Origin of the sequence: Finegoldia magna ATCC 29328 (assembly GCF_000010185.1) — a bacterium.
Taxonomy (GTDB): Bacteria; Bacillota; Clostridia; order Tissierellales; family Peptoniphilaceae; genus Finegoldia; species Finegoldia magna_H.
This window is the reverse complement of the sequence record NC_010376.1, coordinates 1,038,086-1,095,756: the sequence shown is the minus strand read 5'-3', so window position 1 is coordinate 1,095,756 and position 57,671 is coordinate 1,038,086. Positions and strand designations below refer to the sequence as shown.

At 31.2% G+C, this 57,671-nt stretch carries 53 protein-coding genes and 2 pseudogenes (2 of these 55 running past the window's edge); 50 read left to right on the top strand and 5 right to left on the bottom strand.

The window, feature by feature from the left end; genetic code table 11:
* From FMG_RS05345 to FMG_RS05330, 4 genes are all read right to left on the bottom strand, one after another.
* Window positions 1-148: the 5' portion of a hypothetical protein gene (locus FMG_RS05345; RefSeq protein WP_002837793.1), read on the bottom strand. The gene continues 197 nt to the left of window position 1, outside the view; only the first 148 of its 345 coding nucleotides appear in the window; it begins with the start codon at window positions 146-148; its stop codon lies beyond the left edge, outside the window.
* On the bottom strand, window positions 141-1,415 hold the full coding sequence (locus FMG_RS05340; protein ID WP_012290770.1) for a DUF1576 domain-containing protein: 1,275 nt from the start codon (window positions 1,413-1,415) through the stop codon (window positions 141-143). The genes FMG_RS05345 and FMG_RS05340 overlap by 8 nt, the downstream gene beginning before the upstream one ends.
* Before the next feature lie 91 nt (window positions 1,416-1,506).
* On the bottom strand, window positions 1,507-2,625 hold the full coding sequence (locus FMG_RS05335) for a toxic anion resistance protein (RefSeq protein ID WP_012290769.1): 1,119 nt from the start codon (window positions 2,623-2,625) through the stop codon (window positions 1,507-1,509).
* Entirely contained in the window at window positions 2,625-3,704 is a 1,080-nt protein-coding gene (locus tag FMG_RS05330) for a 5-bromo-4-chloroindolyl phosphate hydrolysis family protein (protein WP_012290768.1), read from the bottom strand. Before FMG_RS05330 ends, FMG_RS05335 begins: the two co-directional genes overlap by 1 nt.
* A gap of 164 nt (window positions 3,705-3,868) precedes the next feature.
* On the opposite strand from FMG_RS05330, the gene FMG_RS05325 reads away from it, so the two are divergent.
* The 26 genes and pseudogenes from FMG_RS05325 to FMG_RS05200 all read left to right on the top strand — a co-directional run bounded on the left by FMG_RS05325 (window position 3,869) and on the right by FMG_RS05200 (window position 31,977).
* On the top strand, window positions 3,869-4,273 hold the full coding sequence (locus tag FMG_RS05325; protein WP_002837648.1) for an NUDIX hydrolase: 405 nt from the start codon (window positions 3,869-3,871) through the stop codon (window positions 4,271-4,273).
* Between the two features lie 4 nt (window positions 4,274-4,277).
* Window positions 4,278-5,195 carry a DNA-binding protein WhiA gene (gene whiA / locus FMG_RS05320; RefSeq protein WP_002837783.1) on the top strand — a complete coding sequence of 306 codons (918 nt, stop codon included), beginning with the start codon at window positions 4,278-4,280 and terminating at the stop codon, window positions 5,193-5,195.
* 63 nt (window positions 5,196-5,258) lie between these two features.
* The gene (locus tag FMG_RS05315; RefSeq protein WP_012290767.1) at window positions 5,259-8,744 is read left to right on the top strand and encodes a DNA polymerase III subunit alpha; all 3,486 of its coding nucleotides are present in this window, start codon (window positions 5,259-5,261) and stop codon (window positions 8,742-8,744) included.
* Between the two features lie 9 nt (window positions 8,745-8,753).
* Entirely contained in the window at window positions 8,754-9,713 is a 960-nt protein-coding gene (gene pfkA / locus FMG_RS05310; RefSeq protein ID WP_002837667.1) for a 6-phosphofructokinase, read from the top strand.
* Window positions 9,714-9,725: 12 nt separating this feature from the next.
* Complete coding sequence (gene pyk / locus FMG_RS05305; protein WP_012290766.1) at window positions 9,726-11,483, top strand: pyruvate kinase; 1,758 nt, start codon at window positions 9,726-9,728, stop codon at window positions 11,481-11,483.
* A 34-nt stretch (window positions 11,484-11,517) separates the two neighbouring features.
* Window positions 11,518-12,408, top strand: a complete 891-nt coding sequence (locus FMG_RS05300) for an HAD family hydrolase (protein WP_012290765.1) — start codon at window positions 11,518-11,520, stop codon at window positions 12,406-12,408.
* Entirely contained in the window at window positions 12,395-12,640 is a 246-nt protein-coding gene (locus FMG_RS05295; RefSeq protein ID WP_002837761.1) for an RNA-binding S4 domain-containing protein, read from the top strand. Before FMG_RS05300 ends, FMG_RS05295 begins: the two co-directional genes overlap by 14 nt.
* A 1-nt stretch (window position 12,641) precedes the next feature.
* Window positions 12,642-13,016 carry an FtsB family cell division protein gene (locus tag FMG_RS05290; RefSeq protein ID WP_012290764.1) on the top strand — a complete coding sequence of 125 codons (375 nt, stop codon included), beginning with the start codon at window positions 12,642-12,644 and terminating at the stop codon, window positions 13,014-13,016.
* Between the two features lie 68 nt (window positions 13,017-13,084).
* Complete coding sequence (locus FMG_RS05285) at window positions 13,085-13,507, top strand: S1 RNA-binding domain-containing protein (protein ID WP_002837779.1); 423 nt, start codon at window positions 13,085-13,087, stop codon at window positions 13,505-13,507.
* A 37-nt stretch (window positions 13,508-13,544) separates the two neighbouring features.
* On the top strand, window positions 13,545-14,900 hold the full coding sequence (gene tilS / locus FMG_RS05280) for a tRNA lysidine(34) synthetase TilS (protein ID WP_012290763.1): 1,356 nt from the start codon (window positions 13,545-13,547) through the stop codon (window positions 14,898-14,900).
* Complete coding sequence (gene hpt, locus FMG_RS05275) at window positions 14,890-15,450, top strand: hypoxanthine phosphoribosyltransferase (protein ID WP_002840307.1); 561 nt, start codon at window positions 14,890-14,892, stop codon at window positions 15,448-15,450. Before tilS ends, hpt begins: the two co-directional genes overlap by 11 nt.
* Entirely contained in the window at window positions 15,450-17,345 is a 1,896-nt protein-coding gene (gene ftsH, locus FMG_RS05270; RefSeq protein ID WP_012290762.1) for an ATP-dependent zinc metalloprotease FtsH, read from the top strand. Before hpt ends, ftsH begins: the two co-directional genes overlap by 1 nt.
* 16 nt (window positions 17,346-17,361) lie before the next feature.
* Window positions 17,362-17,826, top strand: coding sequence for a DUF5673 domain-containing protein (locus tag FMG_RS05265; protein ID WP_002837696.1), 465 nt, complete (start codon window positions 17,362-17,364; stop codon window positions 17,824-17,826).
* 114 nt (window positions 17,827-17,940) lie between these two features.
* Window positions 17,941-19,995, top strand: coding sequence for a glutamine synthetase III (locus FMG_RS05260; protein WP_012290761.1), 2,055 nt, complete (start codon window positions 17,941-17,943; stop codon window positions 19,993-19,995).
* Window positions 19,996-20,009: 14 nt separating this feature from the next.
* On the top strand, window positions 20,010-21,608 hold the full coding sequence (locus tag FMG_RS05255) for a CTP synthase (protein ID WP_002840244.1): 1,599 nt from the start codon (window positions 20,010-20,012) through the stop codon (window positions 21,606-21,608).
* A 5-nt stretch (window positions 21,609-21,613) separates the two neighbouring features.
* A complete protein-coding gene (locus FMG_RS05250; protein ID WP_012290760.1) occupies window positions 21,614-22,402 on the top strand; it encodes a type III pantothenate kinase in 789 nt (262 codons plus the stop codon).
* Window positions 22,395-23,327: a tRNA dihydrouridine synthase DusB gene (gene dusB, locus FMG_RS05245; protein WP_041250603.1), complete on the top strand. Its 933-nt coding sequence runs from the start codon at window positions 22,395-22,397 to the stop codon at window positions 23,325-23,327. The genes FMG_RS05250 and dusB overlap by 8 nt, the downstream gene beginning before the upstream one ends.
* Before the next feature lie 84 nt (window positions 23,328-23,411).
* Complete coding sequence (greA, locus tag FMG_RS05240) at window positions 23,412-23,891, top strand: transcription elongation factor GreA (protein WP_002837705.1); 480 nt, start codon at window positions 23,412-23,414, stop codon at window positions 23,889-23,891.
* Between the two features lie 2 nt (window positions 23,892-23,893).
* Window positions 23,894-25,804, top strand: a complete 1,911-nt coding sequence (gene lysS, locus FMG_RS05235) for a lysine--tRNA ligase (protein WP_012290758.1) — start codon at window positions 23,894-23,896, stop codon at window positions 25,802-25,804.
* A 63-nt stretch (window positions 25,805-25,867) separates the two neighbouring features.
* A complete protein-coding gene (locus tag FMG_RS05230) occupies window positions 25,868-26,149 on the top strand; it encodes a CD1845 family protein (RefSeq protein WP_035112685.1) in 282 nt (93 codons plus the stop codon).
* 83 nt (window positions 26,150-26,232) lie between these two features.
* Window positions 26,233-27,006 carry a replication initiator protein A gene (locus FMG_RS05225; RefSeq protein ID WP_001008418.1) on the top strand — a complete coding sequence of 258 codons (774 nt, stop codon included), beginning with the start codon at window positions 26,233-26,235 and terminating at the stop codon, window positions 27,004-27,006.
* A complete protein-coding gene (locus FMG_RS05220; protein ID WP_012290757.1) occupies window positions 27,003-27,830 on the top strand; it encodes an ATP-binding protein in 828 nt (275 codons plus the stop codon). Before FMG_RS05225 ends, FMG_RS05220 begins: the two co-directional genes overlap by 4 nt.
* The gene (locus FMG_RS05215) at window positions 27,823-28,308 is read left to right on the top strand and encodes a PcfB family protein (protein WP_000606597.1); all 486 of its coding nucleotides are present in this window, start codon (window positions 27,823-27,825) and stop codon (window positions 28,306-28,308) included. The genes FMG_RS05220 and FMG_RS05215 overlap by 8 nt, the downstream gene beginning before the upstream one ends.
* Entirely contained in the window at window positions 28,305-29,039 is a 735-nt protein-coding gene (locus FMG_RS05210) for a phage antirepressor Ant (protein ID WP_000625112.1), read from the top strand. Before FMG_RS05215 ends, FMG_RS05210 begins: the two co-directional genes overlap by 4 nt.
* Window positions 29,032-30,027: pseudogene (locus tag FMG_RS05205) on the top strand (type IV secretory system conjugative DNA transfer family protein); the annotation flags it as partial. The gene FMG_RS05210 and the pseudogene FMG_RS05205, both read left to right, overlap by 8 nt.
* A gap of 96 nt (window positions 30,028-30,123) precedes the next feature.
* On the top strand, window positions 30,124-31,977 hold the full coding sequence (locus FMG_RS05200) for a recombinase family protein (RefSeq protein WP_012290755.1): 1,854 nt from the start codon (window positions 30,124-30,126) through the stop codon (window positions 31,975-31,977).
* Between the two features lie 48 nt (window positions 31,978-32,025).
* Here the strand turns inward: FMG_RS05200 and FMG_RS05195 are convergent, their stop codons facing one another.
* Window positions 32,026-32,997 carry a helix-turn-helix transcriptional regulator gene (locus tag FMG_RS05195; RefSeq protein ID WP_012290754.1) on the bottom strand — a complete coding sequence of 324 codons (972 nt, stop codon included), beginning with the start codon at window positions 32,995-32,997 and terminating at the stop codon, window positions 32,026-32,028.
* 215 nt (window positions 32,998-33,212) lie between these two features.
* Here FMG_RS05195 and FMG_RS05190 point away from each other — a divergent pair, with 215 nt between their 5' ends.
* The 24 genes and pseudogenes from FMG_RS05190 to FMG_RS05075 form a co-directional block, all read left to right on the top strand.
* The gene (locus FMG_RS05190; RefSeq protein WP_012290753.1) at window positions 33,213-34,979 is read left to right on the top strand and encodes an ABC transporter ATP-binding protein; all 1,767 of its coding nucleotides are present in this window, start codon (window positions 33,213-33,215) and stop codon (window positions 34,977-34,979) included.
* Window positions 34,972-36,720, top strand: coding sequence for an ABC transporter ATP-binding protein (locus FMG_RS05185; RefSeq protein WP_012290752.1), 1,749 nt, complete (start codon window positions 34,972-34,974; stop codon window positions 36,718-36,720). Before FMG_RS05190 ends, FMG_RS05185 begins: the two co-directional genes overlap by 8 nt.
* A complete protein-coding gene (locus FMG_RS05180; protein WP_012290751.1) occupies window positions 36,707-36,931 on the top strand; it encodes a FeoA family protein in 225 nt (74 codons plus the stop codon). The genes FMG_RS05185 and FMG_RS05180 overlap by 14 nt, the downstream gene beginning before the upstream one ends.
* Before the next feature lie 3 nt (window positions 36,932-36,934).
* Window positions 36,935-38,956 (top strand): ferrous iron transport protein B, encoded by a 2,022-nt coding sequence (feoB, locus tag FMG_RS05175; protein ID WP_012290750.1) that lies wholly within the window; start codon window positions 36,935-36,937, stop codon window positions 38,954-38,956.
* Between the two features lie 12 nt (window positions 38,957-38,968).
* Window positions 38,969-39,202 carry a hypothetical protein gene (locus tag FMG_RS05170; protein WP_002416388.1) on the top strand — a complete coding sequence of 78 codons (234 nt, stop codon included), beginning with the start codon at window positions 38,969-38,971 and terminating at the stop codon, window positions 39,200-39,202.
* A gap of 286 nt (window positions 39,203-39,488) precedes the next feature.
* Window positions 39,489-39,905, top strand: coding sequence for a sigma-70 family RNA polymerase sigma factor (locus FMG_RS05165; protein WP_002416386.1), 417 nt, complete (start codon window positions 39,489-39,491; stop codon window positions 39,903-39,905).
* Window positions 39,906-39,991: 86 nt separating this feature from the next.
* Window positions 39,992-40,366 (top strand): hypothetical protein, encoded by a 375-nt coding sequence (locus FMG_RS05160; RefSeq protein WP_012290749.1) that lies wholly within the window; start codon window positions 39,992-39,994, stop codon window positions 40,364-40,366.
* 314 nt (window positions 40,367-40,680) lie between these two features.
* On the top strand, window positions 40,681-42,321 hold the full coding sequence (gene mobQ / locus FMG_RS05155) for a MobQ family relaxase (RefSeq protein WP_012290748.1): 1,641 nt from the start codon (window positions 40,681-40,683) through the stop codon (window positions 42,319-42,321).
* 81 nt (window positions 42,322-42,402) lie between these two features.
* Window positions 42,403-43,116, top strand: coding sequence for a hypothetical protein (locus FMG_RS05150; protein ID WP_012290747.1), 714 nt, complete (start codon window positions 42,403-42,405; stop codon window positions 43,114-43,116).
* A gap of 182 nt (window positions 43,117-43,298) precedes the next feature.
* Window positions 43,299-43,622 (top strand): hypothetical protein, encoded by a 324-nt coding sequence (locus FMG_RS05145; protein ID WP_012290746.1) that lies wholly within the window; start codon window positions 43,299-43,301, stop codon window positions 43,620-43,622.
* 73 nt (window positions 43,623-43,695) lie between these two features.
* Window positions 43,696-44,685 (top strand): ORF6N domain-containing protein, encoded by a 990-nt coding sequence (locus FMG_RS05140; protein WP_002838522.1) that lies wholly within the window; start codon window positions 43,696-43,698, stop codon window positions 44,683-44,685.
* A gap of 101 nt (window positions 44,686-44,786) precedes the next feature.
* Window positions 44,787-44,972, top strand: a complete 186-nt coding sequence (locus FMG_RS05135) for a transposon-encoded TnpW family protein (protein ID WP_002838479.1) — start codon at window positions 44,787-44,789, stop codon at window positions 44,970-44,972.
* Window positions 44,973-44,983: 11 nt separating this feature from the next.
* A pseudogene (locus FMG_RS05130) lies at window positions 44,984-45,793 on the top strand (VirD4-like conjugal transfer protein, CD1115 family); the annotation flags it as partial.
* 61 nt (window positions 45,794-45,854) lie between these two features.
* On the top strand, window positions 45,855-46,391 hold the full coding sequence (locus FMG_RS05125; RefSeq protein WP_001258251.1) for a ClbS/DfsB family four-helix bundle protein: 537 nt from the start codon (window positions 45,855-45,857) through the stop codon (window positions 46,389-46,391).
* A gap of 17 nt (window positions 46,392-46,408) precedes the next feature.
* The gene (locus FMG_RS05120) at window positions 46,409-47,878 is read left to right on the top strand and encodes a PIN-like domain-containing protein (protein ID WP_001105422.1); all 1,470 of its coding nucleotides are present in this window, start codon (window positions 46,409-46,411) and stop codon (window positions 47,876-47,878) included.
* A 195-nt stretch (window positions 47,879-48,073) separates the two neighbouring features.
* Complete coding sequence (locus FMG_RS05115) at window positions 48,074-48,385, top strand: hypothetical protein (protein ID WP_002839977.1); 312 nt, start codon at window positions 48,074-48,076, stop codon at window positions 48,383-48,385.
* A gap of 1 nt (window position 48,386) precedes the next feature.
* A complete protein-coding gene (locus FMG_RS05110) occupies window positions 48,387-48,602 on the top strand; it encodes a Maff2 family mobile element protein (protein WP_000394203.1) in 216 nt (71 codons plus the stop codon).
* Window positions 48,603-48,612: 10 nt separating this feature from the next.
* Window positions 48,613-49,476 (top strand): VirB6/TrbL-like conjugal transfer protein, CD1112 family, encoded by an 864-nt coding sequence (locus FMG_RS05105; RefSeq protein WP_000466919.1) that lies wholly within the window; start codon window positions 48,613-48,615, stop codon window positions 49,474-49,476.
* A gap of 9 nt (window positions 49,477-49,485) precedes the next feature.
* Entirely contained in the window at window positions 49,486-49,776 is a 291-nt protein-coding gene (locus FMG_RS05100; protein WP_002838520.1) for a hypothetical protein, read from the top strand.
* Window position 49,777: 1 nt separating this feature from the next.
* Window positions 49,778-50,188 (top strand): PrgI family protein, encoded by a 411-nt coding sequence (locus FMG_RS05095; protein WP_008902108.1) that lies wholly within the window; start codon window positions 49,778-49,780, stop codon window positions 50,186-50,188.
* Entirely contained in the window at window positions 50,079-52,502 is a 2,424-nt protein-coding gene (locus tag FMG_RS05090; protein ID WP_012290745.1) for a VirB4-like conjugal transfer ATPase, CD1110 family, read from the top strand. The genes FMG_RS05095 and FMG_RS05090 overlap by 110 nt, the downstream gene beginning before the upstream one ends.
* Before the next feature lie 7 nt (window positions 52,503-52,509).
* Window positions 52,510-55,089 carry a CD1108 family mobile element protein gene (locus FMG_RS05085; RefSeq protein WP_012290744.1) on the top strand — a complete coding sequence of 860 codons (2,580 nt, stop codon included), beginning with the start codon at window positions 52,510-52,512 and terminating at the stop codon, window positions 55,087-55,089.
* 14 nt (window positions 55,090-55,103) lie between these two features.
* Entirely contained in the window at window positions 55,104-55,343 is a 240-nt protein-coding gene (locus FMG_RS05080) for a hypothetical protein (protein ID WP_001080402.1), read from the top strand.
* Window positions 55,330-57,671: the 5' portion of a leucine-rich repeat protein gene (locus FMG_RS05075; protein ID WP_004817210.1), read on the top strand. Its footprint extends 10 nt past the window's final position; 2,342 of the gene's 2,352 nt are visible here — the first part of the coding sequence; it begins with the start codon at window positions 55,330-55,332; its stop codon lies off the right edge, out of view. Before FMG_RS05080 ends, FMG_RS05075 begins: the two co-directional genes overlap by 14 nt.

Below are 57,671 nucleotides of genomic sequence, written 5' to 3'. Positions count from 1 at the left end.
TTTTTGTTGGAATTCCTTCAGCAATTATAATTAACTTATCGTCTTTGAACTCTGAATCTATTCTTATACTTTTTGTGTCATACATGAAAAAATAACTTAAAATTTCTGACACGATTAATTTTGCTTTTTTTTCTTCGTTACTAATCATCGTTTTTCAACCTCACTCTCATTAAGAAATTATCCATTTCACTAAAAACAGGAACTAATATTCCTGCTACAAATCCGCCTGAAAATCCATTGTTGTACAAATTAACACCACCATGAACAACTCCTATGTTTAAAACCATAGCCATGTGCAAAAATCCGGCTAAAACTCCTCTAAAAAATCCAAACTCACCAGCAATCGGGGCAAGAGTAGTTCCAAATAAGGCTGCTAAAAGACTTGAAGTAGATAGTGGATTAAAAGTATTTAAAATTGAAGCTAGAAAAACTCCAACTAAAATTGGTATAGTGTTTTTAGGGTGCTTACCAAATGCAGAAAATCCTGTAACAGTAAAAATTCCGCCTATTATTGGTCCGCTTATGTTACCGCCTACAATAATGATGTATGTCGTGGCTATTAGCCCCATGATGCCCATATTAATCATAGTTTGATATAAACCATCAAGTGATATAAAATCAGTCGCTAATCTACCAGAATTGTACATTATGTTTTCATATCCATGAAAAGACATATTATTCTTTATAAATCCTAACAAAAATATAGCTATGAAAAGCAAATACAAAAATATAATAATTCTGATATCATTTGTCGGATATACCACATTAACTGATTTTATAGTAACATTGAACATTCTTAAAATTCCTACATAAAGCATGCCGACAATTCCTGCTGTAAATCCCATGTTGTACAAATTATAACCTTGGTGAAATCTTAAAAAAGCTCCTGAAAGTGGTACCATAATTATACCTATGCTTATTCCTACAAGATAACTTACTATGATTGAATGAACAGGGGATAGACTAGAATTAAACGCTATTTCACTAATCAAAGGGCCCAATGCGCTTCCAAACAAAGCTGGAAGTATTACAGATGCTTTTGATGTGTTTTCGATTTTCGAATAAATCAAGACTCCAATAGTTATTGGGATTGTATTGAAAATATTTTTACCGAAAAAAGCAAATCCGGTCATTGTAAAAATAGCTGCGACTCCTGGTCCAGAAATAACAACCTTAAAATTTTGTGATAAAAGAGTTGACAATAAACAAATCAAACCTGCATTAAAAAACGCAGCTCCAATATTTGCCAAATACATATAGTCTGTAATTAAAGTGCATGGACTTTTAATTATAGTTATCAAACCATTAAAAATTTCTGTGGGAGAATTAAATAAGAATGCTACGACCATCAGCAAACCTGCCAATATGTAGAGAAGCTTATAAATTCCCATCGAGTGAAAAACTTTTTCTTTCATAAGACCTCCATTTATAATTTAGTATATTTTATTATAAAGAAGTACAATTTTCAACAAAAAAGGAGCGATATTATCATATCACTCCAAAATATTAATTCGGTTTATTTAAAAGTCTGTTTTTTAATTCTTGTTCCATTGCCATTAATTCTTGTTTTGCTTTAAGTCTATTTTCGTGACCTTCGATTTGAATATTTCTAACTTCATCCAATGCGCTGATAAGTTGTTCGTTCGTGTGTCTAATTGTTTCAACATCAACGATTCCTCTTTCAGTTGCTTTTGCAGTTTCTATGGCACTCATCTTCAAAGTATCTGCGTTTTTACGCAATAAATCATTAGTCAAATCAGTAACCTTCTTTTGAGCTTCTGCTGCTTGTGAGTTATGGTAAACACCCAACGACAAAACCATTTGGTTTTTCCATATAGGAATTGTATTTACTATTGTAGATTGAATTTTTTCAACCATGACAGCATTTGAAGATTGAACCATTCGTATTTGTGGTGCCATTTGTAAACTAACCATTCTTGTAAGTTCCAAATCGTGCAATTTTTTTTCAAATCTAGTAGCCAAATCTCTCAAATCATTTGCTTTTTGTGCAGTTATTGAATTAGGAGAACTTTCAGCTTCTTTAAGCATGTTAGGAAGTTCTTCATTACGTACTTGATCCAATTTCTTTTGACCGGCAAGAATGTACATGCTCAATTCTTTGAAATATTGTTCGTTAAGTTTGTACATTTGGTCAAGTAAGGAAATATCTTTCATCAATGTTATTTGATGGTTTTCCAAAATTTTTGAAATCTCATCTACATTTTTCTCAGCTTTTTCATAGTTTGCTCTTAATGCAGTTATCTTATTGGCACCTTTTTTGAAAAATCCAAATACACCTTTATCTTCTGTTTCATCAAATGATTTTAATTCTGTAACTACGGAAGATAATAGATTACCAACTTCTCCCAAATCTTTTGTCTTTACAGAATTTAGTGTTTTTTCAGAGAAACTAGCAATTTTCTTTTGTGCTCCTACTCCATATTGTAAAACTATATTGGAATTAGACAAATCAATTTGTTTTACAAATTCATCAACAGTTTTTTGTTCTTCAGGAGTAAGATTTACTTTTTGTTCAAACTCAGGGTAAAAAACTTCATCTTCCTTAACCTCATCTAGTGTAGGTTCTTCTACATCTAAAGTCAATTTTATAGGTTTATCTTCCATTATTCAGCACCTCTCTTAAACATTGTATTTTTCTCTATCAATCCATCTTGTGACAACAAAGTATTCATTACTTCTATTTCTGAATTAATATTTAAAATATCGTCACTATACAAATCTGTTAAAAGCTTTGAAAAAGCTTTATTGATATTCTCGATGGCATTTTTAATGTCTTTCTTTGATTTTTCGACACTAATAATATCATTTTTTTCATTTTCGAATTGAATGTAATTTTTCACCAAATTTATAGCTGTTGGGGTGTAATAATCAACGAATTTATTCAGACCATTTATATCAGAATTATCGTTTTGAATTTGGTTATTTATAGATACTAGCAAATCTTTTAATTTAATGACATCTTGTTTAAAATCCAAATCCTTGATAGATGTAATTAAATTTTCAGTTATCGTAATATAATTAGTAATATCTCTGTTGGGTTCAATCTCTTTTTGGTTTTCTTCTGACTTACTCTCATCTAAGTAATGAGCTTTGTAAGCATCGTAGCTTGTTCTATCCAACAAAAACAAATGACCATTTTCCACAACACGAGCTTGAGGGAAGTATCTTTTGTTTATGAAATAAATTAGCTCTTTACTACATTTTTCAACAGGAAGATTAACTGCTGATGCAAAATCTTCAACGCTTAAAATTTTATTGTCTCCAATTTCTGTTTTGTATCGTAAAAATCGTTGTAATTTTGATGCGTGTATATGTGACAGAAAACCCACAACACCAAATCCCAAAGCTATCATAATTCCAGCAACCATATCAACAAAGTCATGATTAAGTGATACCATTGAGCCAAACAAAGTCATAGCACCTATAGCATAACTAATATTTCTTAGTGCAAAATAACTTTTTGGATTAATCTTTTTTTGGGTTACCAACTTAGGGTCTTTGTTTGCCAGATATTGTTGTTTCGGTTTAGGTTTCAGATTAAATGTATTCATAACTACATTTAGACCACTTTTTGATAAATCCAACGCCATATCGATTGATTTTTCTATTATTTCACCAACTTTTGAAAAATCATTGTCGCTTATAGCGCTATCTATATATTCTTCTAATTTATTTTTTTTCATTTCACACCTTCCTAATTACTATTGTACCATATATAGTAGTCGAATTTAAATGAAATTTTCTTACAAAAATTTTAAATTATTTTTAAATTTTGCTTTGACTTTTAAATATTTACAATTCAGTTTATAATAGTATTAGATTTTCAAAATAAAATACAGGAGGATATATGGAAGAAATAAGTGCAGGTGGGGTAGTTATCAACAATGGTAATGTTGCTGTACTTAAAAAGTTCCGTGGTGAATGGGTTCTTCCTAAAGGTAGGGTAGAGAAAGGAGAAAGCTTAGAACAAACTGCAATTAGAGAAGTTTTTGAAGAATCAGGACTAAGAGCCGAGATTGTTAAGTATATTGGATATGTAAAATATAAATACAGACACATGGATGGCACTAAAGTTCTTAAAACAGTTCACTATTTTTATATGGTAACGAAAGATAATAATATTATCCCACAAAGAGAAGAAGGCTTTGCAGAAGGAGATTTCATGAATCCTGACAAAGCTTTGAGATATGTGCGTCACAGTGCAGAAAAAAATATGATAAAAACAGCTAAATCATTTATAGAAAAAAGGTAAAGATATGAGCTTTTCATCTGATATTAAAACTGAAATAATAAGTAATCTTGATGATTACGACGTTTTGGCAATGCTATCAGCTTTTACTAAGACAATAGGTACTTTGAATTACAATTCATTTGGTGTGAAGATTACATTAAAAACAGAAAGTAATCCAGTTGCAAGATTGATATTTTCTAATTTGAAAAAATTTTACAATTATGAATGTGATATGAAGGTTATTCACAATAACAATCTTCGAAAGAAAAATATATACGAAATACTAATTGACGAGAAAATATCGAAACAATTTTGTGAAGATACTCATACTTCAACAAGTCCATTTGACTTTGATTTGGGAATTGATGAAAAAATTATAGATTCCAATGTCAAGAAAATTAGCTTTTTACAAGGAGCTTTTTTAGGTACTGGATTTTGTTACGATCCATCAAAGATGTATCATTTGGAGATTATTTTCAAACAAGAAAATGTTGGTATGCAAGTTAAAGATATGCTTTATGGTTTTGGAATAAAATCTTCTATTTTTGAAAGAAACGAAAATTATGTTTTGTATATAAAAGAAGCAGAAGCTATTTCTGATTTTTTGAGCTTGACCAAGGCTTACAATAGCGTTTTAAAACTTGAGAATGTCAGAGCCTTAAAAGATATAAAAAACAATGTCAACAGAAGATTTAATTTTGAAACAGCAAATTTGAATAAAACAGTGGATGCTGCTTTGAAACAGAAGCTAATAATTGAAAAAATTGAAAAAACTATTGGTCTTGAATCGCTAGATCCTTTATTGTTGGAGCTAGCTTATGCCAGAATTGAAAACCCAGATGTTTCATTGAAAGAATTGGGAGAAATGATGACTCCTAAGATTTCAAAATCTGGAGTTAGTTATAGACTTAATAAACTTAAAAAAATTGCTGATGATTTATAATTGTCAGCAATTTTTCTTTTAAAATAATCAAAATTATTATAAAATAAGCTAAAGGAGTTTGAAATGATAGATACTTTTACGCATTTACATGTTCATACAGAATACAGTTTGCTAGATGGGTTTTCTCCGATCGAAAAGCTTTTAGATAAAGCCAAAGATTTGCAAATGAAAGCCATCGCTATTACTGATCACGGTAGTATGTTTGGAACGGTAAAATTTTATAAGGAATGCAAAAAAAGAAATATAAAACCTATTATTGGTTGTGAAATCTACACTACTAATAAGGATCATAAAATCAAAAATCCAGAAAATAAATTCTACAATCATTTAGTTCTTTTAGCTAAGAATCAACAGGGTTATTCTAATTTAATGAAAATTGTCTCACTTGGATATGTTGAAGGATTTTATTATAAACCTAGAGTGGACAAGAATACTTTAAGAAAATATTCCGAAGGTATCATTGCCTTGTCAGCATGTTTAAAAGGAGAAGTTCAAGAATCTTTGATTAGATATGGATATGATAAGGCCAAAGATGTAGCAAAAGAATTGAAAGATATTTATGGAGAAGATTTTTACTTAGAATTGCAAAATCATTCTTCACGAGAAGATATGGTTGTTATGGAAAATATTCCCAAAATTGCTAAAGAATTAGATATTGGACTTGTCTGCACAAATGATGTTCATTATATTGAAAAAGAAGATTATAAAATACACAATATTTTGATTTGTCTTCAAACGGGAAAAACTATCGAAGAAGACAATAAAATGAGCTACATTCCGGGAGAATTTTTCCTTAGAAGCGAAGAACAAATGAAAGATTTGTTCAAGGAATATCCTGAAGCAATTGAAAACACGAAAAAAATTGCAGAAATGTGCAACGTAGAGCTTGAATTCGGTCATCTCCACCTACCATATTTTGCAATTCCAGATGGATTTACCAATAGTAGCTATCTCAAAAAACTCGTTTTTGATGGACTTGAAAAAAGATTTGCAAATGATGAAAGATTACAAGAAGCGAAAGAAAGATGCGAATATGAGCTATCTGTAATCGAAAAGATGGGATATGTCGATTACTTTTTAATCGTATGGGATTTTATTAGATTTGCAAAATCACAGGATATTCCAGTTGGACCTGGGCGTGGATCTGCTGCGGGAAGTATTATAAGTTATTGCTTGGAAATAACAGACATTAATCCATTAGATTACGATTTAATTTTCGAAAGATTTTTGAATCCTGAACGTGTTTCTATGCCAGATATCGATATAGATTTTTGTTACGAAAGAAGAGAAGAGGTAATAGATTACGTTGTAAATAAGTATGGCGAAGATAAGGTTGCCCAAATAGTAACTTTTGGAACAATGGCAGCTAGAAATGCGATAAGAGATGTTGGAAGAGTTCTTGCAATGGATTTTAAAACAGTGGATGACACTGCGAAGAAAGTTCCTAATCTCTTGAATATTAATATCGACAAATCTCTTGAAATTTCTCCGGAATTTAGAAAAGCTTACGAAGAAAATCGTGATGTAAAAAAATTAGTAGATGTTGCACGAAGAGTTGAAGGTATGCCGCGTCACACATCAACTCACGCAGCAGGTGTTGTTATTTCCAAACTTCCAATAATGGAATACGTTCCGTTGGCAATTAACAAAGATGCAGTTATCACACAATTCAACATGACAGAACTCGAAGAACTTGGTCTATTGAAGATGGACTTTTTGGGTCTTAGAACTTTAACTGTAATTAGTGATTGCATTAAATATATCAAGAAAAATAAAAACATTGATGTGAATTTTGAAGATATGAACGAAAATGATCCAAAAGTTTTGTCGATGTTTACAGTTGCGCAAACTTTGGGAATATTCCAATTTGAATCTCAAGGAATGAGAAACTTCTTAAAAGAATTGAAGCCAACTAAATTTGACGATTTAATAGCGGCGAATGCTTTGTTTAGACCTGGTCCAATGAACGAAATTCCAACTTATATTCACAACAAACATAATGAAGAAGATGTTGAATATTTATCTCCATTACTTGAAGATATATTGAAGCCAACTTATGGTACGATTGTATACCAAGAACAAGTTATGCAAATAGTTCAAAAAATTGCAGGTTTCAGCTTGGGTGAAGCTGACAATTTGAGACGTGCGATGAGTAAGAAAAAAATGAAAGTAATGGAAGATGGAAGAAAAGAATTCATCTTTGGAAAAGAAGATGAAAATGGAAATATTTTAATTGAAGGAGCAATTAGAAGAGGCGTTGAAGAAGATGTTGCAAATAAAATCTACGATTTAATGATAGATTTTGCAAAATATGCCTTTAATAAATCTCACTCTGCAGCTTATTCGTTAGTAGCTATGAGAACGGCTTGGTTAAAATATTATTATCCAGTAGAATTCTTGGCGGCGTTGATATCTTCAGTTATGGGTAATACTTCTCAAATATCTTTGTATATCGAAGAAGCAAGAAGACTTGAAATCGAAATATCTCCACCAGATATCAATTACAGCCTGGATAAATTTGATGTAAAAGACAATTCGATAATTTATGGATTAAAGGCAATCAAAAATGTTGGAACGAATTTAATCGACCAAACAATTATTTCAAGAAATGAAAATGGTAAATTCAAAAGTTTCAGAGATTTTGTTGAAAGAATTTACGCAAAGGACAAATCAGCTATTAACAAAAGATCGATTGAATCTCTTATAAAAGCTGGAGCATTTTCATCTCTAGGAGAAACTAGAGCGACATTAATGCTTCAATACCAATCTATCATTGATTCAGTTCAGTCGGGATTAAAAAATAATGTTCCTGGTCAATCTAATTTGTTTGATATGTTTGAATCAAATGAAGAAAATGATCGAGATGATTTTACAAGAAGAGAAGAGTTCGATAAATCCGAACTTTTGAGAATGGAAAAGGAAGTATTGGGTATATATTTATCAGACCATCCTTTAAGAGCGTATTCAAGTATTATAGGTCAATATTCTAATTTTTCTACAGGAGATTTGGAAGATGATGCTTACAATGAAAAAAACTTTGATGGAAAAAGAGTTAAGGTCGTAGGAATCATTGAATCTATCAATAAAAAATTTACAAAAAATCAGAAAATAATGGAATTTGTGAAATTTGAAGATTTGTACGGAACTATGGAGTTAATAGTATTTCCACAAAAATACGAACAATATTCTGAAATTTTAAATGAAGATGAGATTTTGATTGTAGGTGGAAGGCTTAATATCATTGAAGGTGAAGATCCAAAAATTATAGTGGACAGCATTCAAAGCATCAAATCTATTTCAAATGTTGAAAAACAAGAAGAATCAGAGACAAAATTATTTTTAAGAATTACTAAAAATATGCCAAGCTATATTTTGGATAAAGTCAAGCCAATACTACTTAATAGCAAAGGGGATACTCAATCAAATATATATTTTGAAGATAAAAAACAAAACTATTTGCTAGGAAATGAATTTAGAATTTCATGCGAAGATAATACTATTGATGAGTTAGTTTCATTATTAGGAAGAGAAAATGTAGTTTTGAAATAGAGGTTAATTATGAAAACAATAGCAATTCTAACAAGTGGTGGCGATGCACCAGGAATGAATGCATGCATTCGTTCTATAGCTAGAACTTGTATTTACAATGGTATAAGAGTTATGGGAATAAGGTCTGGATATGATGGGCTTATGAACGGAAATATTTACGAAATGAATGTTTCTTCTGTTGCAGATATTATTCACCGTGGCGGAACTATCTTGGGATCTGCGAGATGCCCGGAATTCAAAACCGAAGAAGGTCAAAAAAAGGGTGCACAAATTTTAAAAGATTTTGGAATAGATGGACTTGTGGTTTTAGGTGGAGATGGTTCATTTAAAGGTGCAAGTGCACTTAGCAAAATAGGAATATCGACTATTGGGATTCCTTGTACAATAGATAATGATATGGGTTATACCGATTATACGATTGGATTTTTCACTGCTGTTGAGACAGTAAGTGATGCGATATCAAAATTAAGAGACACTTCTTCAAGCCATGGACGAGCGAACATAATTGAAGTTATGGGAAGAAATTGCGGAGATATCGCATTGTATTCAGGAGTTGCATCGGGAGCGGAATCTATTCTCGTTCCTGAAGTAGAATTAAATATAGATGAGGTTACAGAAAAAATCGAACGAGGAAGAAAAAGAGGAAAACTTCATCATTTAATTATGCTTGCTGAAGGAGTCGGTGGAGCATATGATATTAAAAATATGATTGAAGAAAAAACTGGAGTAGAAACAAAAGTTACAATTTTGGGTCACGTTCAACGTGGTGGAACTCCATGTACATTTGATAGGTTAATGGCAACACAAATGGGAAATTTGGCAGTAAAATTAATAATGGAAGAAAAAACAGACTTGGCTATCGCCATGAAAGATAATAAGATAATCACAGTCCCAATTGATGAGGCAGTTACAACAAAAAGAAAATTTAGAGATGATTTGTATGAAATATCCAAAGAAATCTCAATATAATTAGGAGTAAATATGTTAAAGAAAACTAAAATAGTCTGTACTATAGGTCCAGCATCAGATTCTGTAGAGACTTTAAAAACATTGATGCAAATAGGAATGAATGTGTGCAGATTGAACTTCTCACATGGAAGTCACGAAGAGCATTTACAAAGAATAAAAAACATAAAACAAGCACGTGAAGAATTGGATTTACCAGTAGCAATAATGTTAGATACAAAAGGCCCTGAAATTAGATTGGGAGATTTTGGAGTAGAACAAGTTCAACTTTCAATTGGAGATCAATTTACATTAACTACAAGAGATGTGATTGGAGATCAAAATATATGTTCTGTAAGTTACAAAGGACTTCCAGATGATTTGAGTATTGGAAAAAAAGTATTGATAGATGACGGATTAGTTGAGCTTGAAGTTATAGATATCAAAGATACAGATATAATTTGCAAAGTCAATAATTACGGTGTTTTAAAGAGCAAAAAAGGTGTTAACATTCCTAACTCAAAGGTAAAATTGCCAGCAATCACTGAAAAAGATATTTCCGATATAATATTTGGAATTAAAAATGGAATTGATTATATTGCAGCATCATTTATTAGAAAATCACAAGACGTATTAGATATTAGAAAGATTTTGGAAGAAAATAATGGCAATGATATAAAAATAATTTCTAAAATAGAATCACAAGAAGGTGTGGATAATTTAGATGAAATAATCAACACTTCAGATGGAATTATGGTGGCAAGAGGAGATTTGGGTGTAGAAATTCAAACGGAAATTATGCCTATGGTTCAAAAAGAAATAATCAAAAAAACTTCTTTGGCCGGCAAACCAGTAATAACAGCAACTCAAATGTTGGATTCCATGATTAGAAATCCGAGACCAACAAGGGCAGAAGTTACAGATGTTGCGAATGCGATTTTGGATGGTAGTGATGCGGTAATGCTTTCTGGAGAAACTGCAGCAGGAAATTATCCAGTAAATGCTGTAAAAGTTATGAACGATATAGCAATTAATACTGAAAATTCTGAAGAATTTAAAGAAGCTGCTAATAAAAGATTGCAATGGTTGGACATTACAACAACAAATGCAATTAGTATCGCAACTAGAAGTATTAGTGAACAATTAGGAGCAAATGCAATTGTTGTAGCAACAACTTCGGGTTCAACCGCAAGAAACGTATCTAAATATCGTCCATTATCTCCAATAGTTGCGGCTACTACATCAGAAGGAGTAATGAGAAAATTATCTTTGATTTGGGGAGTTCATCCAGTTCTAAGCGAGTTAAGCGAAAACACAGATGAAGTAATTGACAGATCAATTTCTGCTGGAATCAAAAAAGATTTGGTTCACGAAGGAGATTTAATTATCATTACAGCAGGACTTCCAGTCGGGGTATCGGGAACTACAAACTTATTAAAAGTTCACACAATAGGAGATATTTTGATCGAAGGAACTGGAATAGGTAAGAAATCTGTAACTGCAAAAGCAAGAGTTGCCAAGGGAGTAGAGGATTTGGCTTCTAAATTTGAAGATGGCAATGCAATTGTATTGTATAGTTTGGAAAGAGAATTCGTTCCATATATTCAAAAAGCTTCTGCAATAATCGTAGAAGAGGGAGGACTTACATCACCAGCTGCAATAGTTGGATTGCATTTGGGAATTCCAACAATTGTAGGATGTAAAGATGCTGTAAGTAAGATAAAAGATCAAGAAATCTTGACCATAGATCCAATAGCTGGATTAGTTTATCGTGGAGCAGCCAAGATTTTATAACAGTAATGTGGTACAATAAACTTAGAGGTAGAAAATGAAAGCTGTAATTTTTGATATGGATGGCGTAATAATCGATAGTGAGATAGTTTATATTGATTTTTTTAAAAAAGTGCTAAAAGATTTTGACGTCGAAATATCGAAAGAAGATTTGTTTTCTCTTGCTGGTTTAAGTCAACAAAAAACTGACGAATTTTTGGAATCAAAACTTCATAGAAAGCCTGAAGAAGTATATGGTTTGATGAAAAATTACATCGAAGGCGATAAAATAAATTATAGTTCTTTGGTAATGGATGGTTTCTATCCATTACTCAAAGAGCTTAAAAGAAAAAATTTTAAGCTTGCTTTGGCATCATCATCACCAAAAAATACTATTGATACAGTTTTGAAAGAACTAGATATCAAGGATGAATTTGATGTGATAATTAGTGGTGAAGATTTTGAAGAATCAAAGCCAAATCCTGAAATTTACATTAAAACTTGTGAGATTTTAGGAGTAAAACCACAAGATGCTGTTGCAATTGAAGATTCTGATTACGGTATTGAATCTGCGAAAAGTGCAGGATTGACGGTAATTGCCAGAAGAGAGGATAGATTTAATTTTAAACAAAATAAAGCTGATTTTATTGTCGATAATCTACAAGATATTAATCTTATATTAGAAAAATTTGAAAAAGAAAAAAATGGCGTATACAAAATCAGAAGAAAATCAAAAGAATTTGTAAAAGCTATGTTTTTTATCGACAAAGATTCGTTCAATGATGATGTAGATGAATGTGATATTTATTGCTTATATAAAAATGATAAAATGAAGTCTGCGATTATTAAAAGAAATGATAAAATATTATACAAGAACGTACAATCAGATTTGGATTATGAATTAATATTAGAAAGTATAAAAAATAAGGAAATAGATGAGATTAGATAAATTTTTAAAAAATTCAAGGATTATCAAGAGAAGAACTGTAGCAAAAACTGCTTGTGAATCACAAAGAGTGAAAATCAACGACAAAATCGCTAAACCTGGAGACAACGTAAAAGTCGGAGATATAATTGAAATAAGCTTTGCTCAATCGATTTTAAAAGCGAAGGTTACAGAATTAATAGATAATCCTAAAAAAGATGATGCGGATAAAATGTTTGAAACTTTAGGAGATTAAAATGAATACCAGGGAAAATCAGATAATAAAAAGAAGAAAAAACGTTAATAAATTTAGGATAATCGTTTCAGCTATAACGATTTTTGCTTGTATTACGTTACTATTTACAATTTTTAAGCAACAAATTCAAATTAGAAACATTAATAATGTTAAAATTGAACAACAAAATAAAAAAGCTGAACTTGAAAAAGAAATAGTGAAATTATCTGACGATTCCAAGAACTTGGATAATCCTAAGTTAATTGAAAAATATGCTAGAGAAAAATTAGGAATGGTAAAACCTAATGAGATTTTAATCAAAGATGAAAAGGAAAAACCAAAAAAAGATAGTAACTTCACACCATCACCAACTTTAGATAAAAAGTCTGATAAATAATTATTGACACCGTTTTTTCAGTAGTATATACTGGTATATAGTATTATATTAGGAGGAAGATATTGCGTATGTCTATATCAGTGGGCGATATTGTTGAAGGTAAAGTAACAGGAATTACGAAGTTTGGGGCATTTGTAGAATGCGAAGATGGAACTAAAGGTTTGGTTCATATTTCACAAATTTCTAATGACTACATAGAAAAAGTTGAAGATGTGTTAAAAGTTAATGATGTAGTTAAATGCAAAGTTATGAGCATTGAGGATAATAAGATTAGCTTTTCAATAAAGGAATGTCTTCCAAAAAAAGAGCACAAAAAAGAATTTTCTAAGAAAACTTTTTCTGATGAGGACAAGAATTCAAACAAAGAATCTAGTCCAGAGTCAGCGTTTGATGATTTACTTTCAAAATTTATGAAAGAAAGCAATGAAAGATTAGATTCTATCAGACAAAGAGAAAATAAAAAATTTTCCAAGAAAAGAAAGTATAATTAGGAGTAGCGCCGCAGATTCATGCGGCTTTTTTAGTAGTATGGATTTGATACACAAAATAAAAAACACGATAATAAGAGAAAATTTAATAGAAAAACACGATAAAATCTTAATAGGGTTATCAGGTGGGGCGGATTCTGTGTTCTTATTAAATATTTTAATTAAACTGCAACGTGATTTGGATTTTGAAATATATACATGCCACATCAATCATTCTTACAGAGATACTGCACTTAGGGATGAAAATTTTTCAAGAAAGATATCTGAGGAAAATAACATTAAATTTTTCTCGAAAAAAGTAGATATGAAACAATACTCTATTGATAATTCGATTAGTCTGGAAGATAGCGGTAGAATTTTAAGATACAAATACTTTAATGAAATCTTAAAATCAGAAGATTTCAATAAGATCGCAGTTGCGCACCATTTGGATGATCAAGTTGAGACTTTTTTTCTACATTTGTTCAGAGGGAGCGGGATTGATGGATTGTGTGGAATACAATACCAGAACAAAAATATTATAAGACCTCTGTTAGATGTTTCCAAAAGTGAAATACTAAATTATTTGGATGAGAATGATATTGATTATGTAACTGATGAGACAAATTTTGTGGCTGATGTCCAAAGAAATAAAATTAGACTAGAAATGCTGCCTTATATTCAAGATAATTTCAATAGTTCAATAAGTGATTCTATATATAGAACTATTAATATTTTAAAAGATTCAAAAGAAATAATCGACGATGTTACTAACTTCAAATACAAAAAATTAGTCAATCAAGAAAACGGTGAATATTTTATAGATGTTAATTTATTCGTAAGAGAGAAGAAATCTGTTAGGCGAAATATAATTAGAAAACTTTTAATTGAATTAAATGGTTCAAATCAAGATATTAGAATGGTTTATATTGATGATACTATAGAATTATTTGATTTAAAAAATGGTAGCCAATATGTATTTAAAGACTACAGTTTTTTCAAAAGTTATGATAAAGTAATAATTAGGAAAAATCTAAATAATAAAAAAAATCAAAGTGTAAAATTTGAACTTGGAGAAATTAGCTTTGGAGACTTTAAAATAAATAGTTATTTAACAGAAAATACAAATGTGAAACCTTCAATAAATAAAATGATTTTCGATTCTAAAATTCTTTCAAATAATCTTTTTTTAAGGAAAAGGAAAAATGGAGACAGAATCAAATTAAAAGGATTTACTAAGAAAGTTAAGTCTGTATTTATTGACAATAAAATTGCTCAAATCAAACGCGATAATTATCCTATTTTGAGCGATGAAGAAAATGTGTATGCTATTTTGTCATTGAAAAGATCAAATTTGTACATGAAAAATGATAACAGCAAAGAAGTTTTAGTTATAGAGGTGACATATGAAAAGTAATTTATGTGATGCGGTTGAAAAGGTGTTAATACCAAAATCAGAAATCGACAAAAGAATTGAGGAATTAGGACAAGAAATTACTGAAGAGTACAAAGATAAGGGAGAACTTATAGTAGTTGGTATTCTAAGAGGAGCTGCTATGTTTATGAGCAATTTAACTTTGAATATTGATCTTGAAGTTGGAATTGATTTTATGGCTGTATCGAGTTATGGACATTCTTCAGAATCTAGTGGAACAGTAAGAATTATTAAGGATTTAGAAGAAGATATTGCTGGTAAAAATATTCTTATAGTTGAAGATATAGTAGACAGTGGTCGTACACTAAATTACTTAGTTCGAAATTTACTTGATAGAAAAGCAAAATCCGTTAAAATTGCAACTCTTTTGGATAAACCAGATAGAAGAACTAACGAGGTGGAGGTTCAATTCAAAGGTTTTACTGTGCCTAACGAGTTTATAGTAGGTTATGGATTAGATTTTGCACAAGAATTTAGAAATATTGAAGATATCTGTGTTTTGAAGAAATCTTATTATGAAAAGGAGATTTAATGAAAAAAGTAACTAAAAGTTTAGCGATTTATCTTGTTCCAATTATTTTAATAGCTTTTTTTGTTACTATGACTCAAAATAATACATTGAGTACAAAATATTTTACTGTCAATGAGATGATAGTAAACGTAAAGAAAGATAATGTTAAAGAAATTGTAGCAAAAGGAAATGATATAAAAGGTGTGCTAAAAGATAGCAAAGCTACGCCTTTTAAAATGTACATGCCATCTGAAATGTGGGAAGTATTTTATAATAATTATCTTAAGGAATCTGTTGAAAATAACAAAATAGTTTTGAAAACTGAAAAAGACCCTGGTAAACCTTGGTACATGGACTTGATGCCAACAATATTAATAATTGTTGGTTTAGGTATTATTTGGTTTATGTTTATGAATCAAACACAAAATTCTGGTAATTCTAAGGCGATGAATTTTGGAAAATCAAAAGCAAAACTCAACCAAGATTCTAAAGAAAAAGTTGTGTTTGCTGATGTGGCTGGATTAAAAGAAGAAAAAGAAGAATTGATGGAAATTGTAGATTTTCTTAAAAATCCTTCAAAATATATTGATATTGGAGCTAGAATTCCAAAGGGAGTTTTGCTAGTTGGACCTCCGGGAACTGGTAAAACATATTTATCAAGAGCGGTTGCTGGAGAAGCAAAAGTTCCATTCTTCAGTATTTCTGGTTCTGATTTTGTTGAAATGTTTGTTGGTGTTGGTGCATCCAGAGTTCGTGATTTGTTCGAACAAGCTAAGAAAAATGCTCCTTGTATAATTTTTATTGACGAAATTGATGCTGTAGGTAGAAAAAGAGGAGCAGGCCTTGGTGGAGGGCATGACGAAAGAGAACAAACGTTGAATCAATTGCTAGTTGAAATGGATGGTTTTGGCAAAAATGAAGGCGTAATTGTGATGAGTGCCACTAATAGACCTGACATTTTAGATAAAGCGTTGCTAAGACCTGGAAGATTCGATAGAACAATATATGTAGGACTTCCAGATGTAAGAGAGAGATTAGAAATTTTAAAAGTTCACACTAAAAACAAAAAACTTAAATCAGATGTGGATTTAGAAGATATTGCAAAGACAACAACGGGATTTTCTCCAGCTGATTTGGAAAACTTGTGTAATGAAGCTGCTCTTCTTGCAGCAAGAAATAATGAAGCCGAAATTTCAAATGATGTATTCAAAGAAGCATCTATAAAAGTTGTAGCAGGCCCAGAAAAGAAATCACAAGTTGTAATCGAAAAGGAACGTGTGCTTACAGCTTATCACGAATCTGGTCATGCAATTGTTTCTGGATTTTTAGAACATAATGACAAAGTTCATATGATTACAATTATTCCTCGAGGAAGAGCGGGAGGATTCACGGCATATCTTCCACAAGAAGATGCAAAATTTATGACTAAAAGACAAATGCAACATAAATTGATTTCTCTATTAGGTGGACGTGCAGCAGAAGAAGTTGTGCTTGATGATATCTCTACTGGTGCAAGCAACGACATCGAAAGAGCGACGAAAATCGCACATGCAATGGTAACAAAATACGGTATGAGTAAAAGATTGGGACCTATGATGTACGGTGGAGATGATGCTGAAGTGTTCTTAGGTGAAGAGCTTGGTAAGAACAAACAATATTCAGATAAAATCGCCTATGAGATTGATTCTGAAATGAGAGAATTAATTGACGAAGCCTACAATAAAGCTTTGAACATTTTAAATGAAAATATTGATTTATTGCATGCATTGGCCAATAAACTTTTAGAAAAAGAAACTATTGGACAAGAAGAATTTGAGGCAATATTTGACAAATATACTCAGACAAAAATTCACGAGAATGAACCTAAAGAATTAGTTGATGTAAGAAAAAAAGACGAAGAAATAGAAAAAATATAGATAATCAGGAGAAATAATGAGAGCACAAAATGTTATAAACGTCATGTATATATTGATTTTGCTTTTTGGATTGAAGCAAATGTACAATGTATACAAAGTTAAAAAAAATATTGGAAGAGTCATCAAAAACTTTAACCAAAGAAAAAGAATTTTAATGATGGTTGCATCATATTCAATAGTAGTCTTGGGATTATTGTACCTTTATCAACAAAAAACATGGTTCCCATTAATTTATATACTACTGGGAGTTATATTTATTTATTTGACATTCGAAAAAATTTCATTCACAGATAAAGGAATTTATTTCAATGGATTTTTGGCAGAATATGAAGATATCAAACAATGGAAATATTCAAAAGACAAGAGGTTTTTGGAATTAATTTTGAAAAATTCCAAAGCTAATAGTAAACTTATTCCTATCAATCCAAGTGATGCTTCTGAAATGCAAGTAATCATAAAAAAGAATAAGAAAAAACAATAAAATACTTGACAACAAAACCGTGATTAAATATAATAAAAAAAACACTATTTTTGTTTTTCATAAATTGGCTTTCTTTGATTGCCAATTTTTTTTATTTTAATACATGGAGGTATTATGGATACAAACAAAATTTTTGGAATTGACACTTTTGATAAGAGACAAATGAAAGATTCGTTACCTTTTCCTGTTTATCAAAAATGGAAAAATGCAGTTAGAAAAGAAGATTTACTTGATATTGAAACAGCAGAAATAATTGCACATGCTATGAAAAAATGGGCAATTGAAAGAGGAGCTACTCATTTTTGTCACTGGTTTCAACCATTAAATGGTTTAACAGCAAAAAAACACGATTCTTTTTTGGATAGAGGAGACGATAGTACTCCAATAAATAGATTTTCAGCAAAAGAATTAATTAAAGGGGAACCAGACGCTTCATCATTTCCTACAGGCTCCATTAGATCTACGTTTGAAGCAAGAGGATACACTTATTGGGATTGTACATCTAACACATTTATAGTAGATAATATAATGTATATACCATCAGTGTTTGTATCTTATGATGGAACTACTTTAGATAAAAAATTGCCACTACTTAAAAGTTTGGACTACTTGTCTGATTATGCTACTAAACTTTACAACGAAATTTCTGATGACCATTGTTACAGAATGAAAGTTAAAATTGGATTGGAACAAGAATTCTTCCTTATTGATGAAAATGTATATAAACAACGTATTGATTTGATTAACACTGGAAGAACTCTTTTAGGAGCACAAGCACCAAAATCACAAGAACTTACTGACCATTATTTCGGTTCAATTCCACAAAGAGTTGAAGCTTTTTACAAAGATTTTGACGAAAAATTATTCAGACTGGGGATATACGCTAAGACAGAACACAACGAAGTTGCTCCAAATCAATTTGAAGTAGCAATTCTTTTTGAGAACGCAAATATTTCAGTAGATGATAATCATTTGGTAATGGAAATTTTGAAAACTACTGCAAGAAAACATCATCTCGTATGTTTATTGCACGAAAAACCATTTAAAGGTGTAAATGGATCCGGTAAACACAATAATTACTCTTTAGTTACAAATCACGGAAGAAATGTATTCTCACCAGAAGCTGACATGGAAAATGATCTTGTATTCTTGATATTTACAGCTTGTTTGATAGAAGCGGTGGACAAATCACAAGCACTTTTAAGATCGGCATCTTCTACTACTTCAAACGACTATAGATTGGGAGGAGACGAAGCTCCACCATCGATAATATCTATGGATTTGGGACAAGATATCGAAGAGACGTTTAATTCATTAATGAATGAAGAAGAAATTGTTAGAAATTATCCTAAATTTTCAATAAATAGATTCGATTACATTCCACCAAATATGACAGATAGAAACAGAACAAGTCCATTTGCCTTCAGCGGGAACAAATTTGAATTCAGAATGTTGGGTTCTTCGAATAGTGCAAGTGATGTCAACATAGTTTTGAATACAATGTATGCAAATGCAATCAAAAGAGTTTACGAAAAATACAAATCTCAAAATGAAAATATTGAGCAATTTATCAAATCAGAAGTTGTAGATATTTTGAAAAATCACAAACAAATTTTATACAGACAAGACAACTATACACAACTTTGGAGAGAAGAAGCTAAGAAGAGAGGTTTGTTGGATTTAGTTCATTATTTTGATTCTTTATATTCATTAATCTCAGAAGAATCTATTAAGGATTTTTGTGGTATACTAAGTGAGGAAGAATTACACGCAATCTATGATGTTGGATTGGAAGATGTAATAACAACTCATGAAATTGAAGCGAAGACTTTGATTTATATGTTGGATAAATTTGTTATTAATGCTTTTTCAAAACAACTAATTCAAAATAATAAATTAATTGAGAAGTGCGGTATTAATAGCTTAGATTCTACACAAGAAAAATTGAAAAATGGTTTAAATGAAATCATCAACAAGAGAAATAATTTGGAAGAAATGATACACAAAACTGATTTTGAATCTAAATATGAAAAGGCTAAATATTTTCAATATGAAATTAGCCCTCTAATTGAAGAAATCAGAGAAGTACACGATAATCTTGAAAAATTTGTCTACAAAGAAAATTATAATTTGTGTGATATTCAAGACATATATTCATCATTAATATAATTATAGGAGGAGTAATGAGTAAATTTATTTTTATTACTGGAGGAGTTGTCTCTGGTATAGGTAAGGGAATTAGTGGTGCAAGTATTGGTAGAATGCTAAAAGACAGAGGAATTTCTGTGTTTATGCAAAAATTTGATCCTTACTTGAATATTGACCCAGGAACTATGAGTCCTTATCAACACGGGGAAGTTTTTGTAACAAAAGATGGAGCGGAAACTGACCTAGACTTAGGCCACTACGAAAGATTTATCAACGAAGAATTAACTCAAAGATCAAACATTACCACAGGAAAAGTCTACAATGATGTTATTAAAAAAGAAAGACGTGGAGATTACAACGGTAAAACTGTACAAGTTATTCCACATATTACTGATGAAATAAAAAAAGCAGTGTACAAAGCAGCTGAAGAATCTCAAGCTGATATTGTTATAACAGAAATTGGTGGAACTGTTGGAGACATTGAATCATTGCCTTTCTTGGAAGCAATCAGACAAATCCATGCAGAAAATGAAAAAGAAGATGTATTATTTATTCATACAACTTTAGTTCCAACAATACCTGGAAGCAATGAGCTTAAAACAAAACCAACGCAACATTCATACAAAGAATTGATGAGTTTGGGAATTAAAACAAATGTAATAATCCTTAGAAGTGAAGGCATAGTTACAGATGAATTAAAAGAAAAAATCTCATTATTCTGTGACGTTCCTGTTGAAGCTATTATTCAATCATTTAATGTTGATTTCATTTATGAAGTTCCATTGAAATTCCAAGAACAAAATTTGGATAAGTATATCATGAGAAAAATGAAACTTAAATCTAAAGTTGAAGAAGATGGAAAATGGAGAAAAATGATTGAAAACTACAGAAAAGCAACTGAAACTGTAAACATAGGTTTAGTGGGAAAATATACAGAACTTCACGACGCTTATCTTTCCGTAGAACAAGCTCTAATAGATGCGGGATATGCAAATAATCACAAAGTAAACATTCGTTGGATTAATTCAGAAGAATTAAACAAAGATAATATAAAAGAATCATTCGAAGGCTTGAATGGTATCATCGTTCCAGGCGGATTTGGTGGAAGAGGCATGGAAGGAATGGTTGAAACTTCAAAATATTGTCGTGAAAACAACATGCCTTATTTCGGAATTTGTTTGGGAATGCAAATTGCCGCAATAGATATTGCTAGAAACGTATTAGGTTTGGCAGATGCAAATACAGCTGAAGTTGTTGCTGATTGCAAAAATCCTGTAATAAGTTTGATGAAAGAACAACGAGATATTGAAGATATAGGTGGAACATTAAGACTTGGTAATTACGAATGTCACTTGAAGGATAAATCATTAGCAAAAGAATTGTATGGTGAAGAATTCATTCAAGAAAGACACAGACATAGATACGAATTCAACAACGATTATAGAGAACAATTCGAAAAAAACAACGTAGTATTTTCAGGAATTAATGACCAATATAATTTGGTAGAAATGCTTGAAATACCAGAAAACAAGTTCTTCTTAGGTTGTCAATTCCACCCAGAATTCAAATCAAGACCTAATAAAATTCATCCTTTATTCGATGGATTCATCAAAGCGTCCATTGAAAATAAATAAAGAAGGTGGAAGATATTTTACTCGTAATAGATATTGGAAATACTAATATCGTATTAGGTATTTTTAAAGATGATGAACTGATTTTTGAATGGAGAATATCGACAGACCTACACAAAACTAGTGACGAGTATGCTCTAACACTAAGGCAAGCTTTGGAATATTCAAACGTAAAAAAATCAGATGTAAAAGAAGCTATCATTGGTTCAGTAGTACCAAATCTAATGCCAACTATACCAAAAGCAGTTAAAAAATATTTGGGAATAGAACCATTGATAGTAGATGAAAAAATAAAGACAGGAATAGTTAATAAATATGCATCTCCTAAAGAAGTCGGTGTAGATAGAATTATCAACGCAGTAAGTGCTTGTAAAAAATATTCTACACCAGTTATTATTGTAGATATTGGAACTGCGATTACTTTCGATTATATTACAGAAAATAAAGAATACTTGGGAGGAGCAATAGCTCCAGGGATTGCAATCTCATCTGAAGCATTATTTATGAAGACGGCAAAACTACCTAAAATTGAAATAGAAATGCCAGATAGTGTTATCGGAGACAGTACTGTAAAAAGTATGCAATCTGGTGTTGTGTTTGGATTTATTGGATTAATAGATTATATAATTGAAAAAATCTTAGAAGAAAAAGATAAGACAAAAGACGAGGTAACAATTATTGCGACAGGTGGTTTTTCGTATTTGATTGCTAAACAATCAAAGTACATCACAATTATAGACAAACTAATCACATTGGATGGATTAAAAATTATTAACGATTTAAATAAAAATGATTAAAGAAAAATTGAACTTGAATAGTAATTTGTTTTTGGCACCATTGGCTGGAGTTACAGATATTCCTTTTCGAATACTTTGTGGAGAATTAGGAGCTGGATTATGCTTTACAGAAATGATAAGTGCCAAAGGACTTTACTATGATGACAAAAAAACTAAGAAACTTTTAGATACAGATCCTCGAGAAAAAAGTACGTCGGTTCAAATATTTGGACACGAACCAGAAATCATAGCCTATGCAACAAGATTTCTGACTGAAAATTACAATTTCAAATCCATAGATATAAATATGGGATGTCCTGCACCGAAAATTTTCAAAAACGGTGATGGATCTGCTTTAATGGGGGACTTGAACTTAGCAGAAGATGTTATAAGAGCCTGCAAAAACAACACTGATTTACCAGTTTCTGTAAAATTTAGACTTGGAATTGATGAAAATTCTATGAATTATATGCAGCTTGCACAAATTTGCGAAAGATTAAAGGTTGACTACATTACACTTCATGCTAGAACAAGAAAAATGTTTTATTCAGGAGAAGCTGATTGGTTACACATTAAAAGAGTGGTTGAAAATGTGGATATACCTGTATTTGGTAATGGTGATTGTTTTACAAAAGAAGATATCAGAAAAAACATGGAATACTCAAATTGCGATGGAGTTTTGTTAGCAAGAGGTGCAATGCAAAATCCATTTATTTTTAGTGATGATGAAAATAAATCAAAAGAAGAAGTAATCGACACTATAAAAAAACACATGCAATTGAAATTGGAGTTTTATGAAGAAAGACGTGCGATTTTGGAAATGCGAAAGCATATTCAATGGTATCTGAAAGGATTCAGAAATTCCAATAAAGTAAAAAATAAAATCAATCAATTGACAGATCTTGATGAAATATACAAAATTCTAGATGAATTTAAAAATGAATAATTTAATTATATACTAAAAACTTGACAATTATGCCTTTTGTTATATAATTTTAGAATATATGGTTAAAATTAAGGAGAATAGATTATGGCAGATAAAGAATTTTTATTAACTCAAGAAGGATTAGATCAACATAAAGAAGAACTTGAGTTTTTAAAGACTACTCGCAGAACAGAAATAGCTGAAAAAATCAAAGTTGCAAGAGGATTTGGTGACCTTTCTGAAAATGCGGAATACGATGAAGCTAAAAATGAACAAGCTCAAGTAGAAGAAAGAATTAACTATCTTGAAAACTTGCTTTTACATGCAAAAGTAATTCAAGATGATGAAAATCAAAAAGATGTTGTTACAGTGGGATCAACTGTAACTTACAAAAATTTAAATTTAAACAAAGAAATGACTTATCAAATAGTAGGAACGGCAGAATCTGATCCTTTTGCAGGCAGAATTTCAAATGAATCTCCAACTGGAAAAGCTCTGTTAAACCTCAAAGTTGGTGACACAACAAAAGTTGAAACACCAGGTGGAATCGTAGAATTAAAGGTATTAACTGTAAAGAAAGGATAATAATGGAAAATTTAAACGAAATGCTACAAATTCGTAGACAAAAGTTGCAAGAATTATTAGATGCAAATGAAAATCCATACGTTCATGAAAAATTTGATAATGCTAATAATACTAAAGAAATATCTGATAACTTTGACGAATTTGACGGGAAAGAAGTTAAAATAGCCGGAAGAATTATGAGTAAAAGAGGCCATGGTAAAGTTAATTTCATGGACTTGCAAGATTCTCTTGGTAGAATACAATTATTTAATAAAGTAAATGAGTTAGGCGAAGAAAACTACGCAAAAGTTAAAAATATGGATATTGGAGACATTGTTGGTGTTGAAGGAAGCATATTCAAGACACACAGCGGCGAAATATCTATTAGAACAAAATCAGTAGTTTTATTGTCTAAATCATTACAAATATTACCTGAAAAATGGCACGGATTAAAAGATCCGGATTTGAGATATAGACAAAGATACGTGGATTTAATTATGAATCCAGAAATCAAAGATACTTTTGTTAAGAGATCTAGAATTATTTCGGCAATCAGAGAATTCTTGGATACAAGAGGATTCTTGGAAGTTGATACTCCAATCTTAAATACAATTGCTGGTGGAGCAAATGCGAGACCATTTATCACTCACCATAACACTTTGGATATAGATATGTATTTGCGTATTGCAAATGAATTATACCTAAAGAGATTAATCGTAGGTGGATTTGACAAAGTTTATGAAATGGGTAGAATGTTCAGAAACGAAGGAATGGACCACACACATAACCCAGAATATACGGCAATAGAATTGTACCAAGCATACGCTGACTACAACGATATGATGGATATAACGGAACAATTAGTTGCATTCGTGTGTGAAAAAGTTAATGGTTCTATGAAATCTCAATTCGGTGAAACTGAAATTGACTTTACACCACCATGGAAAAGAATCACAATGGTTGATGCGATAAAAGAATACGCAGATATAAATTTTGATGAAATTGAAACTGATGAACAAGCTCGTGAAGTTGCTAAAGCAAATAATGTTGACATAAAAGACAACATGTCGCGTGGAGAAGTAATCAACGAATGTTTCGAACATTTCTGTGAAGAAAAATTGGTTCAACCAACATTTGTGTTGGGTCATCCAGTGGAAGTAAGTCCATTAGCTAAGAGAAATCCAGACGACGAAAGATACACTCACAGATTTGAAGCATTTGTATGCACAAAAGAAATCGCAAACGCATTTAGTGAATTGAACAATCCAATCGATCAAAAAGAAAGATTCTTGAAACAAGTTGAAGCTAGAGAAAATGGTGACGACGAAGCTCAAATGATGGATTATGATTTCTTGAATGCATTGGAAGTAGGACTTCCACCAACAGGCGGATTGGGAATTGGTGTTGACAGACTTATAATGATGTTGACTAACAACGAATCAATCAGAGATATTATGTTATTCCCAACAATGAAGCCAATAGGCTTAGAAAAGGCAGAAAATGGGGGTTTGTCAAAAGAAACTTACGAAACTTACGACAAACTTACGACAGAAGAAATTGACCTTTCAAAAGTGAAAGTTGAACCATTATTTGAAGATATGGTAGACTTTGAAACTTTCTCAAAATCTGATTTTAGAGTTGTAAAGGTTAAAAACTGCGAAGAAGTTCCTAAGTCAAAAAAACTTTTGAAATTTACATTAGATGATGGTTCTGAAAAAGAAAGAGTTATTTTATCTGGTATTAAGGAATATTACAGCGCAGAGAGCTTAATTGGAAAGACACTACTTGCAATTTGTAATCTTCCTCCTCGTAAGATGATGGGAATCGACTCAGAAGGTATGATTATATCTGCAATTTGTGAGTATGACGGTGAAGAAAAACTTAACTTAATAATGCTGGATGATAATATTCCAGCAGGATCAAAATTATATTAAAGGACACGCTAATTATGAAACTGGGGTTTGTTATGAATCCCAGTTTAATTTTTAGGAGTATGTATGAGATGGATAATTAGAATAATTTTATTACCGATAAGATTAGTGTTGAGTTTGCTCATAGCTTTTTTAACCTTCATATTAAGTTTGAGTACTGCGTTGTTAAGCGTAGTTTCTACTTTGATTTTTATAATTGGAATAGCTAGCATTTTTCAAGGAGACAAGCAAATTGTAATTGAAGCACTAATATTAGCATTTTTATTTAGTCCATTTGGATTACCTAAATTAAGTATATATGTTATTGGATTATTAGAATTATTAAACTATACAATAAAATCAATTTGAAGAAAAATAAATATAAGACAACCGTAGACGATAGAAAGCAATAATTCTGTCGTCTTTTTTTATTTTAAAGAGAGGAGGTAGGAATGAATTTTGATTATTTTTATAATAGGCAATCTGAGATGTATAACTTCATTAGGTTACCTATGGTATTAATGGAAGATGAGATTTTTGAGAGCATTTCTATTGAAGCTAAAGTTTTGTATTCATATATGCTTAATCGAATGGGTCTTTCATATAAAAATGGCTGGATAGATGAAGATGGAAAAGTCTTTATTTACTACACAATGGATGCTATTAAAGAGCAATTTAACTGTGCTAATGATAAAGCCTTAAAGATTATAAATGAGCTTGATATAAAATCAGGAATTGGATTGATAGAAAAGAAAAGACAAGGACTTGGAAAACCAAATAGGATATATGTTAAAGATTTTATGAGTGTTTTCTCCGATTCAAATAATAGAAATCCAGATTTCCGAAAAGCAGAAGTCCAGACTTCCGATAATCGGAATTCAAGAACTCCTAATAACAGACTTCAAGATTTCCGAAAATCGGAAGGTAACTATAACAATATTAGTAATAATGAGTTAAGAAAGAATGATTTTAGTAAGGGACAAAAGCCTTATGGAATATATAAAAACATATTTTTGACTGATGAAGAATACAAGGACTTAACAAATGAGTTAGGAAGTAGAATTAGTGACTACATTGATAGGTTGTCGTCATATATGAAAGCAAATAACAGAGTGTATCAAGATTACAAGGCAACGATAATCAATTGGTATCTTAATGATCAGGCAAAAAACATTAATGATAATACAACAAGGAAAATGAATTACGATATAGGAGAGAGTTTATGAAAAGCTTAAAAGATTTTGTATTAAGAGAAAATGATATTGAAAGAAATGGACATATTTATTGTAAGGTATGTGATAAAAGAGTCGATGGAGAATTACTTGACCTTGGCTTTACAAAGTTTATTCCCAGAATTAAATGTGAATGTGAAATAAAAAGAGATAAGGAAAATGAAGAAAGAGAAAGACTAATGAAAATATCATCGCTAAAAAGAGATTGTTTCTCATCGCCACTCCAACACCAATATAATTTTGAGAGATTCTTAAATGAAAAAGGTCAAGCTTACAAGGTTGCTTACAATTATGCTAAAAGTTTTGAACAAATGAAGGAAGACAATGTTGGACTTTTATTTCATGGAGATGTTGGCAGTGGAAAGACTTATCTTGCTTGTTCTATTGCAAATGAATTAATTGAAAGAGAACAAGTTAAAGTTAAGATTATGAATTTATCTCAGGTTATAAATCAAATACAAAAATCAGCATTTAAGCTAGATTCAAATGAAATTATAGATAACCTATCAAACATTCCGTTGTTAATTTTAGATGATCTTGGAATTGAAAGGGATACATCTTATGCAAGAGAACAAGTATATAACATTATAAACTCAAGATACTTAAAAGGTAGGCCGACAATTTTTACTACAAACTTATCATTGGAAATTATTCAAAATCCTAATATTGAACTTGAGTATCAGAGGATATATTCAAGAATACTTGAAATGACAATACCAGTTAAAGTTACGGGAGAAGATTTTAGAAGAAAAATCCATCAAGAGAAGTTAAGAAAATACAAAGAGTTACTTTTATATGGAGGTGGAATAGATGATTAATGAAGAAGTATCTAGGTCGAGTCTTAACCTTGAAGTAAGGCTTGCAAAAGCAACAAGTAAAGCAATTCTTGATGCCTTAAAGAAAGTTCACAAGCAAATAGAAGATCAAGGAGGCTTGAAAAATGTAATAAAAAATAATGGAGAAGAAGTAAAACTAAAGGATATGGTTAAAAAGGGACAGTTAGAAGAAATTAATCTAAAAGATCCTGAGTTAAAAGAATTAAAGAAAATTTTAAACAAACACGGAGTGAAGTTTTCTGTTATGAAAGATAAGGAAACTGGTAACCACTCTGTGTTTTTTCAATCTAAGGATATAAAAGTAATGGAACACGCCTTTAAAAAAGCAGTTAAGGCTTCTGAAAAAAAGGCCGATAGAAAAGATTCAATAACGAAGACTATAAATAAGTTTAAAGATATGGCTAAGGACACCATTAGTAAAGATAAAGTTAAAAATAAACATAAGGAGCAAAGCTTATGATAAGTAATCTAAAAACATTTGAAAATAAGAATTTTGGGAAACTCACTGTTATTGAAAAAGATGGTGAGTTTTTCTTTATAGCAAATGAAGTAGCAACTATGCTAGGATATGTCAATCCCAGAAAAGCTATTTATGACCATGTAGACGAAGAAGATAAGGGTGTAACGAAATGGAACACCCCTGGAGGAATACAGAATATTTCAATAATTAACGAATCAGGATTGTATTCACTTATCCTCTCATCAAAACTACCACAAGCAAAAATATTCAAAGCTTGGGTAACTAGAGAAGTCTTACCAAGTATTAGAAAAAACGGAGGATATATAGTAGGGCAAGAAAAGAAAACTAATGAAGATCTACTTGCAGATGCAATTCTTGTAGCCAATAGAATTATTGCTGAAAGAGAAGAAGAAATTGAAGAATTAAGACCAAAGGCAGATTATTATGACAAATTAGTAGATTATAACCTACTTACAAACTTTAGAAATACTGCCAAAGAGTTAGGAATACCACAAAATCAATTTATAAGTTTTCTAATGGATAAGGGATTAATTTACAGAGATAAGAAAAAGAAACTCTTACCTTATGCAGATAAGAACAAGGGATATTTTGAAGTAAAAGAATGGATTGATCCACTAGGTACACTTGTAGGAATACAAACATTAATAACACCAAAGGGAAGACACTACCTACTAATTTTATTAGATAGTGAAGGTTTCTACGATGAATAAGATATTAGAAGCCATTCTTTCTGATATTAAAAACCTAATTAAAATAGACAACCCAAAGAAATTTATATTATCAAACATTCCCTATCTATCATTCTTCTACATTGGAAATATCTTTTCTAAGCACATCAATTCTTATGTAGGAGGAGATATTATTGATAAAATAATGGTGGGAATTTCTGATATAGGAACTTTATCTTATATACCAAGCCTTAATCCAAGGGACTTGTTAGTAGGTATTTCAGTTGCTGGTCTTGTTAAGTTAATTGTTTACAGCAAAGGTAAAAACAAAAAGAAATATAGGCAAGGCAAGGAATATGGATCTGCAAGATGGGGAGAAAGTAAGGATATTGCTCCATATATTGACCCTAAGTTTGAAAACAATGTTCTCATAACTAATACCGAAAGACTAACAATGAACTCAAGACCTAAAAACCCTAAATATGCCAGAAATAAAAATGTATTAGTAATAGGTGGTTCTGGATCAGGTAAAACGAGATTTTATGTAAAGCCAAATCTAATGCAAATGCATTCTTCCTATGTAGTAACAGACCCTAAAGGCACACTTGTGTTAGAATGTGGAAAAATGCTTTATGAAAATGGTTACGACATAAAGATATTAAACACAATAAACTTTAAAAAATCTATGAAATACAATCCCTTTGCATACTTGAGAAGTGAAAAAGATATTTTAAAGCTTGTCCAAACCATAATTGCTAACACCAAGGGAGATGGAGAAAAGGCAGGAGAAGATTTTTGGGTAAAGGCTGAAAAGTTATATTACACTGCTCTTATTGGGTATATTTATTATGAAGCACCTGAAGAAGAAAAGAATTTTAAAACACTCTTAGATATGATTGACGCAAGTGAGGTTAGAGAAGATGACGAAACCTATATGAACCCAATTGATAGGCTTTTTGAAGCTCTTGAAAAGAAAGATCCAAGTCATTTTGCAGTTAAGCAATACAAGAAATATAAGCTGGCAGCAGGAGTAATAGAATTAAGGAGAACACTTAATCACTGTTTTAGTGAAATATGTACTTCTTAATTCTTTTTTATTTAAGAAATTAAGAGGAAGGAGGAAAAAGTGAGGAATTTTGAAAAGATAACAGCACTCTATGAAAGATTAAGTCGAGATGATGAACTTGAAGGAGAAAGTAATTCAATCGTTAATCAAAAGAAAATCCTTGAAGAATATGCAAGTAAGAATAATTTAACCAACATCATCCATTTTACAGATGACGGAATAAGCGGGACACAGTTTGATAGACCAGGCTTTATGGAAATGATGAATGGAGTAAATACTGGAAATATCGGTTGTATCATCGTAAAGGATATGAGTAGACTCGGCAGAGATTATCTCAAAGTCGGTCAATGTATGGAGATATTAAGACAAAAGGGCGTAAGACTTATTGCTATCAATGACAACGTAGACAGCTTTTACAGAGAAGATGATTTTACCCCTTTTAGAAATATTATGAATGAATGGTATGCAAGAGATACTTCAAGAAAAATACAATCTACATTTAGATCAAAAGGAGAAAGCGGAAAGCATACGGCAAGCACTCCACCTTATGGCTACATCAAAGATGAAAAAGACAAAGATAAGTGGGTTGTAGATGAAAAAGCAGCCGAGATAGTAAGACGAATATTTAATCTTACAATGGACGGAGCGGGACCATACAAAATAGCAAAGATACTGGAAGCAGATAAGATAGATATACCCGCTTATCATCAGCAAAAAATGGGATATGGATTACATCAAAGCAAAAACTTTGAATATCCTTATCGTTGGTGTAGTTCCACAATTGCCAGTATCTTAAAGAAAAAAGAATACTTAGGGCATACAGTTAACTTTAAAACAAGAAAGCATTTCAAGGATAAGAAAAGTAAATATGTATCCGAAGATAAATGGCTCATCTTTGAAAATACTCACGAAGCAATCATAGACCAAGAAACCTTTGATAATGTGCAAAGGATAAGAGGAAATGTAAAAAGGTATCCTGATGGTTGGGGCGAATATCACCCACTAACAGGACTGATGTATTGTGCAGATTGTGGAAGCAAGATGTATGTTCATAGGACAAATAATTACAAAAATATCCCTTATTATGTTTGCAGTAATTATAAGAAAGTACCTTGCGGGACACTTTGTCCATCAGCTCATAGGATAAAAGCAGAAGTAGTCTTAAATCTTATCCAAGAAACATTAAAAGATATAAAAAATTATCTTGATGAAGATAATGAAGCATTTATTCATTCCATTCAAAATGAAATGGAAGAAAAGGAAAAGGCACATATAGAAAAGAAAAAGATAAGATTAACAGAAAGCCAAAACAGGCTTCAAGAGCTGGAACGATTGATGTGCAGAATTTATGAAGATATGATTTTAAATAAGATACCGAATAATCGCTATGAAATTTTAAATAACCAATATGAAACTGAGCAACTCACGTTAAGTAAAGAGATTAAAGACTTAGAGCTTGTAATATCAAGATATGAAAAGGAAACAGATAAGGCAAGAAAATTCATATCCCTTATTAGTCGTTATGAAAACTTTGATAATCTCACAAACACAATGATAAATGAGTTTGTAAAGAAGATAATCATTCATGAAAGAGATAGGAAAGGCAGTCAAACATCAAAGCAAAAGATAGAAATATATTTTAACTTCATAGGAAATTATGAAGTGCCAAAAGAAGAGTTAAGCGAAGAAGAACGATCAAAACTTGAGGAAGAAGAACGAAAAATTAATGAGAGAAGAGACAGACTTCATCAAAATTATCTAAAGCGTAAAGCAAATGGAAAACAACAGGAGTATGAGGAAAGGTATAAGGAAAGGAGAGAACAGAAAAAACAGGAGAAGTTAAAGGTTTTGAAAAGGGCAGGTATACTGATGAAGGATTATAAAAACAAGGAATCATTTAAAGAGAGCGTGTAAAAATTACACGCTCTAAATTTATGTTTTATAATATTGGGATAAATTTCTTTAGTTAAGCATACTTCTATATTTACTTGGTGTGATACCATAAGTTGATTTGAATATTTTAGCAAAATGTCCTGTGTGTGTATAGCCAACTTTTTCTGCTATCGTAGATATTTTATACTCAGGATTTTTCAGCAATAATAATGCCTTATTAAGCCTTAGTTCTTTTAAGTACTCGTAGGGAGGAACACCGTAGTATTTGCGAAAAGCTAATTGAAATCGTGCAGGACTCATTAAAGCAATTTTAGAGAGTTCAAGTCCGTCAATATGAACCGATAAATCTTTTTTCATAGCTGATACAGTCCTTTTCAGATTTTGCTTATCTTTTTTAGTTAAGACAACGGATATATTTTTTTCCTTTTCTTCTAACTCTGTAATTATGATAGATAATAGTTCCATAACTTTGCTTTCCAAATATAAAGGCAAAATCTTTCCTTCAGCTTGGGATTCTCTTATCTGTTGAAATATAAAATTCAACTGCGGAGAATTTTGAGTTTTTAACAAATAAGAATTAAGAATCTTTGCTTTTTCATATTCAAAATCATCATATTTTAATTTTAAGAAAGTATCAAAGTATTCTTTGGTTAGGATTATTTTCGTAAACTTTACAGGCTTATTTGCCTCACAATAGGTATAAGTTTTCTTTTCTGTATTTAAGTAACAATATATACCTTTTTCTACATTATTTAACTTTCTGCCACCGACTTTAAATGAACTGCTTTCTGTTTCAAATTGGCTAATCTCTAAATACTTTTCAGATACTTCGGTTATTTTCTCCATTGTTTCATTTGGAGTAAAGTTAGCAATTAAAATTAGAATTAAACGGCTGTCAAATTTTAGTATGCGAAAAGTACCTTTGCCAAAATGGGGATCTATTTGAAAGATTTGTTTGTTTTCAGTTGATAAAGTTGGAACAGGAATAAAAGGAGCGTCATGTACTAAGTTTGTTAAATAATCAATAACTGTTCTATCCATCAATTCTACTCACCTCTTTTAATATCACAAATTTATTTTATTATATCACAAATTTATAAAAATGTAAATAGAAATACTGATAAAAAGCTTATAAATAAAGGGATACAAGGAATATCAAAATTCATAGTTAGATTTTGAGTTATAAAAAATTAGCTTTATAATGAATGTAGTTAGTTAGATACGGCTAACAATTATGAAAGGAGATGGAATAACTAATGAAAAAAAAGAAGACAGGAATATCTTATGTGTTTCAATTAGCAAAAGATGAGAGAAAAAAGCTACATTTAGGAATGTTTTTATCTGTCATTTCTGCGACTTTATCATTAGTTCCTTATTTTGTAGTTTACAAGATATTACTAATGATATTTCAGAAAAATATTTTGTATACAGAAATTTTAATGTGGGCAGGTATAGGAATTATAAGTGCTGTTTTGCAAGCAATACTAATGTCCTTTGCGGGCATTTTATCTCATACAGCAGCTTTTAACACAATACACAGAATTAAGCTGAAAGTTGTAAATCATATTTCAAAATTTAATTTGGGATTCTTCCAAGAGCATGCCCCCGGAGAAATTAAAACATTGTTGTTTGATGATGTAGATAGAGTTGAAAATTTTTTGGCTCATAGCACTTTGGAATTAGCTCAGGCAGCAGTTGTTCCGGTTATTATGTTCATTTTCATGTTGAAATTAAATTGGATGATGGCACTTGTTATGCTTATTCCTATGATTTTGGGATTAGGAATTCCTATGATGCTAATGAAAAATTATCCGGATATGTCAACGGAGCTATCCGAAGATATTGCTGATTTAAATGCTTCGGCAAACGAATTTATAAAGGCTATGCCTGTAATAAAAATGTATCATTTAACAGCAGAAAAATTTGAACAATATAGAAGCTCATTGAATGCGTATATTACTTGTTGGAAAAAGATGTGTATGAGCTCTTGCTATCCTTTATCAATAACTTTAGTGGTTTTGGATTCAGCAATCTTATTTACATTGCCGTTCGGAGGATATTTCTTTTTGAGAAATTCTTTATCAGCAACATCCTATTTGCTATTTATTATGCTTACAATGTGCTTTTTTGTTTCGTTCTTAAATATGGTAACAATCTTTATGCAATCTATGGAGCTTGGAAGCGGATTGGATAACATAAAAAAAATAATGGATATGGATGAATTGAAAGACGGAACAAAAATCATAAACAAGAATGAGTGTATGAAAATAGATTTTAAAGACGTTACTTTCAGTTATGACGATGAAGAAACAAAAAATAAAGCATTACAACATATAAATTTATCCTTAAAACCGAATACAATAAATGCTTTTGTGGGACCTTCCGGTGCAGGCAAGACAACTGCTGCACAATTGATTGGGAGGTACTGGGATGTAACAAGTGGAGCAATTAAAATTAACGACATACCGATCAATGAATTAAAAATAGATAATTTGATGGACATTACATCATTTGTTTTTCAAGATGTATTTCTTTTGGAGGACACTCTCTATGAGAATATTCGTATGGGAACAGATGCAGATGAAAATAAGATTATTGAGGCTGCAAAAGCAGCACAAATTCATGACTTTATTATGAGTTTACCGAATGGATATCAGACAAGAATCGGGGATCAAGGGGTGAAATTGTCAGGTGGACAGCAACAAAGAATCTCAATCGCTAGGGCAATACTCAAAGATTCTCCAATTATTATTTTTGATGAAGCAACTTCCTATTCAGATATAGAAAATGAGTACCAGATACAGTTAGCACTTCAAAACTTGTTGAAAAATAAAACAATCATTATGATTGCTCATCGTTTGCATACTATTAAGAATGCAGATCAAATTGTTGTATTTGATGAAGGGGAAGTCGTAGAGGTTGGAACACATAAAACTCTTTTAGAAAGAAAAGGGGTCTATGAAAGTATGTGGAACACATACACAAAAGATTACTTTGGAGAGGGGGTAAGTGCAAATGCTTAAGATTATTAGAACACTTCTGAAAGATAAAAAAGAAAAATTGTATTTACCGATTTTTCTAATGGTTATTGATTCGATAGGAAGCATTGTTTTGTATTTAATGCTCTATTTTACCGTAGTTAGTATATTGCAAAATACATTAACTAAAACCTTAATCATAGAATATACGGTAATATGTTTCATCAGTATGATTGCAAGGATACTGATTTATAGGCATGCATACTATTTGAGCTTTTCAAGAGGAGCTGAAATGTGTGGAGATATGCGTTTGGATTTAGCAAATCATTATAGGAGTTTGAGCCTTGGTCATTTCCAAAAAAATAGTAGTGGTTATCTATTATCAACTCTTACAAAGGATTTGAGTAGTTTTGAACTGATCATAACGCACACTTTACCATCGGTTATTAAAACGGCAGTTACAGCAATATTGATTTTATTAGGCACATTTTTTATCGATTGGAAGCTCGCATTATTAGAGTGTTTAGTATTGCTTATCGCATATCCTATGTTGATATGGGGCAACAAATTGATAGAAAAATACGGGGCAAGAAAAAGAAATTTAAATTCTAAGATGATTTCTATTATTTTAGAGTACATTCAAGGTATGAAAGCGTTTAAGTCAGCTAATATGACAAGTGAACATTTTGAAAGAATGATAAATACACTTGAAAATGTTAGAAAGACAAGCGTAAACGCAGAAAAGAAAATGGCGTTACCTACAAGTATGTACTTTATCACAGTTAACTTTTTGCTTCCGATAGTTCTTCTTATAGGAGGATATTTGCTTATAAATGGTAGTGTTAGAACTGAACAGTTTGTGGCTTTTATGCTTATGAGTTTAGCATTATCTGCACTTCTTATTGCCTTTCAACATTCCTATGGACTATTGAAAGATTTGAAATTAGCTGCAAGTAATCTTGAGAAAGCTTATGAAACGAAGCCATTGCCTTATTCTGAAAATGAAGTTGAATTAGAAAATTTTGATATTCAATTTAAGAATGTAAATTTTTCTTATGATAGAAATAAAACGATTCTGAACAATATTTCTTTTGAAGCAAAAGAAGGAACTTCTACAGCTTTAATTGGTCCTTCCGGTGGAGGAAAAACTACAATCGCTAATTTGATTGCAAGATTTTGGGATGTAAATAGTGGAGAAATTATAATTGGTGGAAAAAATATAAAATCCATAAAACCTGATGTGTTGCTTAAATATGTTAGTCAGGTTTTTCAAGATAATGTACTGTTAACCGATACTGTTTATAACAATATCAGGGTTGGAAAACCTAATGCAACAAAGGAAGAAGTTTATCAAGCTGCAAAATTAGCTTGTTGCCATGAATTTATTTTGAAAATGAAGGATGGATATGAAACGGAAATAAAAGATGGAGGAAGTACATTATCCGGCGGTGAACGACAAAGGATTGCTATTGCAAGAGCGATTCTGAAGGATGCACCAATTCTTTTGTTGGATGAATCTACAGCTTCTCTTGATCCTGATAATGAAGCTAAAATCAATAATGCTTTGGAGCATTTAATGCAAGGAAAGACAGTTTTTGTTATTGCTCACAGATTGAATACCATTAAAAACGCTAATCAAATTATTTTGATAAATAACGGAAGAATTGAAGAACAAGGAAATCATAATGAACTTTATGGAAAAAAAGGACATTACTATGAAATGGTAAATACACAGGAAAGAGCGAAAAAGTGGATGATAAAGGAGAATAGTTATGGAGAGGCTTAGTACTTTGAAAGAAAAGACAAAAGGTAAAGTTGTTGAAATTATTGGTGATACACATTTTCAAAGCAGAATAATATCTATCGGAATAACTGTCGGAAGCTATGTTGAAGTTATCCAGAATTATAAAAAGCAACCTATTCTCATTTATTGTAGAGATACGATGATAGCTGTCAATAAGATAGAGGCAGAGAAAATAATGATGGAGGTACTTTGAGATATGAAGAAAATAACGATTGCTTTGCTGGGGCAGCCTAATTCCGGAAAATCGACTTTGTTTAATGGGTTGACAGGCTCAAATCAACATGTTGGAAATTGGCCGGGTAAAACCGTTGAGAAAAAAGAAGGCGAATTTTCGTATAAAGATACCAATTATACGATTGTGGATTTACCAGGAACTTACGGATTATCAGCAAATTCAGAGGAAGAAGTTATAACAAGAGAATATATAGAAACCGGGAACTCAGACCTAATTGCTATTATGGCAGATGCTTCACAATTAAATCGAAGTCTATTTATGCTCTCTGACTACATTGGAATAAATATTCCGGTTGTCTTAATCATGAACATGATGGATGTTGCTACAAGTCAAGGGAAAAATATAAATATAAAGGGGTTACAAAAATCCTTGAATATACCTGTCATTCCTATCGTTGCGGCAGATAAAAAGGAATACAAAGAGTTTTATGCTTTTCTGGAGCATTCAGATAGAGGAAAAATTTTATCTGACGAAAATTTAGAAAGGGCATATGAAAATATTGTTGGAGATAACTATAAGCTATTAAAAAAACATATCCCTGATAAAGGTATAGGTGTATTTTCAAAGTCGTGGATTATCGGAAAATTATTAGATCAGGATGCAAAAGTAATTGCGTTAGTAAAAGATAATGTTGAAAAAGTCGAATTTGAAGAAATAGAGAACGTATTAAAAAGCATAAAAAATGGCAATTTAATAACCGGTAATTGTAAATTTGAATGGATAGATAAACTTATCAATGCAAATGTTATTCAGAAAAAGAGAGTATTTAAGAGAAGCAAATTTGATCGTATAGCCACAAGTAAAGCTTTCGGAAAACCTATGGCTATCGGAGTTATCATTTTAGGATTAGTTGCTTCTATGCTCATCGGATTTCCGCTAATGGGGTTATTTGGGTTTGTTATACCTAAAATATCAACATTGTTGGCAAAGGGGCTTGTCGCCATTGGAGTATCAAATTGGCTGATTTCACTTTTGTGTGGAGCCGTAATGACTGCAATTACTTTTGCATTGCAAATGGCAAGTTATGTATTGGGAATTAGCTTAGTATTTGGATTCTTGGAAGATGTAGGATATATGGCAAGAGTTTCCTATGTCTTTGACAACACTATGTCGAAATTAGGATTGCAAGGAAAAGCAATTATGCCGTTCTTGTTAAGTTTCGGCTGTAATATAGGTGGAATCACAGGAACGAGAGTAATTGATTCATGGGGACAGAGGGTTATGACAATTGCATTATCTTGGGTAGTCCCTTGCGGGTCAACATGGGGAGTAGTCGGGCTTGTTACAGGAACATTCTTCGGAAAACAGGCAGTATTTGTGATATTAAGCCTATTTGCAGTTGCTTTTCTACATTTACTAATCACATATAGGATTTTCAGAAAATCGCTTTATGAGGGAAGTGAACATTTTGGAATGATTATGGAACTTCCACCATATCACAAGCCACATTGGAAAAATTTACTTTCTTCTGTAATGAATAGGATGGGAAATGTACTGAAAAGGGCATTGAGTATCATTATCCTTATTTCTGTTATATTTTGGATTCTTGCCTATACGCCTGATGGAAATATAGCTAACAGCCTTATTTATAAAGTAGGAACATTTATAGAGCCTGTAACAAAATTGTTTGGGTTACCATGGCAATTATTTATGGCTTTTGTTGCTTCTGCAATGGGAAAAGAATCGGCATTAGGAGTAATGGCATCATTATTTACTTCTTCAGGAATATGGCATGCAGTTGAGGTTAAAGGGACAGTAGATACCGCTATTCTAAGCAATAATATGTTGACAATGATTTCAAAGCCGGAAGCCTTAGCATTTACTTTTGCCTTTTTCTTCAATATGCCTTGTTTGATGGCTCTTGCAGCTACCGCACAAGAAACACATTCAAAAAAATGGACGATAAAAATAGCACTGTATTATATATTATCGGCTCTAATTATATCTTGTGTTGCATATCATATTGGACAACTGATTTTTTAAGGTGTGATAAGTATGCTTATACAACTATTAGAAGTATTGAAAAAGAAAAAGACTTGCACTTTGCAAGAACTTGCTGAACTGACAGGTGAGGATTTAGATAGTGTAAAAATGAAAATTGAATATCTCGAAAATAATGGATATTTGGTAAAAACTAAAAGGTCTGCAACAAGTAAATGCCAAAGTCAATGTTCGGGATGCTCGAATTGTGTTGTTAATCAAGATGATATTTGGATTGTAAAAGAGTAGTTTGGTTAAGTACAGAATCAAAGAATGGAGGTTAAAATGTAGCTAAGCAATGGGGGGATAAATAATGAAAACACTAAATTTTGTTATTCACATAAGATATATTTATCATTTTTTATGCTTGGAATTGCTTACACGTAGCAATAACACTTTACCAGAAACAACAAAATAGAAAATCATATAAAATATTAGTTTTTAAGCCGAGAGGACTTTTTACGTCAAAGTGTAGAAGTCCTCCTTTTTTATTCTCAAAAAGCAAAACAGAGAACTTAAAAAGGAGGATAACACAATGCCTAATAAGGAATATTACCTTTATGTCAAAGGGGAAGCTATACCCATAAGTGAAGAAGTCTACAAAGCCTATTGGAAGATAACAGAGCATGAAAAATATCTTCAGAAAAAGGATTGCAAGTATGGAGTTATTCCATTTTCATCATTAGATCATGATGGACACTTTGTAGATAACATCATAGATGAAAAAATAGACTTAGAAAAAATTGTAGAAGTCAAAATGCAAATTGAAGAACTGCATAAGGCATTAGCTACACTGACAAAAGAAGAAAGAGAGTTAATGGAAGCCATTTTCTACAGAGAAGAAAGTCTTAGGTCAATCAGCAGAAAAGAGAAAGTTACACATCAGGCAATCGGACAAAGGAGGGATCAAATTTTAGAAAAACTAAGAAAGATTTTAGAAGATAAAATCTAAAAAATGATGAAAGGTTAAGTATCAAAGAAAGGTGCTTAGCCTTTCTTTGTTTGGAACACAACAATATTGAAATGGAGGAATGAAAAATGAAAGAGTTAGAAAATGTAATGAGCCAGTTGGAAAAAGAAACTAAGAAAAAAGAACAGGTAGAAAACAAAATTAAGCAACTAAGACAAAAGAAATCACAGCTAAAAAGAAAGGCGGACACGAAACGAAAAGTAGAAAAAGGAGGCGTGTTTGAGAAATTTGAAAAACAGATAACCGGAGCAGAAGAAAGTACCGACAATGATTTAATCTATGCCTTTTTAGATTATGTACTTTCCGATAATCGAAATAGAGAAAAGCTAAAAGAATTTACAGAAATTCATTTAAAAGAAAAAGAAATCTCTTTAGAAGAAAATCCAAATCTTAAAGAGGAAAATGCAAATGATGATTTTGAAGAACTGACAGAGGAAGAATAAGGAAAACAGAAAATGTATTAGAAACTGAGATGGAGCAAAGTGAGAACATTTTAACACTTTGCTTTTTTGTGGATTTGAAAAATCTACAAAAAACAAAGTTCACAGGGGTCTAAGGGGGAGTAGCCCCCTTGAACAAATAAAAATGCTTTAGCGTTTTCGTTTCCTTAGCGGAGCTATAAGCTTTCCGCAGGAACGCAAAGCACCGTAGTCAAACGGTGTATCTTTGCGCCCTTTGAAAAAGGGAGCGAAGATACGACCTGAACATTAGGGTAGTAAAATCCCAAAATTGAAAACAGATAAAGGAGGAAAAGACAATGGAAATCAAAAGTTTGCATACCCATGTAGATATTGTGGCAAGGTCAAAAGGGCATAGCGTGATTGCAAAAGCTGCATACAATGCAAGAGATAAATTACAAGATGAATACTATGGAAAAACACATGACTATTCTAAAAAAGAAGACCTTGTATTCTCAAAAATATTTCTGCCGGAACATATCCCGAAAGAGTTTTCAAACAGAGAATACCTATGGAATAGTGTTGAAAAAATAGAGAAAAGTAAAAATTCACAACTTGCAAGAAATCTGCTCTTTACACTTCCAAGAGAATTAAATGAACAGGACAGAATAAAATTAATCAGCGAATTTATAGAAGAAAACTTTACTTCTAAAGGTATGATAGCAGACTGTAATATTCATAATCCTATGGCAAGCGATCATGAAGAACAACCACACGCCCATATCCTACTTACCCTTAGAGAAATAGACGAAAAAGGGAATTGGAAACCGAAATGCAGAAAAGAATATATCCTTGATGAAAACGGAGAAAAGATAAAACTGAAAAGCGGAAACTATAAATCAAGAAAAGTAAATTTGAACGATTGGAATGAACCTGACAAAGCAAAAGAGTGGAGAGAAAACTTTTCAAAGAAAGCAAACGAATACTTGGCAAGAAACAACATAAATAAAAGGATAGATCCACGCACCTTTAAAGAACAAGGCAGAGAAGAACTCCCGCAAATTCATTTAGGCACAAGCAGTTATCAGATGGAGAAAAAAGGCATACAGACAGAGAGAGGAAACCAAAACAGAAAAATCATCGCCTTGAATTTAGAATTTAGAAAATTAAAAGAGGAGCTATCCAAACTTACATCTTGGATAGGCTCGTTACTTGGAAGTCTGCAAGTAAAATATGATGAATACAAACAGGAGAAAAAAGAAGAATATGAGAACAAGGCGGAACTCTTTAATCTCTATGAGTACATCAGTATTTATTATGACTTACAGGGAGAAAAAGCAAGAAAGTTAAATCCCTATGCAAGCAACAAAAAGATAGGTGCAGACCTAAGACGATTTTCCAAAGCAAGAATATATCTGAAAGACAACAATCTTAAAACCATAGCCGACCTACAAGAAAAGATAAGCACATTACAATCCCAAAATAAGAAGATTAGTCAAGACATTAAGGCGAAAACCACAAGAATAGAAAACTTAAATAAATGCTTTGCCTATACGGACATCATCAAGGATAACAAAAAAGTCTTTGAGGAATGGAACAGTAAATCCCTATTCAAAGACAGCTTTTACAATTCCCATAAAGATGAGATAGATAAATATAAAAGAGCAAGGGCAATTCTTGAAAAGATAACAGGCTCATCGGGGATTAAGTCTAAAGACTGGAAAAAAGAAATCCAAAGCCTTAAAGATGAAATATCGAAACTCAACAGACAATCACAATCAATCAAAGAAGAGTACGAAAGTATCAACCATATCAAGTATGCAGTCAAGACAGTCAATGACGATTATGGCATAGACCTAAGTATTGAGATTGACAAGGCAATCAAGAGAGGAGAAAAACCAAGTGTCATTGCACAGATTAAGAAATATCAGGAGCAACAAGAAGCCTATGAAAAACGAAAGGAAAAGACAAAGAACTATTACAGGAATGAGGAAAGATGAAGTCCCAAAATGGGATAACATCGTAAATAAGATAAGCAGACGCACTGTTTCGGTGCATAAGAGGAACGAAAGGAGAGAAAAATGGCAGATAAAAGAATGTTTTCACTAAAGATAGTAGATAGCGATTTATTTTTAGATATGCCACTAAGTAGCCAATGCCTGTATTTCCATCTATCAATGCGAGCAGATGACGACGGCTTTGTAAATAACCCCAAGAAAATCATCAAAATTATCGGAGCGAATGAAGATGACCTGAAAATACTTATTGCCAAAGGCTTTGTAATTGTCTTTGAACAAGGAATTATCGTCATTACGCATTGGAAAATCAACAACTTTATTCGTAAAGACAGATATAAACCGACCCTTTATGAAAATGAGGTGCAGAGCCTATCCCAAACTAAAAACGGAATGTATATCAAAGAGGTTGGTTGTGATTTGGTTGACCAAAGGTTGACAAGCGGTCAACCCAGTATAGATAAGGGTAGATTAGATAAGGTTAGTATAGATAAGGGGAGAGAAGAAAGCACCTCGCCCCCCAATTCAAAAACTTATGGAGAATATCAAAATATTATCCTTACGGACGAACAATATAAGGCATTACAAGAAAAGTTACAAGGGCATACCGATACGATGATAGAAAAGTTATCAAGGTATATCAAGAGTACCGGAAAGACTTATCAAGACCACTATGTAACTATCCTTAATTGGTATGAGCAAGACAAGGATAAACTATCACAGAAAAAGTCCGGTAAGATTCCGACTATTGAAGATTATGACAAGGGGGAACATTTATAGCTATCATATAAGACGGTGGAGAGGCTTTTTTAGAGCGTTAATGGTAAAAGAGGTATCAGAATATAGCTAAGTGTGAAAACATCATGTGAGGGCTTAAAATTGCAGTATGGAAAAATCATCGTATTTATGATAAAATGACAGTGATATGATAATAAACTCAGTTATAAAGAGAGGATATATAAATGCGAATTCAATTTACAGTAAACGATGAAGAACTGAAAATGTTAACTAAAAAAGTTATAGAGGGTAATTACCCAAGTATTAGTGAATATTGTAAGTGTAGCAGTTTACAAGAAAATACAAGTTATGTTGACTTATATAATACCTTACTAAATAAAATAAGCTTTTTGCCGAAAGACAAAGAATTTGTTTTACGAGAGTTAATAGCAACACCGCCGGCTTTGATTGGCAGATGGTTTTATGAAAATGTAAATAAGGGACTTGTGAAAAATGTAGAACACATCGGAAAAGCTGAAGGTGGAGTAGAAAAATATAAAAAGATATGAGACTTATTTCAAAAAGCTACGCAGTGCGTGGCGGATTGGAAAAGATATTTAGATAATTTTGGAGGTGCATTTCATGGCAGATGAAAATAAAGAGATAGTTATTGTAGATGATAAAACTATACAAGAAAAAATATATTTCATTCGTGGACAAAAAGTAATGCTTGATGCAGATTTAGCTGAAATATATGGTTATGAAACTAAAAACTTTAATAGACAGGTAAAAAATAATATTGAAAAGTTTGAAGGCGAAGATTTTATGTTTCAATTGACCGAGAATGAGTTTGAAAACTTGAGGTGCAAAAATTTCACCTCAAGTTGGGGCGGCTCAAGGTACCTACCAAATGCCTTTACGGAACAAGGTATTTATATGCTTATGACTGTATTAAGGGGAGAACTTGCGATTAGGCAAAGCAGAGCCTTAATTAGAACATTTAAGCAGATGAAAGACTTCATTATTGAAAATCAAGATTTTATCGGTTCAAAAGAATTAGTCCAAATAGCTATTCAAACCAACCAAAACACAAATGATATTGCAGAAATAAAATCTCAAATGGCTACTAAAGAAGATTTGAAAAAAGTAATGGATAATTTTATCGATCCGGACACTTACAAGCATTTCCTTTTGATGAATGGAGATAAGATTGAAGCGGATGTTGCCTATACAAAAATATATAAGTCAGCAAAGAAAAGCATTTATGTAATAGATAACTATATAGGCTTGAAAACCTTAGAATTATTAAGAGCTGCAAAAGACAATGTTGAAATTATAGTCTTTAGCGACAATGTGAAAAATAAAGATATGCTTACAAAAAACATCCTAAATGATTTTAGAAGAGATTATCCAAATATCAACTTAAAAATGAAGGTTGCAGGCAAAAAATATCACGATAGATATATTGCAATAGACTATGGAACAGAAAATGAAGCCTTTTATCTTTGCGGAGCTTCATCAAAGGACGCAGGAAATAAAATATCAAGTATTACCAAGATAGAAGAATCCTCTAAGGATATGTATCATACAATGTTTGGTGGAATGTTAAACAATAAGAATTTGAAAATTTAATATGCAGATAACAGAATAGACAGTTATATGAGCTTTAAGCAAGGCGGTAGAAGTAAAAATCTATCGTCTTTTTTAATTGCAACAAACAGGAGGAAAACTATATGCAAGAAAATAAAAATGAACAGAATACAGGAACAAAGACGATAAAGAAAATTGGGAAAGTAACCTATGAGGTTGTTGTCCACTTTAATGAAAATGCAACGGAAACCATGCAAGACAAATTAAAACGCATAATGCTTAGAGAAATGGAGATGGAAAAACATCAAAAAGGCGATAAAAATGATTAGAAAGTCCTTGACAAGTTGTTACAGGAAAAACTGCCAAGTCAATTCTAATATCTTGTGGAGCAAGACTTGCACCTTTTGATATAAGAGAGCTTAGAGAACTAATGAGCGAAGATGAATTAGAGCTTGATAAAATTGGAGATAGAAAAACTGCTTTATTCGTAATAATATCAGATACAGATGATACCTTTAACTTTGTAGTTTCAATAATGTATTCTCAACTATTTAATCTTCTATGTGATAAGGCAGATGATGTGTATGGTGGAAGACTTCCAGTTCATGTTAGGTGTCTACTTGATGAGTTTGCAAATATAGGATTAATTCCTAAATTTGAAAAATTGATTGCAACAATTCGTTCAAGAGAAATATCGGCAAGCATAATACTGCAAGCACAATCTCAATTAAAAGCAATCTATAAAGACCATGCAGATACAATAGTTGGTAACTGCGACTCTACACTCTTTTTAGGAGGAAAAGAAAAAACAACAGTAAAAGAATTATCTGAAACCTTAGGAAAAGAAACCATAGACCTATATAACACATCAGAAACAAGATCCAATCAAAAATCTTTTGGTCTAAATTACCAAAAAACTGGCAAGGAACTTATGAGTCAAGATGAAATAACTGTAATGGATGGCGGTAAGTGTATTTATCAGTTAAGAGGAGTAAGACCTTTTCTATCTGATAAATTCGATATTACAAAGCATAAGAATTACAAGTTGTTGGAAGATTATGATAAGAAAAACTTGTTTGATGTGGAAGAGTATTTAACAAATAGAGATAAAATAAAAATAAACAGGAACAGTTTGATTACAAGATTATGAATTAAGCCTAGGATAAAAATATTTTTGGTATAATATCTATATAAACCATGGAGGTAGGCATATGAGGTCTTATGAAAGTAAGGAAGAATTAAAAAATGAGATAAAGAAAACTTTTGGAAAATATATTTCAGAGTTTGATAATATCCCAGAAGAATTAAAAGATAAAAGAGTAGATCAAGTTGATAGGACACCAGCTGAAAATCTTGCCTATCAAGTAGGTTGGACAACTTTAGTTTTGAAATGGGAAGAAGATGAAAAAAAGGGAATTGAGGTTAAAACGCCATCTGACAAATTTAAGTGGAATCAACTTGGAGAATTGTATCAATGGTTTACAGATACCTATGCTCATAAATCGTTAAAGGAATTAAAAGAACAACTATCACAGAATATAGAAGATATTTACTCTTTGATAGATAATCTTACAGAGGAAGAATTATTTAAACCACATATGAGAAAATGGGCAGATGAAGCAACAAAAACTGCAACTTGGGAAGTATATAAATTTATCCATGTAAATACAGTAGCACCATTTGGAACATTTAGGACTAAGATTAGAAAATGGAAAAAACTTAATAATTTTGTGAATGTAATTAAATAATAAGGTTGGTGCTTTAATTGAATTATGAAAAATTTAAAAAAATAATAAATAGAAAAACTTCTATAATAGTATTAGATACAAATGTAATACTTGACTTAGCTCGATATTCATTATACAGTAGCAAAAACATATTAGAAATTTTCAAGGAGTGTAAGGATTTAATATGGATTCCGAATCAAGTGTATAAAGAATTTAATAAAAATAAATATAGCGTATTCGGACAATTGAAAAAAAAGTATCAAAATTTTGAAAAAGATTTACTAAGAGTAATTGAAAGGAGTCAAAAAAATTTAGAGAGTGTCTTGATTAAATCATCTAAATATAATTATTTTGGAAGAAAAAATTTGGAGAATGATTTAAATAACAAGTTAGTTGAATTAAAACAAATAATCAAATCTTATAAAAATAGTGTTGGTATTGAATATGATGAAATAACAACAGATTCTCCTGAAATAATTAAAGATATAGATAATCTTATTTCATATTTAGAAAAAAATAATAGGATAGGTAATAGGATAAGGTTTAGTGAACAATTAAAAATTATTAGAGAGGGTGAACTTAGGTATAAATATAAAATTCCGCCTGGATATGAGGACATTAATAAAGATGGAGTTGAAAAATTTGGAGATTTATTTGTTTGGAAAGAGATATTAGATTTACCAGTTGAAAAATCAGTAAAAGATATTATTTTTATTACGAATGATATAAAAGAAGACTGGTGGAGTAAGGATAGTCAAGATAATTTAGTAGTTCACGATAAATTATTAAGTGAATTTAAAGAAAAAAATCCAAATGTAAATATTGAATTTTTAACAACAGGAATGTTTCAGAATTTCGCTTCAAAAGTATATGATAGATATGATTTTAATGTTTATGTAGATTTAAATAGAAAAGATGTGTCATATGTAGAAAGAGTAAAACAAGATATTTCTAATGATATAGTTGACAGTATTTATAATAACAACTATTATTATCTAGAATCGTATGTTATTGGAAGTGAGGGTATTGAAGAATTAGATATAAATAATTGTGAATTCAATGAGATATTAGATACTTATGAAGAGTTTACAGACGAGATTGTTAGTATAACTTATGAGCTAGAATATTTAATAAATTTAAGTTGTGTATCCTTTGATTATTGGGGACGTGATGATGATACAAAAGAAGTCATACAATCACCACCAATAGAACAAGAATTTAGTGGAAGTGTCATAGTTAATGTCACAAGATTAATTAATAAAGATGATATCGAAGAAGATTCTTTTTATATTAATAATGATAAAGAATATACAGATATTGAAATAATTGAAATTCAGATAGATCAAGATTCTATAAACAAAAATGAAGAAGACTACGATGACTCTTATTTAGAAGAGGAGAATTACAATAATGATTATGCATTTATTTGCTCTAAATGTGGAAAGGGATTTAAGGATAGGCGAGAAGATGTAGGTGGTATTTGTCGAGATTGTTCATTTAATGATTAATAATATAGGATATTTTATTAAAGCAGTAATTATAAAGTTTACTGCTTTTTTTATACTCAAAATTAGGAGGTTAAGATGTTAAGGATAAGAGCTCCTACTTAGAACAATTTAATAAGGAATAATGTATAGCGATTGGAAATAAATAGATCCAGTCGCTTTTTTAATTGAAATTTATAGATTAAGGAGAAGAAATTAATGGATAGAGAAATGATAAATATTAATGCAAATTTAGTTAAAGAAGTGGAATTATCAGAATTTGAAAGAGATGGAGAAAAAGTAGATGTAGCAAATTTTACTCTCATTAAAAAATATGGTAAAGGAAAAGAATATATAAATTGTTCAGTCTACGGAGAAAAAAGCGAACGTGCAAAAGAATTAGATAAAGGAGATCTAATCCATGTCTTTGGATATTTCAAAGAAAACAAAAAAGGAGATAAGGTCTACAAGAATTTTATAGTTAAATCACTAAATAAAATAGAAAATAAGAAAGAAAACGAGGAGGAATAATATGGAATTTTTTACAGCTGGAGTTGGAGTTTTAAAGACACTTGTAACTGCAATTGGTGCAGGTTTAGGAGCATGGGGAGTTATTAACTTAATGGAAGGTTATGGTAATGATAACCCTGGTGCTAAATCTCAAGGTATTAAGCAGCTTATGGCTGGTGGGGGAATTGTACTAATCGGTATTAAATTAATTCCACTACTTGCAAATGCTTTAAAATAGGAGAAAGTCTATGTTTGGTATCTTTGACAAGCTAACTGAATTTTTTAAGGATATGCTACTCGGAGGTATCAAAGCAAATCTTGAGTCCATGTTCTTAGATATAAATGACAAGGTAGGAGTTATTGCAACTGATGTTGGGAAGACACCAATGGGTTGGAATGGAGAAGTGTATAACTTCATAAAAAACATTAATGATAATGTGATCGTTCCAATAGCAGGTCTTATCATAACAGCAGTTTTATGTATTGAACTCATAAATATGGTTATGCAAAAGAATAATATGCACGATACAGATACTTTTGAGTTTTTCAAATACATTATAAAGATGTTTATAGCAGTCTACCTTGCAAGCCATGCCTTTGAATTTTCAATGGCAGTCTTTGATGTGGCACAAAATCTTGTAAACAAAGCGGCAGGGGTAATCACTACTTCTGCCACTGTTTCAGGAGATCAGATAGTTGCAATGGTTGATACATTAAAAGAAAAAGAAATAGGTGAGCTTTTAATGATATTAGTTGAAACAAGCCTTGTAAGGATTGCAATTCAATGTATATCTTTAACTATTACCTTAATAGTATATGGGCGTATGTTTGAAATATATGTCTACTCATCAGTATCATCCATACCATTTGCGACTATGGGAAATAAAGAATGGGGTCAGATTGGAACAAATTATATCAAGGGACTTTTTGCCTTGGGACTACAAGGTTTGTTTTTGATGGTATGTTTAGGTATCTACACCGTTTTAATAAGAACGGTACAGATTACAGATATTCACGCAAGCTTGTTTAGTATATTAGGATATGCTCTACTACTTGGACTTATGATGTTTAAGAGTGGAACAGTTGCAAAAAGTATTATGAATACGCACTAGGAGGAATAAATGTTAAAAAAGAAAAATTGTGCTTTATTGGGACTTGGAATTTTATTAGGAGGAACTTATGAAATCTTAAAAGAGAAAAAAAGAAATGAAGAGATTAGAAACTTAAAGAGGAGAATAAATAGACTCGGAAGATGTCACAATGAATTTGTTATGTATCAAGGCGAATACAATGACAGAAATGAAGAAAAACAAGAAGAATTAGAAGAAAGAATTAGCTACCTGGAAGAGGAAACAACATCTAATTATGACCATATACTTGAACTTTCCAAAGAAGAAGTAGAGGGAGATTAAAATGGCATATGTACCAATACCAAAAGATTTGGACAAGATTAAAACAAAGGTTGCCTTTAACTTAACCAAAAGACAACTTATAGGTTTTTCTGTGGCAGGACTAATTGGTATACCAACCTATTTATTTATGAAGAAATATCTACCTAATGATGTTTCTATCATTGTAATGCTAATAGTAACCCTGCCAATCTTTTTTATAACCTTATATGAAAAAGATACCTTAACTTTTGAAAAATATTTTAAATTTTTCTATCTTCATAAGTTTTATCAACCAACTAAGAGAATAAGAAAGGAGGCATACATTGAAGCAAAGAAAAAAGCAAATCAGCGACTTAAATCTAAGGGAAAAACAATTAAAAAAAGACCGAAAGGAAGTAAGAAGGCTAAAAACAAAGAAAGATCCAACAAATAGTCTTCTAAGTGTACTTTTAAAGAAAGAGAAAAAGAGATTTACTGTTGAAGATACAATTCCCTATATAAGAATGTTACCAGAGGGCATTTGCCAGTTAGATGAAAAAAATTATTCAAGGACAATTTCATTTCAAGATATAAATTACCAGTTGGCATTGGAAGAAGATAGAGATTTAATCTTTAACCAATTTGCCAACTTTTTAAATTCTTTTGATCCAAGTGTCCACATTGAACTTTCGTATGTAAATCAATTAGGAAGAAATAAGGACTTACAAGACGCAATTAAAATTGCTGATAAGGGAGACTTTTATGACGATGTAAGAAAAGAGTTTAGGGAGATGTTAAAGCTTCAACTTGCAAAGGGCAATAACGGACTTAAAAAGATGAAGTATATAACCTTTACAACAGAAGCCGATAACCTAGAGCAAGCAAGAGCAAAGTTAAATAGACTTGAAGTAGATATTTTATCTAACTTTAAATCTATGGGGGTAAGAGCAGAAAGCCTTGATGGAGAAGAAAGACTAAGACTTGTTCACGATATGTTAAATCCAGACAAGAGCTTTGATTTTTCATATAAAGATTTGAAGAAGAAAGAGTCTACAAAATCACATGTAACTCCCAATATCTTTAATTTTGCACCAGCAAATAATTTTAAATTTGGTAAATATATTGGAGCAGTAAGCCATTTTCAAATACTTGCAAGTGAGTTATCAGACAGAATGTTATCTGAGTTTTTAGATATTGATGACAATATTTATGTAGCTTTTCATATAGATGTAGTTGAACAAGCAGAAGCTATTAAACTCATTAAGAGAAAAAACACAGACCTAGACAGAATGAAAATTGAAGAACAAAAGAAAGCTGTTCGTGCTGGATATGATATGGATATTATTCCTTCAGATATAAATACTTTTGGAGCTGATGTTAAGTCCATGTTATCTGACTTACAGAATAGAGATGAAAGGCTTTTTGTAGTTAGCATAGTAATGATGAATTTTGCTAGGACTAATCAAAAATTAGAAAATACCATTGCTCAAATATCATCAATTGCTAACAGACATAATTGTCAGGTAAAAAGATTATCTCATCAACAAGAACAGGGACTTGTTTCTGTCTTACCTTTAGGAGTTAATCAAGTTGAAATAAAAAGATTTTTAACTTCATCATCAACGGCAGTATTTATGCCTTTTACAACAGAAGAGCTATTTATTGATTCGGCAAATTCTTTGTACTATGGATTAAATGCCCTTAGCCAAAACTTGATTATGGCAGATAGGAAGAAACTAAAGAACCCTAACGGTCTAATATTGGGTACACCAGGTTCTGGTAAATCTTTCTCAGCAAAGAGAGAGATGGCAAATGCAATTCTTGTAACAGATGATGATGTAATTATTTGTGATCCTGAAGGCGAGTATTCAAACCTTGTAAAACAATTTAATGGAGAAGTTATTAAAGTTTCGGCAAAGTCAAAGGACTACCTAAATCCATTAGATATTAATATGAACTATGGAGATGGGGACGCACCTTTAAAAGATAAGGCAAACTTCATAATGTCTATGCTTGAACTTGTAGTAGGAGGATCTGGTCTTACTGCTGCAGAAAAATCTGTTATAGATAGGTGCTTACCAAAGATATATCAAAAGTATTTTGAAGACCCAAAACCAGAAAACATGCCAATATTAGGAGATTTATATGATATGCTCCTATCCCAAGAAGAGGGAGTTGGTAGGAAGCTCGCAACAGAAATGGAAATTTATGTTAAGGGAAGTCTTAATGTATTTAATAATAGGTCAAATGTTGACTTAAATAGGCAATTGCTCTGCTTTGATATAAAAGAGCTAGGAACACAACTAAAAAAAATAGGTATGCTTGTAATTCAAGACCAAGTTTGGAACAAGGTTTCCCTTAATAGAGGAAGTAAGTCTACAAGATACTATATAGATGAGTTCCACCTTTTATTAAAAGACCCACAAACTGCTTCATATTCAGTAGAAATCTGGAAAAGATTTAGAAAATGGGGCGGTATTCCAACAGGTATAACTCAAAACGTAAAAGACCTTTTAACAAGTCAGGAAATTGAAAATATCTTTGATAATACAGACTTTGTTCTAATGTTAAATCAAGCATCTGGAGATAGGGATATTCTTGCTAAGAAATTAAAAATATCGCCTTATCAGTTAAACTATATTACTAATTCAAATGCAGGTGAGGGACTCTTATTCTTCGGAAATACTATTGTTCCCTTTATAGATAAATTCCCTAAAGACACCATGTTATATAAGCTAATGACAACAAAACCAGAAGAAGCTAAGTAGGTGTGATATGGATAAAAAACTAAAAAAAGATTTTCAAAAGAAAATTATACGAAATAGGGACGCTCCTGAAAAGAATATGGATAGTAAACTTGTTCATTCAGATGATTATACCAATAAGATTATTAAGAATAAGGATAGGTTCGGAGATAAAATTTCAGAAAAAGAATCTAAACTTATTCATGAGAATGTATTAGCTAAAGATCAAAAACAAGATAAACTAAAAGATTTTCAGAAGTCTAAAAACAAGGAAAGAATTAGAAAAGAATTTTTAGATAATAAGGATAAGGTTGAAGAAACAAAACAAACTAATCTTGAAATAAGGACAGATGAAAGCTTTAAACTTGATGAAGAGTTAGATGTAGACTTCAAAAAGGTAAATTTTGAAAGTGAAAATAGTAGAAATATTAATTCTAATAAATTAACAACAGATGATATTTCAGCTAACGCTCAACCAATAAGCAATAAGAAGGCATCAAGTAAAAGAAAAGTTCTTAAAAATTATGAGGATAAACTTATCCATAGTAAGGATAAATTCCAAGACAAAATCAACGAGAAAGAGTCTAAGCGAATCCAGACAAGTGAAGATAAACCTATCGAAGCAGAGAAAAGCAAGAGAATATATAGAAAAGATAAGCTTGTTAAAGATGAAGTGAGCAAGAACGACAGTAATGCTAATATCGATAAAAAGCGAAAACAGAAACTTTATCAAGAAAAGAAGTTTAGAGATAAGGAGAAAATTTCTAAAGAAAAAGATAAAGAAAATAAGCTAAACGAAGTTGATACAGATAAAACTTTTGATAATCCTGAGTTTAAAGACAATAATCAAGAATTTATAAAAGATGAAAAAGAAACAAGCCTTAAACCTTCAGAACAAAAGAAAGTTAATAAAAAGAAGACTTACTACAAAAGAAAAAATTATGAGAGTGATAAATTCACTCGTAAGAAAATCGATGACTTAAAAAAAGAAGCTAAGAAAGCTACACCGAAAGATTCTAAGAAAGCACAAGATGTTAAAGATTTTATCTCAGATAAAAAGATTGGAGAGCTTGAAAAGTCTAAAAGCAAGCTAAAGGATAATATCTTAAAGAATAAAACTAAAGGAAGTCTATCTTCTGGGGTTTTATTATCTGGAGCTAAGTCTTCAGAGTTAGCGAGAGATTATTTAAGTTCAGGCTCTGACAATACTGGTGTAGAATCTGGAGAAAAAGTCGCTAATGTAAGCTCTAAACTCCAGCATGGAATAAGGAAGTATAAGTTAGACAAAAAGAAAAAGTCCTTAAAAAAGCTATCTAAACTTGATAAGAAAATAAGAAAGAGAAAAAGCAAGTTGGAGTTTAAAAGTGGCTTGGAAGATTTAAAAAAGTCAGATGCCTATATAAAGAAAAATAGATTTAAGAAGTTTTACCAAAGAAAACAAATGAAAAGCATGATAGCTAAAAAGCACGAAACAAGACTGGTAGATAGAGTTAAAAAAGCTATTTTAAGTTTAGGTAAGGCTTCTAAAGAGCTAATCGTAAGAAAAAGTAAGATGGTTCTATTTCTAGTAATAGGACTAGGTCTTATGCTATCAATCATGATTGGTGGTGGAAGTGTTGGTATGAGTGGATTAAGTAACTCTGTTAACTCAGTAATGACAACAACATACCTATCACAAGATACAGTTCTAAGTGAAGTTAATCAAGAATTTTCATCAATGGAGTATGACCTACAATCACAAATCGAAAGTGTAAAAACAAGTCATCCTGGATATGACGAATATATTATAAATAAAGATGGAGAAATTGGTCATAATACCCATGAACTTTTATCCTATATAACTTCAAGATGTGGTGAAGTAAAATCAGCATCTGAAGTAAAAGGAATTTTAAAAGAGCTTTTCGATAAAATGTATAAGCTTGATTTTAAGGAAGAAATCGAAATTAGAACAAGAACAGTAGAAAGAACTAGATATGATAGTCGTGGTAATCCCTATACTAGCTATGAAAAAGAAGAGTACGAATATAAAAAGTTAATTGTAACTTTAAAGAAAAGAGAAATGGATGAAGTTGTTAGGGAAATATTTAAAGATTATCCAGACAATGTAGTTCATTATGAAGCTCTTCTTGAAGCTAAGGGAAATATGGGAGATGTTTTTGGATCAGGTAATGGGGACTTAGGAGAAATAGTAGATAATCCAAACTTTGGAAATCCTGGTCTTGCTTTTGATTCAGCTACTGCCAAAGCCTTATTTAATGAAGCAGAAAAACATATAGGCAAAAGATATGTGTTTGGAGCAAGTGGACCATCTAACTTTGACTGCTCAGGTTTTGTATGTTGGTCATTTACAAAGTCTGGTGTAAAGAGAATGCCAAGAACAACTGCATGGAGAATATACAAAGACTATTGTAACCCAGTCAGTCCAAGTGAAGCTCAACCTGGAGATATTATATTTTTCCATTCAACATATAACAGTGGAACACCAATATCTCACGTAGGAATATACGCAGGTAATGGAATGATGATTCACGCAGGAGATCCAATTCAATACACATCAATAAATTCAAAATATTGGAAATCACACTTTTATGGTTTTGGAAGACCTAGATAGAAGGGAGATATTATGTGAACAGGAAGCTTATAAGTATTAGAAACAAAAAGAAAAAAATAGAAGAGAAATTGAAAGATTTAAATGCAAAATACAAGGAAATTTGCGATGAAGAAATACAGGTTGAAAATGAAGAAATAATTGTAACTCTTAGGAGGAACAATATTAGCTTGGAAGAATTAATGGAGAAAATCAATGATAGAAAAAGAGAAGAGAAATTAAAAGAAAAGGAGAACATTCATAATGAAGAAATTTAATACGAACAGACTAAGAGCCTTTTTTATGGCTCTTTTATTAGTTTTAACATCAACTGTGCATACAAGTGCATTTGCAAAGTCTGATGTTACTTGGACGGAAGATGATTTTATGTATTCCTCTGAGGGAAATATAATCGCTTTTAGTGATAAGGGCTTAGAAAAGAAAGAAAAGACAAATATTCTAGTATTTCCTGAAGGAACGAAGTCTATAAATGGAAATTATTCTTTAAGTCATTCAAACGATGAACTTAGATATAAAAGAGAATTTGGGCGTGGCAAACATTGGGATAAAGTAATTATTCCTGATTCTGTTAAGCATTTAGGTTATGCTGCCTTTTACGAAGCAAGTATAGATGAAGTAAAACTATCAAATAGTCTAACTTATCTTGGTGGTTTAGCATTTTTCAATTGTGGACTTAGAGAAGTAACTTTACCTAATACTTTGGTAAATATTGAACATAATGCTTTTGAAAGAAATAACCTTCAAGAAATAACTATACCGAAGTCTGTGAAGACAATTGAACAGTATGCTTTTTCAAGAAATAAACTACACACTGTAAAAGTTTTAGGCAATCCAAACATTAACAGTAAGGGAGTATTCCATAATCAAGAAGTTGAGTATAGACCAAAACAAAATCCATTTTACGAAAATCATTTTGGTTTCAACGGAAATCAAGGATTCAAATCTATTCCTAATGGATTAAGGTTTGAAAATGGAGAGTTTGTCTTTGATAAGAACGTAGATAGTGTAGAACTTGAATTTGATTATAACAATGATTTGTATCAAGGAAAGATGACTATATACAATCCAAATAAATATTCCATTGATACTCAAACAGATTTAACAGGGCAAGATATTGATGAAAAGGACAATAAGATTGATGATTTAACTAAAAATATTAAGGACTTGGAAAATCAGATCAAAGACTTAAATGATAAGAAACAAGAAGACCAAACAAAGATAGATGAATTAAAGGAAAAGTTAGAATCTTGCAAAGATAATGGAGAGAAACTAAAACAAGAAAAAGCTAAGCTAGAAGAAGAAATTAGAGATAAAGATAATAAGATTGCTCAATTGAATAAAGAAATTGAGGAACTTAAAAATTCTAACAATGATGAACTAATAGCAGAAATTACTCAGCTTAAAGATGAATTAAAAAGATTACAAGATGAAAATGCAAAACTAAAAGAAGATTATTCATCTACAAAATGGGAGTTAGAAGCTGAGAAAGAAAAGACAGATAAAAACGAAAATAAAATCAAAGAAATGCAAGAAAAGCTTGAGTCTTTAGAAGGGGAACTTGCAAAGAAGACTAAAGAAATTGAAGATAAAGATAATAGAATTAAGGACTTAGAAAAAGCTCTTGATGAAAAAGATGCTAAGATAAGAGACTTAGAGTCTAAAAAGAAAGAGACAGAAAATTCTAAGTCAGAATGCTGTAAGAAAATTGAAGAGCTTCAAAAGGCTATTGATAGTTTAAAAGTATCTTCTGAAAATACAAAAAAAGAATTAGAAGATAAGATTAAAGTACTAGAAGAAAAACAAAAAGCTTCTGAAGAAGAAATTAAAAAGCTAAAAGAAGAATTAGATAAGAAAATCGAAGAAGCAAAGAAGTTAATCGAGGAAGCAAATAAAAAAGCAAAAGAAGAACTTGAGAAACAAGCTAAAGATGAAAAAGATAAAAATCTAAACCAAGACCTATCTAAAAAATTAGATGAACTTCTAAAACTCCAAAAAGAAAACAAAGAAAAGAAAGAAGATAAGAAATCTCAAGATAAGAAGTGGGATGAACTTTTGAAAGCTGATGACAAGAACATCCTAAATCAATTTGATCTTAACAAGATGAAAAAGCAAGAGGAACAACAATACAAAAAACAAGTTAAAGATGAAAAAGAATTTGCAGTTTTCCAAGTTGACAAAAACTTTTATAACATTATCAACAAAGATGGTAAGACAACAGTCTATATGGATGTAAAAACTTATGTGGATCAAGGAAGAACTATGATTCCAGTAAGATATATCGCTTATACTCTAGGTTTTAATGTTGAGTATGACAACTCTACTCGTGAAGCTATTTTCTCCAATAAAGAGAATAATATCCTAGCTAAAAAGACATTAAGACTAAATATTGATACTGGTGTTATGAAAGATTCAGATGGTAAAGTCTACAATTCAGATGTTAAGCCAGTTATTATAAATGGAAGAATCCATGCTTCAATTTCAAACATTGCTAAAGCTTTTGGAGCAAGTCATGGAGATATTAAAGATGGTAAAAACCAAACAATAGAATGGGACAATGCTAGAAAAGCAGTCTATGTATTTAAAAA

Bases quoted from the DNA above. Each gene is read 5' to 3' on its own strand.
- FMG_RS05135 (WP_002838479.1), top strand. From the start codon at position 44,787: ATGCAAGAAAATAAAAATGAACAGAATACAGGAACAAAGACGATAAAG.
- FMG_RS05125 (WP_001258251.1), top strand. From the start codon at position 45,855: ATGAGGTCTTATGAAAGTAAGGAAGAATTAAAAAATGAGATAAAGAAA.
- FMG_RS05185 (WP_012290752.1), top strand. From the start codon at position 34,972: ATGCTTAAGATTATTAGAACACTTCTGAAAGATAAAAAAGAAAAATTG.
- FMG_RS05100 (WP_002838520.1), top strand. From the start codon at position 49,486: ATGTTAAAAAAGAAAAATTGTGCTTTATTGGGACTTGGAATTTTATTA.
- FMG_RS05230 (WP_035112685.1), top strand. From the start codon at position 25,868: ATGAGATGGATAATTAGAATAATTTTATTACCGATAAGATTAGTGTTG.
- FMG_RS05335 (WP_012290769.1), bottom strand. From the start codon at position 2,625: ATGGAAGATAAACCTATAAAATTGACTTTAGATGTAGAAGAACCTACA.
- whiA (WP_002837783.1), top strand. From the start codon at position 4,278: ATGAGCTTTTCATCTGATATTAAAACTGAAATAATAAGTAATCTTGAT.
- FMG_RS05180 (WP_012290751.1), top strand. From the start codon at position 36,707: ATGGAGAGGCTTAGTACTTTGAAAGAAAAGACAAAAGGTAAAGTTGTT.
- feoB (WP_012290750.1), top strand. From the start codon at position 36,935: ATGAAGAAAATAACGATTGCTTTGCTGGGGCAGCCTAATTCCGGAAAA.
- FMG_RS05325 (WP_002837648.1), top strand. From the start codon at position 3,869: ATGGAAGAAATAAGTGCAGGTGGGGTAGTTATCAACAATGGTAATGTT.
- FMG_RS05255 (WP_002840244.1), top strand. From the start codon at position 20,010: ATGAGTAAATTTATTTTTATTACTGGAGGAGTTGTCTCTGGTATAGGT.
- pfkA (WP_002837667.1), top strand. From the start codon at position 8,754: ATGAAAACAATAGCAATTCTAACAAGTGGTGGCGATGCACCAGGAATG.
- FMG_RS05095 (WP_008902108.1), top strand. From the start codon at position 49,778: ATGGCATATGTACCAATACCAAAAGATTTGGACAAGATTAAAACAAAG.
- mobQ (WP_012290748.1), top strand. From the start codon at position 40,681: ATGGAAATCAAAAGTTTGCATACCCATGTAGATATTGTGGCAAGGTCA.
- greA (WP_002837705.1), top strand. From the start codon at position 23,412: ATGGCAGATAAAGAATTTTTATTAACTCAAGAAGGATTAGATCAACAT.
- FMG_RS05285 (WP_002837779.1), top strand. From the start codon at position 13,085: ATGTCTATATCAGTGGGCGATATTGTTGAAGGTAAAGTAACAGGAATT.
- FMG_RS05115 (WP_002839977.1), top strand. From the start codon at position 48,074: ATGGATAGAGAAATGATAAATATTAATGCAAATTTAGTTAAAGAAGTG.
- FMG_RS05085 (WP_012290744.1), top strand. From the start codon at position 52,510: ATGGATAAAAAACTAAAAAAAGATTTTCAAAAGAAAATTATACGAAAT.
- hpt (WP_002840307.1), top strand. From the start codon at position 14,890: ATGAAAAGTAATTTATGTGATGCGGTTGAAAAGGTGTTAATACCAAAA.
- FMG_RS05265 (WP_002837696.1), top strand. From the start codon at position 17,362: ATGAGAGCACAAAATGTTATAAACGTCATGTATATATTGATTTTGCTT.
- FMG_RS05300 (WP_012290765.1), top strand. From the start codon at position 11,518: ATGAAAGCTGTAATTTTTGATATGGATGGCGTAATAATCGATAGTGAG.
- FMG_RS05110 (WP_000394203.1), top strand. From the start codon at position 48,387: ATGGAATTTTTTACAGCTGGAGTTGGAGTTTTAAAGACACTTGTAACT.
- FMG_RS05165 (WP_002416386.1), top strand. From the start codon at position 39,489: ATGCCTAATAAGGAATATTACCTTTATGTCAAAGGGGAAGCTATACCC.
- FMG_RS05150 (WP_012290747.1), top strand. From the start codon at position 42,403: ATGGCAGATAAAAGAATGTTTTCACTAAAGATAGTAGATAGCGATTTA.
- FMG_RS05215 (WP_000606597.1), top strand. From the start codon at position 27,823: ATGATTAATGAAGAAGTATCTAGGTCGAGTCTTAACCTTGAAGTAAGG.
- ftsH (WP_012290762.1), top strand. From the start codon at position 15,450: ATGAAAAAAGTAACTAAAAGTTTAGCGATTTATCTTGTTCCAATTATT.
- FMG_RS05105 (WP_000466919.1), top strand. From the start codon at position 48,613: ATGTTTGGTATCTTTGACAAGCTAACTGAATTTTTTAAGGATATGCTA.
- FMG_RS05315 (WP_012290767.1), top strand. From the start codon at position 5,259: ATGATAGATACTTTTACGCATTTACATGTTCATACAGAATACAGTTTG.
- FMG_RS05295 (WP_002837761.1), top strand. From the start codon at position 12,395: ATGAGATTAGATAAATTTTTAAAAAATTCAAGGATTATCAAGAGAAGA.
- dusB (WP_041250603.1), top strand. From the start codon at position 22,395: ATGATTAAAGAAAAATTGAACTTGAATAGTAATTTGTTTTTGGCACCA.
- FMG_RS05195 (WP_012290754.1), bottom strand. From the start codon at position 32,997: ATGGATAGAACAGTTATTGATTATTTAACAAACTTAGTACATGACGCT.
- FMG_RS05220 (WP_012290757.1), top strand. From the start codon at position 27,003: ATGAAAAGCTTAAAAGATTTTGTATTAAGAGAAAATGATATTGAAAGA.
- tilS (WP_012290763.1), top strand. From the start codon at position 13,545: ATGGATTTGATACACAAAATAAAAAACACGATAATAAGAGAAAATTTA.
- FMG_RS05340 (WP_012290770.1), bottom strand. From the start codon at position 1,415: ATGAAAGAAAAAGTTTTTCACTCGATGGGAATTTATAAGCTTCTCTAC.
- FMG_RS05140 (WP_002838522.1), top strand. From the start codon at position 43,696: ATGGCAGATGAAAATAAAGAGATAGTTATTGTAGATGATAAAACTATA.
- FMG_RS05330 (WP_012290768.1), bottom strand. From the start codon at position 3,704: ATGAAAAAAAATAAATTAGAAGAATATATAGATAGCGCTATAAGCGAC.
- FMG_RS05225 (WP_001008418.1), top strand. From the start codon at position 26,233: ATGAATTTTGATTATTTTTATAATAGGCAATCTGAGATGTATAACTTC.
- pyk (WP_012290766.1), top strand. From the start codon at position 9,726: ATGTTAAAGAAAACTAAAATAGTCTGTACTATAGGTCCAGCATCAGAT.
- lysS (WP_012290758.1), top strand. From the start codon at position 23,894: ATGGAAAATTTAAACGAAATGCTACAAATTCGTAGACAAAAGTTGCAA.
- FMG_RS05190 (WP_012290753.1), top strand. From the start codon at position 33,213: ATGAAAAAAAAGAAGACAGGAATATCTTATGTGTTTCAATTAGCAAAA.
- FMG_RS05170 (WP_002416388.1), top strand. From the start codon at position 38,969: ATGCTTATACAACTATTAGAAGTATTGAAAAAGAAAAAGACTTGCACT.
- FMG_RS05290 (WP_012290764.1), top strand. From the start codon at position 12,642: ATGAATACCAGGGAAAATCAGATAATAAAAAGAAGAAAAAACGTTAAT.
- FMG_RS05145 (WP_012290746.1), top strand. From the start codon at position 43,299: ATGCGAATTCAATTTACAGTAAACGATGAAGAACTGAAAATGTTAACT.
- FMG_RS05260 (WP_012290761.1), top strand. From the start codon at position 17,941: ATGGATACAAACAAAATTTTTGGAATTGACACTTTTGATAAGAGACAA.
- FMG_RS05160 (WP_012290749.1), top strand. From the start codon at position 39,992: ATGAAAGAGTTAGAAAATGTAATGAGCCAGTTGGAAAAAGAAACTAAG.
- FMG_RS05210 (WP_000625112.1), top strand. From the start codon at position 28,305: ATGATAAGTAATCTAAAAACATTTGAAAATAAGAATTTTGGGAAACTC.